This is a genomic window from Pseudodesulfovibrio nedwellii (assembly GCF_027923765.1).
Classification (GTDB): Bacteria; Desulfobacterota; Desulfovibrionia; order Desulfovibrionales; family Desulfovibrionaceae; genus Pseudodesulfovibrio; species Pseudodesulfovibrio nedwellii.
In genome coordinates, this window is the sequence record NZ_AP026709.1 from 2,036,885 (window position 1) to 2,094,555 (window position 57,671).

Below are 57,671 nucleotides of genomic sequence, written 5' to 3' on the forward strand. Positions count from 1 at the left end.
ATCGCCGCAGCCTTTACGGAACACGATCTTGGGCATCATGGCAACACACGCATCACCGTTGCCGAACTGCATGTCGATATCATCCAAAAACGACTTGTTGATAAGCTTCCGTTCCATCAATTCCATCAAGGTGGAAAACATGGCACCGGTCTCAACGGTGTCCAAACCATAATCGTTACACATGGTGTTGAGCTTGAGGACAACCTTATCGTCGGTGATATCACACTTATGACCCAATGCCGTGGTGGTTTCATATTCCGGCCCACCACCGCGTGTGGGATACTTACCGTCCTTGACCGCATAGGCAGCATGACAATGGACGGGGCAGGCAAAACAGGCTTCACGACGGGTGCCGTGATCCTTACTCCACGAACGCACCAGACGATCAAACTTGGGATCAATGCCACACCGCTGCCAGTTGCGGATGGGTACCATACCCGTGGTCCCGATCAAATTGGTAATACCAGGTGTTCCCCACTTGGACATAAGGTCATAACTGGCACTATGGACCTTACCGAATTTCGGGTCCATCAACTCGTCACGGAGCTGCTTGGTGACCTTGTAAAATTCCTTTGGCTTAAACAATTTGACCGGCTTGGAGCCCTTGGCAACCACGGCCTTGAGATTTTTTGATCCAAAAACGGCACCCATGCCACAACGGCCCATGGAGTTTGTAGTCTCGGTACGAACATTGGCATAACGAACCAAATTCTCACCGGCCTGACCGATGCAGAGCAGCTTGGTCGGCTCGCCATACTTCTCAATCAGTTCAGCCTGGGTGTCTATGGTACCCTTGCCCCACACGTCGGCTGCGGATTCAAGACGAACCTCGTCATCTTCGATATACAGACACACAGGCTTCTTGGCCTTGCCGCTAATGACCAACATATCATAACCACACCGTTTGAGAGCCGGTCCAAAATGACCGCCACAGTTGGAATCACCCCAACCGGAATAGTTCATGGGAGAAAGATAGCAAGCGTGAGTACGCCCGGAACTGGGGAAAGTGGTCGCACCCAGTGCGCCGGTACCGATGTAAACTTTATTGGCCGGAGACAATGGATCGGTCTTGGCCACGTCCACTTCATTGAACAACAGATAGTGTGCCAGACAACGACCACCCAGCCACTTTTCATTATACTTGGAGGCATCCTCACGCGTTACCGACCCGGTTGTCAGGTCCACGCGCAGGATTATCCCCATGTTTCCGTAAACTTCTTTTGTCATGTCAGTTTCTCCTGGGGGTCATTAAATCTTGTGGAAAGTGATAGCATGAGTGGGACACCAGGCAACACACTGCGGATCGCCGCCACACAAATCACACTTGACGGCCTTGTCCGTATGAGGATTGACCTTGATCATATTGAACTGACAGGCCTCTTCACAATCGCCACAACCGACACACAGCTCTTCCTTGACCACACGAGCTCCGGTCTTCGGGTCCACATAAATGGCATTCTCGGGGCAAGCATCCATACATTCAGGGGATGCACATTGCTGACACAGTTCATTGTCGGAAAATTCAGCAAAAGTGGCACGGGCCAAATCCTGGGGCCAGCCCGGAGCATTGGCGGACAACGCACTCACACCGATGAAATCAAGCACAGGCTTAAGGGTAAAAGTATTGCGGCTTGCCAAAGGATCAGCGTCACCGGCATGGAACTGGGCGCAGGCGACTTCGCAGTAGGCACAGCCTGCACAAATATTGGGATCAAAGCGCAATTCGTATCGGGCCGGAGGGACATCGCACCCTTCGGGACGGGCGGCAAAGGCCAACGAGCCTGATTCCTTAAGACAAAAAATTCCCGCAGCCAGGCCACCGGCAGCCTTACCCGCAGTCTTCAGAAAGCCGCGACGCGAAAAGCCCTTGCTTTCCCCTATGGCCGTTTCCTTAATTTTACTCATTCGCTCCTCCTTCTGGAGTGTTGTCATACATGGAGTAAATCCTGTGTTTTCAACTCCTATAGGAAGAACTGTGCCAGCAATCCACATCCCTACAAGTGCCTTAAATAAATGCGTAAAATAAAAAGCATACAGGCACAAAAAAACGCCCCGATTATTCCAACTGGAATAATATCGAAACGTTTTTAAACTATTTACTTGAAATTGCAGGATTAAAATAAAATTATAATAAAAATTATTATATTCCTTTAGTTATACCCCACGTGCAAACACGTCATTCTTGTCCAGCAACCATCCGTTTCAACCGCTTGGACAAAGCTGGCTGGGAAATGCCAAGCATTCGAGCCGCAGTCGTTTGTTTGCCGCCAGCCCGCTTCATGGCCTCTGTCACCAACAGATCGGAAACTTGAGCCAAAGTGGGGAGCGGGTCAGGGAAACCCACTGTATGAGGAAATCCCAACTCCACTCGCTGCACTTCATTTTCTACAGCCAACCGTTCCCGGAAAGGAGCCACAGGCAAAACATCTCCAGAACAATTGCTGACCGCGTCGAAAATCATGGATTCCAATTCACGCACGTTACCAGGAAACGCATAGGCCGTCAGTCCGACGATCAATCGTTCCGGTACCTTGGGCACGTCCCGATTCAACAGACCAGCGGCCTTGTGTACAAAATGATCGATCAGCAACGGGATGTCGTCAGGGCGTTCCCGCAAAGACGGAATATGAACATGGTGGATACACAATCGATAATACAAATCCGCACGGAACCGCCCATCATCACGGGTCCCCTCAAGATCACAATGAGTCGCGGCAATAACACGGGCCTCGGCAGATTTGGGCAGGTCTGCTCCAAGCGGAAAATACTCCCGTTCCTGAATGAGTCGCAAAAGTTTGACCTGTGATGCCGCGGAAAGATCACCAATTTCATCCAGAAACAAACAACCGCCGGAGGCCTGTTCCACCAGTCCAGCCCGTGCATTTTGTGCGCCCGTATACGCGCCTTTGAGATGTCCGAACAGCGTATCGCTGAACACGGTGTCATCCACACCAGCCACATTCACCGGCACAAAAGGCTTATCCTTTGCCGTCAAAGTGTGCAGAGCGCGGGCCAATAATTCTTTGCCAGTGCCGGATTCCCCGGTAATCAGTACGGGCTGACCGGAACCGGCCACGGCTTCCACATATTTGAACATCCTAAGCATACGTGCATCACGAGCTATCATGTGAGAAAAGGCCTCAGGGTGATCCAATGCATCGGACAAAAAGCCACTTCGCAAACTGGAATTTTCCCGCTTGAGTCGACGCATCTCCAAGGCTCGGGTCACGGTGGACATAAGCCGTGTTTCGTCCACGGGTTTAACCAGATAGTCGAACGCGCCCAGTCGCATACAATTCACTGCGGAATCAACAGTGTCGATGCCGGTAATAATAACCACCTCGACGTTAGGGTGTGCATCCTTGATCTGTTCAAGCAATTCCTCACCCGTTACATGAGGCATAACCAAATCAAGCAGCATAAGGTCTACAGGATACTCGGCCAAAATATCCAAAACACGACGGCTGTCATCGCAACGCATAATGTTGCCCACGCCTCCGGCCATGAGTATCAACTCAAAACTGTCAATGGATGCGGGTTCATCGTCCACGATAAGTACGTGCGGTGTATACATACGTTGTCCTAACTAGAATGAGGTTCGGCTGGCAGGGTCAAAACAGCCCGTGTGCCCTTACCTGTTCGAGGGAGAAATTCCAAAGTGCCACAGTGCTCGCTCACGATCTTGTGGGAAACGGACAATCCCAGTCCAGTGCCGCCGATGTCCCGTTTGGTCGTGAAAAACGGATCGGTTACATGTGGCAAATCGGTTTTGGAAATACCGGTTCCTTCATCCACAACTTCGACGACCGTGCTACCACTCTCTGCATCCAACCGGGTAACCACGGTGATAGCGCAATTCTTTTCAGGCAGGGCTTCACAAGAATTTTGCACGAGATTGATGATTACCTGTTCAATTTTCTGATAATTACCACGGACCATCGGGCGACCATGAGCATACTGCACCTCGAAATTGTAGGTGGCTTGCTTGATCTGATTCGCCAGCAGATTCAAGGAATGCTTGAGCACGGAATTTATAAAAACGGCCTGATCCATTTCCGTGGAGTCATGCCGGGCATAATCCTTGAGGTCCTTGACAATTCGCTTGATCCGCTCCGAACCTTCCAACACACTATCAAACAGGCGCGGCACCCGGTCACGAGCCTGACTGTATTTAAGGCCGCCAAGGGTGAAGTCACCGTTATCATCATAGTACCGATCCAACGCAGGAATGGCCCCGGCCCACATGCGAGAGAGCAACTGGGAATTGAGCATGATGTAATTATTGGGATTGTTCACCTCATGCGCCACACCCGACACCAAAATGCCGAGGCTGACCATCTTGCCCGCCTGAACCAGTTGTTCCTGCTTGAGATTAGCCTCACGCTCGGCAACCCGTTTCTCCGTAATGTCACGGCAGGTGATGAGCGTGGTACCGTTCTGAATGGAAACCTTCTTGACGTTGACCATCAGTTCATGCTGACGCCCCAACTTATCGCAGACAGACAATTCAATATTGCGGATTTCGCCGAACGCGGCCAACCGGGTGCGATCATAAAAATTCTCACCAAGCAAAGAGGATATCTCGTCGAACCACCGTACCTCATGCTCGGTATAACCGAACACGGTCTTCACACTAGGGCTAATATAAATAAAATGCCCGTTATCATCGGTGATAAACACGGCATCCGAAATACTAGCCAGAGTGATACGATGCAATGCCTCGGAGTGTTGCAACGCTTCAACCCATTGACGATAATCAGTTATATTTCGATAGCTTACCACCATACCGATAGGCACGCCATCTGAATTCTTGAGTTTGGTAGCCGTGAGCGAACAGGGAACAGTTTTGCCTGAAGCATCCCGACAGTCTGTTTCATAGTCGGCCCGATCTCGTCCCATGAGTCGGGTCGAAGCCATGCAGTGAACGCCATCACATCCATGACAGGGAAATACTTCAAAACACTTCTTGCTCTCGATATCGTCATGGCCGTGGCCGGACAGTTCGGAAAAGGCACGGTTGATCTTGAGAATATTCTTCTTGTTATCCGTAACGATCAGTCCATCTACCGAAGTCTCGAAAACTTGACTGAGTTCCATGTCAGCCCGTTCGAGATCATCCTCAACCTGCGTCCGATAGAAACGCTCATCCTTGAGTGCGTCATGCGAAGATTTCAATTCCTCCGTGCGTTTCTCAATGATCCCTTCCATCCGATCATACAGGATGGTGCGTTTACGCTCGCGGCGTAAATCTTCGGTAATATCACGAATGGTCGCGACAACATATTGCTCATTATTGATGGCCACGGCCTTGAGTGACACTTCCGTATCAATGAGCGTGCCGTCCCCTTGTTTGTCCTTCCAAAAAAAACGTTGAGGGGTTCCCTCGGCTGCGGCCCGTATTTTTTCCTGCGCCATGAGGTAAGAATCGCGACCATTGGGCTGTTTTTCCGGGGCGAATTCTGCCGGAGAACGGCCAAGAATCTGTCCCTTGTCTGCCTTCCAAATGCGACACGCACTTTTGTTACAATCAAAAAAAGTATCTTGCAGAATGAGAATGCCATCGGACATGGCATCAAGCACACCCTGATATTTGCCCAGTTCCGACTCTAGCTCTGCGATGCGTGTTTGCTGCGCCTCGATAATCGCCTGCGACTTCGTCGCGTTGGTTGCCGTATCCATGCGCCCCTCCAAAGGTGGGTTCGACTCTTTGTTCCCCACTTAGCCCTGATTCGAAATCGACGCAAGGCAGCGATCGAAATGGCAACACATCGAAATATAAGAAGGAAAACAAACAGGGTCTGTTCACTGTCTCATTGTCTTGCGAGCGGAACTTCTTTCCCTTACAGTGACCTTTCACTCGATAAAAAGGAGACACAAATGCAACTGATCTCATCCCAAATATCCGGCTACATGAAGCGGTCCTCATGGATTCGCAAAATGTTTGAGGAAGGTATTGCCCTGAAAAAGGAATTCGGTGAAGACGCTGTCTGCGACTTCAGCTTAGGAAACCCCGACCTGCCGCCGCCTGCCGCCATCAAAGATGCCTTGGTCGGGCTGGCCGAACAGGCAGACAAGCCTTTCTTCATGGGCTACATGCCTAACTTTGGTTACCCCGACGTTCGTCAACGGCTGGCTGAAGAAGTGAGCAAGGAGCAAGGCGTGGACGTTCCCGCTGACAGCTTGATCATCACCTGTGGCGCAGCCGGTGCGCTCAACTCATTTTTCCGTGCCGTGCTGGAACCGGGCGATGAAGTCATGTCCCCGGCACCATTCTTTGTTGAGTATGGTTTCTATTGTGAAAATTACGGTGCTTCTCTGGTCCCGGTCCCGGCCAAACCCCTGACCTTTGAACTGGACCTTGATGCAATGGACGCCGCCATTACGGACAAAACCCGCGTGGTACTCATCAACTCACCCAACAACCCTACAGGTGCGGTCTACTCCCGCAAAGAGCTCGACGGCCTGGCCGCCATTCTTCACAAGCACAATGAAGGCCGCGACAAACCGATCTTCATCCTGTCTGACGAGCCTTACCGCTTTCTCGCCTTTGACGGCGTGGAAGTCCCGAGCATGTTGGACGTCTATCCGTACTCGGTTGTCTGCTCCTCCTTCTCCAAAAACCTGTCCATGGCTGGTGAACGCATCGGCTATGCACTGGTCAATCCGGCCATGAAGGACAAGGATATGCTCGTCGGCGGCATCGTCCTTGCGAACCGCATCCTCGGTTTCGTCAACGCCCCGGCACTGGCCCAAAAGATTCTCGGCAAAGCGCTGGGAAGCTCCGTGGACACCTCGATCTACGACGACCGCCGCAAGGCCATGGCCTCAGTCCTGGACAACGCGGGATGTGAGTACACCATGCCCAAAGGTGCTTTCTACTTCTTCCCCAAAGCTCCGGGCGGAGATGACATCGAGTTTTGCGCCGCCTTGCAGAAAGAAAAAATCCTAGCTGTTCCCGGCACCGGCTTCGGCTGCCCCGGCTACATCAGACTCGCCTTTTGCGTAGGCGAAGATGTCATCCTGCGAGCCACAGAAGGCTTTGCCCGAACCATGGAAAAATACAAATAGCCTCACATACTCATACACACCCAAAAGGGCTGCTCTCGGGCAGCCCTTTTTTCATTTCAACGAGTTAAAAAATTTTGTCTGCATCGCTGATGTTCTTGAAGAAGTTAAAATTCTTGTACCCGTACGGGACAAAACAACCTTTCAAGGAGACAAAAACACTATGAAGTAACCACCTGTTTTCGTTGGGCTTAAAAAATATATTTACGATGTAAAAAAGTTTGGCACGCCACATGCTATAAAGAAAACATCTTCCTTTTTTGCACTGAGAAAACAACAAGCCTCCGCAAGGAGGCTTTTCTCATTTCTGGAAGGGGATATTCCCCATAGTGAAGAGGCGCTATTCAAACATACGCCAGTATTTATCCACGATGGCATCCAGTTGCCCTTCTGCTCGAATCTCCAAAAAGGCCTTTCGCACACGTTCCACGACTGCATCAGAAGTTTCATTGCCAAACGCCATATAAAAATCCTCGGTAAAAAGCGGCACTCGGGGAACCCAGTAGTCAGAAGGCTGTCCAGACTGCTTAAGCCAATGGGCCAGCGACAGCTTATCTCCGGTTGTCAGGTCTATACGCCCGACGTTCTGGGAAGATTTCAAATTATTCTGTTGCTCACAGTTAACGGGAAAAAGATTGACCCCGTCCTGAAATCCCTGGGAAAGCAAAAAATGATGTGTGGAAGTTTCACGGGTTACACCGACCCGATATTTCTTGGCCTCGTCCAAAGTGGAAATAGCTATATCTCTACGATGCTTCGGACTGAACAAATACATGTCAATAGACAGCCCTTCAACCTTGATCCATTTGAAATGCGGTTCTCTGCTCGGCAGTTTGAAAATAGAATAAATAAGGACATTCTTATGAGTTTGAGCCATGTCATACGCACGAGCCCAAGGGTATATATCAATAGAGTACTCAAATCCGGCTCGGTCCAGCGTGGCCCGGACAACGTCTGTCACCACGCCGCCCACTCCTTCACAGACTTTCTGATTATAGGGCGGCCATTCTTCAGTAACGACTTTTATACTCTCGCTTGAAGCTGTTACCGCTTGCACCAAGACAAGAACAACAGCGAACAAAAAACCACGCACACCCATTTTTTCCCCTTTTCACTCACACGCCGATAAGTCCCGCCAAAACAATTCACTCTTATCATTTCCTACACAGAAACTCTCATAATATGCAACATCTTAGAAAAAGTTGGGAATAAAAAAGCCGGTCGGGATTTCCCCGGCCGGCTATACAGATTTTTCTATTATTGATTATTTTTCGTACACCGCACCACGTGAAGCTGAAGTGACCAATTTTGCATAACGACGCAGAAATGGGGACTTCACTTCCTTGATCACAGGCACATGAATTTTCCGTCGCTCTTCCAGTTCCTCATCGTCCACCAGCAGATGAATTTTCCGTGCCGGAATATCAATCTCAATCTGGTCGCCATTCTGGATCAAACAACATGGGCCGCCAGCTGCTGCTTCGGGCGAAATATGCCCGATAGCTGCGCCGCGTGTGCCACCAGAAAAACGGCCATCGGTCAATAGAGCCACGGACTCGCCCAACCCCATGCCGGAAATAGCCGAGGTGGGGGTGAGCATTTCACGCATACCAGGCCCGCCCTTGGGACCCTCATACAGCACGACCACCACGTCACCGGACACGATTTTGCCACCAAGAATGGCTTCAACCGCATCTTCTTCTGTCGTATATACCTTGGCTACTCCAGTATTCTGCATCATCTCTGGAGCCACGGCAGACTGTTTCACACAGCATCCTTCAGGCGCGATGTTGCCGTACAAGATGGCGATACCGCCCTCTTCCGAATACGGATTATCAATGGGCCGGACGATTTCATTATTCGTAACCCTGGCGTCCAGATCCTTGAGGTTTTCACCCAGCGTTTTACCCGTAACAGTCATAACATCAAGATTAAGCAAATCTCGTTTGACCAGTTCGGACATCACGCCGGGAATACCACCTGACTCGTTCAGATCTTCCATAAAATGAGGGCCAGCAGGGGACAACTTGCACAGGTTCGGTGTCTTTTTGCTGATCTCATTGAACATTTCAAGATTCAAATCAAGACCGGCCTCGGCAAACAGTGCGGGCAGATGTAACGTGGTATTGGTGGAACAGCCCAGAGCCATATCCATTGTCACGGCGTTATGCACGGCTTTCTCGGTGACGATATCACGCGGCTTGATGTCACGTTCCAGCATTTCCATAACTTGCATACCGGCCTGCTTAGCCAGCCGTACACGGGCGGACATGACAGCCGGGATAGTACCGTTGCCGGGCAGGGCCAGCCCGATGGACTCGGACAGACAGTTCATGGAGTTGGCCGTGAACATGCCCGCGCATGAACCGCAGGTCGGGCAGGCGGACTGTTCAAATTCAGTCAGTTCCTCTTCAGTCATGGTGCCAGCCTTGACCTTGCCCACGCCTTCAAAAACATTAATCAGGTCAGCAGTCTTCTTCCGGCCTGCCAGCATGGGGCCACCAGACACGACAACCGCTGGAATATTCAGTCGCAGGATAGCCATGAGCATACCCGGCACGATCTTGTCGCAGTTAGGAATACACACGATCGCGTCAAAGGGATGGGCGGTCGCCATGATCTCCACGGAGTCGGCAATTATTTCGCGGCTCGGCAGGGACATTTTCATGCCCTCATGGTTCATTGCCAGTCCGTCACACACCCCTATAGCCGGGAATTCCATGGGGGTACCGCCTGCCAGCATGATGCCTCTTTTCACGGCTTCGGTAATGGTATCTAGGTGTACATGACCGGGAATAATCTCATTGGCTGCGTTACATACGCCAATCAACGGCCTGTCCATTTCTTCCTTGGACATCCCGGTCGCATACAGCAGCGAGCGGTGCGGGGCCTTTTCCAATCCACCAGTCATTTTTTTACTACGCATTAGATACTCCTCTAAATAAAAATTCGGATGGACAGTTCACACCGGATAGGGGGCCGATGTCAATGGTTTTGCCTTGTGAGGCCTCCGGCAGGCCTACCGGCGGTCGCCTTCAGCGGGACCAGAGAACCTTTTTAAAAAGGTTCTCTGGACTCTCCAAAACTTTCTGTATCGCTTCGCGAGGGGGGGGGATAAACGAAAAAAATTCTCAACCATTCTTAAACATGGAGTGCTTTGGGGTGCGCCAGCACCCCAACAACGCCTTTCCTCCCCCCGACAGTATGAGGCTTGGGAGAGTGGTGCAGATGTGCATTTTCTCGGGCCAAATCGACCGCAGGCGTAGCCCGGCTACGTTGAGGATTGATTTACGCCCGAAAAATGTGCAGATGCGCAGCTCTCCCAAGCCGTGTCACAAGAAAAAGGCCCCGACTAGGAGATAGCGGGGCCTTGGAGGAGCACATATTTTGTTTGTCGGTTATCGTACCTTCAGACGTTAGGCGGCCTCGCTCTTGCGGGCTTTGCGGTATTCCACGATATCGTCCACGGTGCAGACGGGCATATTGTGTTTCTTGCCAAAGTCGATAATTTCCGGGGTTCGGGCCATGGTGCCGTCAGGATTAGTGACTTCACAAAGGACACCGCACGGCTCTAGACCGGCCAGACGTGTCATGTCCACTGTGGCTTCAGTATGACCGCCACGTTCAAGCACTCCGCCGGGACGGGCGCGGAGCGGAAAGACATGGCCGGGACTGGCGATATCCGCAGGCGTAGCGTTTCCGGCAATAGCCGTCTTAACGGTGGTCACACGGTCAACCGCTGATACGCCAGTGGTGACACCTGTGGCCGCCTCAATGGAAATGGTGAACGCGGTCTGATACTGGCTGCTGTTTTCATCAACCATCATGGGCAGTTCAAGGGACCGGATTTTTTCATCGGTCAAGCAAAGACAGACAATACCGCTACATTCGCGAATGAGCATAGCCATCTGATCGTCAGTAAGGGTTTCGGCGGCGAAGATAAGATCGCCTTCGTTTTCACGACCTTCGTTGTCCGTGACAAGAATGCCACGACCTTCACGGAGTGCCGTGAGTGCGTTCTCGACCCGCTGAATAGGATCGCCGAACTGATTAAGTAGAGACTGATTCATCATGAATCTCCTAAAAAGAGTATGAATGAATCAGGGCGCAAAGACAGGCAGTCGAGCACGTTTTCACACGTCACGACCTGACGCCGTGGGGAGCAGGAATGCTCGGCGGCGAATACGGGACTGCCTCATTCTCTTTCATCCGGACTGTTACCGTCGGCCCCGGAATCACACCGGGTCTGCTAGACCCTCCCAACAGAGGGAGGCGCTCGCGGGCTTTCTGGCAAAACCAGATTACCGCCGGTGGGGACTTCCACCCCGCCCTGAGAACAAGTTGGGAAAGAATTAAGGACTTTCAAAGAGATGTCAACACATTCCCCTCAAAAAAATATCTATTTCCCAAACCCTTTGTGTGACAACGAAAAAAGAAACAAACACATATGGAGGAAGCCTTGCCCACACGCTCAAAAAGGGGTACTGCTTTCGTCCATGCATGAAATGTCAATAGTCGAATCCATCCTCGGCATCTTACGAGAAGAAATGGTCAAATATGACGGCCAGCGGCTCAAGAAAGTCACCATCAAAAACGGTCAATTGGCCGGAGCGGTGTCTGAATCCCTGACATTCGCCTGGGACGCACTCATCCCCGGCGGAGAATTTGATGGGGCTGAGCTTGAGATTATCGAGGTACCGGTCAAGGTCGCGTGCGGTGAGTGTGGCGAAGAGTTCAGCCCGGAGCATGCCAGGTGCATGCCCTGTCCGAAATGTGAGGCATTACTCGGCCACCACGTACTGGAAGGTAAAGAGCTACTGATCGATTCCATAGAAGTGGACGACCAGCAAGAAGCATAGCAAGGAGAGATCATGTCCAAGGAAGTCACTATAGTTCGCAATGTGCTTGAGGCCAACGATCGTCTGGCCGACGAGCTGCAAAAGAAATTTCGCGTCAAGAAAATCCTGTGCCTGAACCTCATGAGTTCTCCTGGCGCGGGTAAAACAACCCTTCTGGAACGTACCCTGACCGACCTCAAAGACGAGTTCAAGATGGCCGTTATCGAAGGCGACCTCCAGACCGATAACGATGCACAGCGTGTGGCCGCAACCGGCGCACAGGCCGTACAGATCAATACCGAGGGCGGTTGTCATCTGGATTCCGGTATGGTCTTGGATGCACTCAAGGCCATCGACACCGAAGGTCTGGACATCCTGTTTATCGAAAATGTCGGCAATCTGGTCTGCCCTGCAGAATTCAACGTGGGTGAGGACTTCAAGGTTACCCTGCTGTCCGTTGCCGAAGGTGACGACAAGCCGGAAAAATACCCATTCATGTTCCACATCTCTGCAGTCATGCTGCTCAACAAGGTGGACCTGCTCCCCTACGTTGACTTTGACATGGACAAAGCCAAGAATCACGCCACAGCCCTGAACAAGGAAATCGAGGTTATGCCTATTTCTGCCCGCTCGGGCGAGAATATGGAGCAGTGGTACAAATGGCTTCGCGACAAACGTGCTGAGAAGAAATAATTCTTTTTAAATAAAAAAAAGGCCCCTGCTCGCTTGTACGAACAGGGGCCTTTTTTTTGGATAAAAAGGGGAAGAGAAAAACAAAAGGACCGCCTTGGGCAGTGATATACACTCAACAATGACTCTCGCCGAAGGCGCATCTTTCATTCCTCATCGCTGAAAAACACAGCCACCTCCCTACAAAAGGGATAATTTTTCGCCCAAAACTTCATTTCTTCATTGGCAGAACACCAGTCCAAGAGTACCATCCCCTCATGTCATTTCCAGCCAATCTCCCCCTTGAAGACGTTTTCGCCTCCATTGCAGACGGTCTGTTCACCGTAGATACAGACTGGAACATTACTTATTTTAATGAGGCAGCCCAACGCATCACTGGCATCAATCAGGATGAAGCGGTCGGATGCAAATGCTGGGACGTCTTTCGTTCTTCGCTGTGTGACGGCAATTGTGCCATCGGCCAATGTATGAAAGCCGGTGGTCGCATTGTCAACAAGTCCATTTTCATCGTCCGCAACGACGGCACCACCCTGCCCATATCCATTTCCGCATCCACATTGCGTGACAGCGAAGGCCAAATGATCGGCGGCGTCGAAACCTTCCGCGACCTGACAGAAATCCATGTCAAACGTCAGCAAGCCAAGGATGTTTACCGATATGAAAATATCGTTGGACGCAGTCAGCCCTTGGAAAAGATATTCCGCATCCTGCCCCGCATCAGTGAAAGCGAAGCAACCACGCTGCTTCTCGGCCAATCAGGTACTGGCAAAGAATTGTTTGCTCGAGCCATCCATAATTTAAGCCCACGCAAAGACAACCCATTTGTGCCTGTAAACTGTGGTGCACTGCCGGACACACTGCTTGAATCCGAACTGTTCGGATATAAAAAAGGCGCATTTACGGACGCTCGCACAGACAAGCCTGGACGTTTTGAAATGGCGGACGGTGGCACTGTCTTCCTTGATGAAATCGGCGACATGCCGGGAAAACTCCAGGTCAAACTCCTCCGTTTCCTGCAAGATAAAATGTACGAACCACTCGGAGGCGTCGCACCAATCCATGCCGATGTGCGTGTTATCGCCGCGACGAACAAAGACCTGGAGCAGGCCGTTGCAGACGGCAGTTTCCGGCAAGACTTGTTCTACCGACTCAATGTGGTCACTTTGACCCTGCCGCCACTCAAGGAACGCCACGAAGACCTCCCCCTGCTCATCGACCACTTCCTTGGTGAATTCAATGCGATACAGGGCAAGTCCATTCAGGGCGTCAGCGAAGACACCCTGCACATTCTGCTGCATCACGAATTCCCCGGCAATGTTCGCGAGTTGGAAAACATCCTTGAATACGCATTTATTCTCTGCCGCGAAGGACTCATTCAGGTTGAACATCTGCCGGAATATCTACACCCAGACAACCATGACATCCACGGCCCTGATCCTTTGCGCGGCTCCATGAATGAAATCAAACGTCGAGCGGCAAGACATGCCGTGGAACGCAACAACGGTAAAAAAATGGCCGCCTGCCGTGAACTGGGTATTACCAAAGACACTCTGCGCAAAATGCTCACCGAGCCAGAGGGCTAATAATTATCCCCGTCCGGGGCTATAAAAGGCTATTTTTTCGCCCTTATGATAGCCAACAAAAACTCAAGTAATTGAAATAACAACGTTATAAAGAGTGGCATGCTCTATGCTATATTCATTTTAACCGGCTCAAGCCCGCCGGATTTTTTGGAGTAGTGAGCATGAAAGCAGATTCTGCAAATCTCATCTGCCTGGCGTGCTACCAGGACCGGTTAGCATCTGTGTGTGAAAACGCAGATGGATACAAGCTTTTTGAAATACGTGACACCAAATTTTACCCCGCAGGCCTCCTATCCCTTCCCTCAAAGGACCCTATGGACAGGACATCCGCCATATTGGCCTGCGGGGTAACTGTATTTTTATGCGGTGCCATCTGCAATCAGACACGCGCTAGGCTCGAAGAAGGCGGCGTAACCGTCCTGCCTTGGCTCACGGGCACCCAAAATCAAATTCTCGATGGATTTCTCAACAAAACTCTGGACAATCTGGTCATGCCGGGTACCCGGATTTGACATTTTCACGAGTGTGGTTATCTCTCTGTAACCCGCAGGAATCCGAGATTCCACGGGTGGTAAAAGACATTGCAAAGGCGGCGTCAAACCGCCATTTTTTTTAGGAGTATATCATGAGTGAATGCGAAGGATGCTCTTCTGCCGCACCTGACGGGAGCTGCACGAGCACGACTGGTTGTGACAATCCCGAAGAATTGAAACTGCAACAGACCCTTGGCCGCATCAAGCACAAAATCGTGGTCATGTCCGGCAAGGGCGGCGTGGGCAAATCCACCGTCGCTACCAACATCGCCGTGGCACTGTCGCTTGCTGGAAAAAAAGTCGGCCTGCTTGACGTCGATGTCCACGGTCCGAGCCTGCCTCGCATGCTTTCCTTGAAAGGCCAAAAGCCACACATGGGCGATCGCACCATGGAACCGGTCCCCTGGAGCAAAAACCTCTCGGTCATGTCTCTTGGCTTCCTGCTCGAAGACGACCGTCAGGCCGTTATCTGGCGTGGCCCAGTCAAAATGGGACTGATCAAACAGTTCGTTGAAGATGTCATGTGGGGCGAGCTGGATTATCTGGTCGTTGATTGCCCTCCCGGCACCGGCGACGAACCGCTGTCCACTTTGCAGACCCTCGGACCCACGGCCATGGGTGTCATCGTCACGACCCCGCAGGGCGTGGCTATTGACGATGTCCGCCGCTCCGTCTCCTTTGTAGGTGAAGTGGGCAACCGCGTACTCGGCATCATCGAAAATATGTCCGGTTTCGCCTGCCCCAACTGTGGAACTATCCACGAAATCTTCAAATCAGGTGGAGGCGAAGCACTGGCTAAAGAAGCGGGCGTCCAATTCCTCGGCCGTATTCCTTTGGACCCGGAAGTCGCTAACTCCGGTGACGAAGGCTACCCGTACCTGAAAGTCCACCGCGATACCATCACAGGCAAGGCTTTAGAACAGATCATCCAGCCCATGCTGGAGCTGCCAGACCCGCCCAAGGCATAAACGGCCTTTCGCAGTCCGCAGTCTTTATGCACATAAAATCCCCCCGGCGTTATTACGCAGGGGGGATTTCTCGTTGCAGGACCATTCAAAGAGTTCCGTCAGGCGACCTTGTCACTGGATGAAAGAATATTGACCATACCTCGTACAGCGTCTGCCACTCTCTCAAGCGCATAGACCACACGGGGATCAAATTGTGTTCCCGAACATCTGACAATTTCTTCTTTGGCCGCATCAAAATCCTTGGATACACGATACGGTCGATCCTGCAACATAGCTGACAAGCTGTCCGCAACCGCGATAATTCGCGCACCCAACGGTATTTGAATCCCCTTCAAACCATGAGGATACCCAGTGCCGTCATAGCGTTCATGATGATGCAACACCATATCCACGACACCAAGATTTTTCAGGGAAGACACCGGACGAAGAATGTCAGCTCCAGCTTTTGGATGCCTACGAATAGACTGCCATTCACTGGCATTCAATGATCCTCGTTTTTTCAACACGGAATCTGGTACACCAATCTTACCTATATCATGCAGGTGTCCTGCCACATGAATAATATCCGCCTCACTAGGGGACAACCCCATGGAAAGCGCCAAAGCGTGTGAGACTTCGGCCACTTCCTCGGAATGCATTGAAGTGTACGGATCTTTGGCATCTATAGCGAACCCCAAAGACTCCGCAAACTGGTGCAGGACTGTTGTTACAAAATGAGCGGAATCAGGGCGTACGGGAAGAGCTTTCGCTCCGGCACCTCCTTCCGCAAAATTGTTGCCGGCAAGCATTTACACAGCACCTGCCGGACGGACAGACTCAAGACGTGTCAGATTGCGAACAATGGTTTTATGCAAAGCATTCCCTTCACCAGCGCCTTCAACCGCAAAAAGAGCAGCAAGGCGGAAGCAGGCCAAAGCCTCTTCTTCTTTACCGGAAACCTGATGCACCAAACCTATATTATTGCGGACTTTTGCTTCATGCAAACGTGAATTCATTGACTTTGCCAATCGGTCGGCCTGAATAAGCTGAAACAGCGCATCATCAGTCTTTCCTTCGTTGCAGGCTTTCATTCCTTCACGGTTCAACAATCCAAGTTGACGTAACTGGGTCATAATTAGCTCCTTATTCTTGCGATATTAAAATCTCCGGTTCGCATTCATGCGAACCGGCACATACATCGTCCAAATAAGGAAGCTGACAAAGGGAAGCCAAAAGCTGTGTTCGAAGAAATCGAAAGTGTTTTAATGCGAAACATGAGTTGACTATATTGAGATTGATTTTCAATTTCAAGAACTATTTTTTTTTTTTTTGGCCCAATATAAAAAAGGCCTACTCCGTGCAAAACGGAATAGGCCCTTAATACTCTGCTCGGCTATAAAAGCCGAATATATTGGCGCTTAACGTGCCATCATGGAACGAAGTAACTCGGCACAATTCTCTGTATTATGTCCCATGTTATCCAGGCAGTCCACAAAATGAATCAGCTGATAGATATCTTTAAAATCGATATCCTTATCGTAAATCTTCTTGTGCAGGGCATTCTTCATGTGACGCACGTTGTCACGTTCACGACGCACCTTACGAAAGCACTCTTTGGTCCCTTCGCGGTCCAGAGACTCGCCGTGAATGATGGCAATGGTGGACTTCAAGGCGGGACCAAGCAAAACGGTACAACGAGCAATGCCGTCAAGCAGGAAAATCAGGTCTTTCTGCACATCTTCAGGGATAACGACCTTGCGCATAGCCAACCAGTATAAAGCATCCTGAGCAGCATCAAGGATATTGTCCTGGCTCTTGGTGTAACTGAGGAACAGCGGCTTCTCCACGGCCATGAACAGCCCTTTAGGGAGATGGTTGCGAATGTTGCGTTTGATGGAATCGGCGTGATTCTCGATTTCGTCCACGGAACGAGTCAATTCTTCAAACTCACGACAAACACCGCCAGACACATAGCACTCCAACGAATCGTCGATGGCCGCAACGCACTCTGCTATCTTGTCATAGTGTTCAACAAGGCCGTCCATGGGCGAACGGTTGGCAAGCAAACCGAAAAAAGGAATTTTCAAAGACATATGTATAACCTCTCTTGAAAAGGATCGTCGTTAATTTCGTAACCTAGCTGTAACACAACCATTTCAACAGCACAAAGATAACAATACTGGTCAGCGCCGCAATGGGAACTGTAGCTATCCAATAGGCCACGATTCTAAACAGAACACGGAAATCAACGGCGTGAAAACCGCGAGCCAGACCAACGCCGACAACACCACCCACGGCTGCGTGGGTCGTAGAAACAGGCAACCCGAGATTGGATGCCACCAGCACGGTGGAAGCCGCGCCAACATCGACGGCAAAACCTCGGGTATTGGTCAACGTGGTGATCTTGGTCCCGACAGTTGCCATGACTTTATGGCCGAGTACGGCAATACCTATAGCAATGCCACACCCTCCCAAAACAAGCATGGGCCAGGGAACTTCCGCCTTGGAGAGCAGCACGTGCTCCTTGGCTATCAGGTAAATGGCGGCAACAGGGCCGATGGCATTGGCCACGTCGTTCGCGCCCTGTGACAAGGCTACATAACAGGACGTACCCACCTGCATTTTACGGAAGATCCGCTCTACACCCTCTGCGCCCTCTTCCTCGTTAATGACAATACGACTGACAAGAAGCTTTCCCAAAAACCATGCAAGAAACGACAGACCAACGGCTATGGCCAAGGACTGCGCCCAATGCAAATGCAAGGATTTCCCTGCCGGGGTCTTATACAGAAAGGACAAGGATATCATGGACAGAGTCACAGCGATCCAAATTGGTGCCCAAAATTTTGCTTGCTCGATAAATTTTCGTTTGTACAGAATATACTTCCTGATATGCGAAAAAATAAAATAGGCGATGCCTGCGGCAAGAAACGGTGAAATAATCCAAGACAGGACGATACCACCCATTTTGAGCCAATTGACCACATCAGGACCACCGGCAACAAGACCAAACCCCATGATAGCTCCAACAATGGAGTGGGTTGATGAGACTGGTAGCGATGTTAACGTCGCCACCAAAACCCAAATGCCCGCAGCAAGCAACGCCGCAAACATACCGATCATGATAATCTTCGGATCAGTAATAACTTCTGGATTGATAATCCCTTTACTGATTGTCGCCGTAACGTGTGAACCGAGAAAAACCGCACCGACGAAATTAAGAGTTCCGGCGATGAACACGGCCTGCTTCACGGTGATGGCCCGTGCACCCACAGCCGAAGCCATGGAATTCGCCACATCGTTTGCCCCGAGGTTGAAGGCCATGAGGAAGCCCGCGCCCAGAGACAAGTACAAAAACAGATCGTAAATATCCATTATGATGCCCCTCTTTCGAGGGAATTGGTTAAATGTTCCGCGCGTAACCGACTACGAGGACTTATTCAGACGAAAACAGAAACGCGCTCCGCGAGTCCCTTCACCATATCCGTCGTGCCAGATTTCTCCGCCAAAATTTTTCACTATACGACGGCAGATGGCAAGACCCAATCCCGCGCTGCCGGACCCGTCAATGGTATTCTCATCGACGCGGTAGAACCTTTCAAAGACCTTGGTGGAGTGTTCCCGAGATATACCCGGCCCCTGATCCTCCACAGAAAAAACGATGGACTCGCCGTCATCTTCGGCGCTGACCGTGATCTTCCCTCCATCAGGGCTGTACTTCACGGCATTGTTCAGCAAATTGTGGAACACGTGCAAAAGCCCGTCAACCTCACCCATGACCATCATGCCACCGTCGGGAGTTCTCCGCTCTATGGCGACTGACTGTTCTTCGGCCCAAGGCGAAACGTCATTAATGGCCCGAGTCATAAATTCATGTGCTGAAACCGGCACCAGATCAAGCTTCTTGCCCATCTGCTCAGACTTTGCCAAAGCAAGCATGGAAGAAATGACCTTGTCCATGTGGTCCGCATTTTTGAGGACAGTCTCCAAGAATCCTTGCCCGTCTTCGGGCTTGGCAGGAGGCATATGCAGCAATGTCTCGGTGTAACCCTTGATGGAGGTCAAAGGAGTACGCAACTGATGCGAAGCATTCGCCACGAAATCCTTCAGCCCTTTCTCGCTCTGCTTCATTTCAGTAATATCATAAAACACCAAAATGAGTTTACGCACACCCTTTTGATCCATGAAAGGTTCAGCACTGACTTCCACGGTACGCGAATCCATCAAATCGATCTGAATAGCACGTTCGCCGCTTTCGGATTCGCCCAACATATCATCAACCAAGTCCTGAATCTCGACACGCCGAGAGACTTCGATGGGTGTCCGTCCTACAGAACTTTCAGCCATATTAAACATGTCTTCAAGTGCGGTATTGTATGACTCGATACGCCCGTTGGAATCCAACGTCATCACACCTTCACGCATACCCTGAAACACGGCCTGAAGCTGTCCTTTCTGGTCATGAACAACCTGCATGCTGCGCTCGATGGACTGAGCCATGGCGTTGACCGATTCTGCCAGAGGCTTGAATTCACCCCCCGGAAGAACCCGCAGCCGCTTGGAGTAGTTGCCCTCACCAATAGAGCGGGCCAGTTCGGAAAAGGTTCTGATATCCCGGCTCATGTTATGGGACATAATCAAGCTGATGAGTACGGCACATGCAAGGGTGGCAAGAAAAATCCAAATGAAATTGGTACGTAAAACATTCAGTCGTTCGCTCACCTTGGAAAACGACACCGCGAGGCGCAGCACTCCGGTGGGAACACCTGAGACAACACTCATTTCTGAGGCTACGTACAGCATGTCTTTGCGCAATGTGTCGGAGTGACGGACGTTTGATCCCCACCCGTCTTTGAGGGCGGCAATAATTTCGGGCCGTGTGCTGTGATCATCCAGCGTTGTCAGCTCGGAATAGATCACGTCGGAATCGGCAATGACCCGACCACCTACTATATATGTAATACGCGAGCCGAGTTTAAAACCGAAGGCGTCCACCCATTCGGCAAAATCTTTTTCAGAGGCAAAGGTCTGGTGGTCGCTGATCAGCCACTTGATGGACTCGATTTCGCTGTGGGACCGCATCTCCGTATCCGTGACAAGCTCATCCCCCACAATGGATGTGGAGTAAAAGAATATCACGCCCAGAACCAGGAGCAAAAGAGCCCAGGTCCATAACAGGATACGCATTTGAAAAGAGCCAAGCCTCATTTCCCTTACCTCGTTGAGCGCCGCAGCGGCTGGAGTTGGTCAAAGGGATATGGATATCCCCTTTGCCGAACGCGTGCGCTGTGTAACACAATCGTTCCCGAAATGTAATGTTACGGATTGTTACGGTTGTGTGACAAAATGACCGCAAAGCCACAACCCTGTTAGAATACTCAAGGTTTCAGACACAAAAAAAGAGGTGCCCCAAAGGGAAGGACACCTCATTATTCCGATAAAATCAGTCGGTTAAAAACCGCGCATGCATTCCATGAGATACATGGACACTTCCACGCGACAGACGCCATTGTCTTCGATGACGCGCACGTTGTTTTCCGGGATCAAGGCCATATCTTCGGCCACGTTCAGCCACTTGCCTTCCAGCCACTTGGGCGTCACGCCATTCGCTTCCATTTCTTTAATGGGATAGCTCTCGGCAACAACCCATTCGTCATCTTGCACTGCAGGCATAGTGTTCTCCTTATTAAATATATTCCCGCCGGTTCATTCCCAGCAGACAAAAAACTTCATAGGTAATGGTATTCCACCATCCGGCTAATTCCTCAGGGGTGATAGGGGTATTCCCCGGCCCACCCAAAAGAAAAGCCTCATCCCCTGGGACAACGCCCCTTCCTTCACCCATAAGATCGGTTACGTCAACTGCCGTCATCTGCATACAGATACGCCCACGAATAGGTACCCGCTTGCCATGAATGATCATGTATCCCGTGTTGGACAAAGAGCGACTGTAATTGTCGGCATACCCGACTCCAATAATCGCAACCACCGAATCACGCTCGGCAGTAAACGTCCAGCCATAGCTGATGGATTCACCTTTTTTCAAGGGGTGGACCTGTAAGACCGGGGCAGACACATCCATTGCTGAACGACACCCCTGCCCACGCGATTCCCACTCAGTATCCTGAAAGGGGTTGCCTCCATACAGAGATATCCCCAACCGTAAGGAATCCATACGGCACTGTTCGTGGACCATGCCTCCGGCGGAATTCGCCAGATTGGCTTCCACGTCAAAACCCGCTTTTGCCAAACCGTCCAAAGCGATTTGAAATCTGGCAGCCTGCATGGTGACACGCTCTCCACATTCCGGTTCGTCTGCCGAGGCCAGATGCGAAGTCGCCATAACCGGTGTCACCCGACTTTTCTTGAGGGCTTCGGTCACTTTATCCACTTCTTCGGGCAAGAATCCGAGCCGTCGCATGCCGGTATCAAATTTGAGACAAATATTCAGTGGACCATTCTTTTCCGCGGCGTTGATTACCCGAGTGAGTTGATCAAAATGCGAAATAGCGGTCAGGATGTCATGCTCCCAAAGGGCCTGAATATCATCATCGCCCAATGGTCCAAGCAAGGCAAAAATTCGTTTGGTACACCCGGACTGACGCAATAAAACGGCTTCATTGACGAACCCAACGGCAAAGGTATCCGCGCCTTCACTTTCCAAGGCATGACAAACTTCGGCCAAACCGTGACCATATGCGTCAGATTTGATAACCGGGATAACGTTGTCATGGTTTTTTTTGAAAAGACGGTAGTTCTCACGCAAACGATCAGTGTGGATCGTGACGCGCAGCTTATTGTATTCTATAGCCATTACTTTCTCTTAAATAACTTTTCCAGATCAAATGCAGACCAGTGCAAAACAGTAGGCCGTCCATGAGGGCAGTAGTCTCGCTCCGGGGTTTCCAACCAAACTTCAAGCAAGGCCAAAGCTTCATCAACGGCCAAAGGCTGATTGGCCTTGATAGCGGTCTTGCAGGCCATCATGGTCCAAAGATCGTCCAAACCACGCGCCTTCTCAGCCAACGCATCTGTCAGATACTCCTTGGCCTTACCCGTATCCAAAGTGGGCGGAATACCGCGAACCAGCACCTTGGTAGGGCCGTCCAATTCAAGAACAAAGCCCATAGAACGCAATTCCTTACGCACATCCTGAAAAATTTCGACCTGACTGGAATGCAACGGGATTTCCAAAGGCAGAGCCAGCGGCTGAGAATCACCCTTTGTTCGCTGATCACGCATGGCTGCGAGCAACACCCGTTCATGAGCCGCATGTTGATCCACAAGCACCATGGAATCACCTTGACGCAAAACAAGATAGGTATCCGCAATCTGACCGAGATAGGTAAAACCACTTCCGGCCAACGGCGCTTCCTGAACAGCGTTTGGTCGCCCGGACATTTGTGGCGCAGCAGGTTCCCGAACCATGGAGGCCGATGGCGGCATCGGTAAATCGAGATTTTTTGAATGAACCGTGTCCGACTGAAAATCTCGATATGTAGAAAATTTAGGTCCATTCCCCATGGGCGCGGGCTGATGGTTCCGCTTGGCCGATGTCGATGAAAACATGGAACCAGTGGCAGCCGGAATACCGCTTGAAGGCATAGGCCGAGTAAAAGTCTGTTCGGGAGAGGACATGGTTTCCATACCGGGGCCGGTCAGGGCCTGCATGATGCCGCCTCGAATAGTGGAGAACACCTGACTTTCCTCAACGAACCGAACTTCCAGCTTGGCCGGATGCACATTCACATCCACCTCATCACGAGGCAGCTCAAGGAACAAGACGATCTGCGGATATTCGCGAGACAGAAGCATACCTTTATATGCCTGTCGGACAGCGGAAAGCATGAGCTTGTCCTGCACCTGACGACCATTAACATACAGCAAAATACGGTTGCCTCGCCCTTGCGCGGTGGCCGGAGCACCAGCGACACCGTGAGCACGGTACCCATTTCGCTCAAAATAAAATGGCGTCAACCCTTCACAAATATTCGGCGGCCAAAATGCACTCAGTCGGGTCGTCAGGTCCTGATCCACAGGCAGTCGAAAAGCCTCCCGTCCGCCCATGGTCAAAGAAAATCCAGTGGACAAATGAGCCAGGCTGGTCCGCATAAGCGTATCCTGACAACGACGATTCTCCGTGGCTTCAGTCTTGAGAAATTTAAGCCGCGCCGGAGTGTTGGCAAACAAGTCCCGCACCTCAACACGAGTACCGGAAGCCAGGGCCGCAGGCCCTTCACCAACGACTTCACCAGACCGAACCTCGATAGAGGCAGCTTCATCAGCTCCTTGCGCACAGGAGGTCATCACAAACCGCGACACCGAAGCAATACTGGGCAACGCTTCACCACGAAAGCCAAAAGAACCAATGGCGGACAGATCTCCGAACTCACGAATTTTGCTGGTGGCGTGCCGAGTTACGGCCAAATTAAGTTGATCCCCATTGATGCCCGAACCATTGTCCTGCACAACCATGAGTGCACGTCCGCCATTTTCCAGCGTCACATCCACACGAGTAGCCCCAGCATCAAGGCTATTTTCCACCAATTCCTTGACCACGCTGGCAGGTCGCTCCACCACTTCACCGGCAGCGATCTGATTCTTCAAGCCCGGAGGCAGAATTTTAATTTCAGGTATATGTGTCATGCTAAAAACTCAGGAGGTCAAAACCCAATTTAAACTGATTGTCATTAGGCTTCTGGGTAAAGGCAAAATACAATGAATAGCACTCGGCCGCCCAATCAAGTTGGAGCGTCCGCTCAATATCACGACTCGAAACGAAATCATGACGGTACTTGCCGCTGATCGCAAAATCTTCAGACGCCTGCCACTTAGCTTCAAGCCTCAGGATGGACATTTCATCTGTCCGTTCCCGCAGGTATTCGTCAACTTCGGCCTGAAAATCGTAACCAACAACAATTTCACCCAAGTCATCATCGAGCAACTTGAGCGAAGTTTCGCTCTGGGTCATGTCGCTCATGTATGGAGAGAACCAGTTTCTGGTCAGGATCTCAATGAACGTATCCGGTTTGATCCGCAATTCTGCCATGACGTCAGAGAACGGACGGCGCTCATATTTTGATCTCTGGTCATTGCGACTTCCCTCTTTCAAATCATAGGACTGCTCCACGCGGAAGAGCAGGAAATCCAGATAATCGATGGAAGTTTTTGCCACAGGTTCGCCGTCTTTGCCGGGTGACAACATCACACTGTCACGTCGTCTGTCGAGGGTGTTGGTCAACGAATACGTCACCCTATTTTCCCCGTCGATACGGTCATAGGCATCAAAATACGGCAGCTTGGACTGGCCGGTAACGGTCGGGGTGTACCCGTATTGTACACGAGGCACGATGGAATGTTTAAGGCGAGTCCAGCGGGATGTTCCTGCCAGACTGAGTTCCGGCTTAGCCGCTTCGTTAATAGTAAATGTCTTGGTCATTTCTGAAAACGCAGTGAAACCGGCAGACCACAGGGTACGGCTCTGGAAACCGCCTTTAATTTCGTCGGTGTTGATAACCTGATCTCGACCACCCGGCCCATCAACTGTAAGCTCGCCGGTCTTTTCATGCGAGGTCAGACTGTAGGCAGTGTAATCGGCAGACACCGAAGGAATCAGTGTCAACAAACTGGTCTTGATGGGCATTTTCACTTCAGGGGTTACACGGAATCGGTGACCGGAGTTTCCGTATTCCCTATAAAAATAATTATATTTCGTTCCCATGGAGACTTCAAGCGGCGATCCAAACAACGACTGCTGAAAAGCAAAACCATCGAGTTCTGGCATTTTCTGGACTGTATCGTTCTTGTCAGTGGGATTATTGTCGTTCATAAACCGCAGGTTCTGATCATACTGAACCAATCCGACCACACCGAATCGATCCCAACTCCGACTTATATAGGCGGTACTGAAACGATCCAGGGAATCCTTGTTCTCGATATCACGACCAAAAATATCAACAAAATCTTCACGGGCGGTATCGAACCCGGTTGGACCATCTTGAAAATCGCGCAAATAATTCTGATCAGATACCAAATCAAGATCCAACTTGACCTTCCATTTGGGGCTGCCGAGCCAACCATCATATTTACTGCGGACCCACCAGCGATCCTGATTATTTCGGGTCAGACCGTCTCCCTGATAATCATCCCACTCGTCAGCTTCAGTGGATGCCCTACGGTTATCCCGCATCACATCCACCTGCCACAACCCCTTGGTATCAGCGTCTTCAGCGTGCCTAAATTGAATGCCTTGCATGTAGCCACGCTTGCTCATGTAATTCTGATAAAAAGTGGCATCCATTTCGTCGTTGATAACCCAATAATACGGCAGGTTGACCTGCATACCAAGTTTTTTACTGCTCGAAATAGAAGGGATGAGAAAGCCACTCTGCCGTTTGGTTCTTCCGGGTAAAGCCATATACGGCCAATAAAAAACCGGTACATCCTTGATGCGGAAGGCCGAACGATAGAGATGAACGCGACCGTCCAAAGTGACATCGCCTTCCTCGGAAGTCACAGACCACGCGGGCTTCTCTCCAGAACAAGACGTAACTTTGGCATTTTTGAAAGAATAGCTATCGCCTTTATTCTTGGCGACCCGATCAGCTTCGACATAAATATGCGGCTTGGCCATGAACAACTTGCCCTTCTTGAGCCAGCCAGTCATGTTATTCAGATCAAATTCGCCTTCCTCCGCCTGAAGGAAATCACCACCCCACTGCGCTCGGATATTTCCCTTAAGGAAAACCCAACCCGTGGACTGATAATACCGTGCAAAATCAGCGCGCAACTGATCCTCACCAAGACTCAACGAGCAGTTGCCAAAGGCTTCCATATACTCACTGGTATGATCGCCCACCACCCGATCAGCGGAAAAAGTCCATTCGGCTTGATCAGGTTGTTCGACAGGGGCTTCGGGCACGTATCGACGCACCCGATTCGGCTCGGGAGTCTTGCCGATGAGTGTCCACGGCAGGCACAACGAGAGAACAAGGATCGCTCCTGCGACCAGAGCTATGTGCGTCAACTTTCGTTTCAAGAAAATCTCTTCCTACCTGGATGTCAGGTACGGGTTGTCCTGGTTCAAATAATTTTGCACGTAATCCTTTGCCCCATCTTCGAGACTCGTCATTTTCACGTCGCACCCAACAGCTGAGAGCTTGCCCATGTCTGCCTGGGTAAAATACTGATATTTATCACGAATAGATTCAGGCATGGGAATATATTCAATATTCGGCTCTTTATCCAGCGCAGTAAAAACCGAATTGGCCAAATCATTCCAGGTTCTTGCAGTTCCTGTACCGATATTAAAGATGCCGCCCGTATCCTTATGTTCCAAAAACCAAGCCATAATATCGACGCAGTCCTTAATATATACGAAGTCACGCTTCTGACCGCCGTGGGGATATTCATCACGGTAGGATTTGAACAATTTAAGTTGGCCGGTCTCCAAAATCTGTTTGTGTGCTTTGCAGATGACCGATTTCATATCATCTTTATGGTATTCGTTAGGCCCAAATACATTGAAAAACTTGAGACTGACAATCTGATCGAGAATACCAGAATCCTTGGCCCAGATATCGAACAGCTGCTTGGAATAGCCATACATATTCAACGGCCTGAGTTTATCTATGCCATCATGGTCGTCCTTGAAACCATACTCGCCATTCCCATAGGTCGCTGCGCTGGAAGCGTTAATGAACCGTGCTCCATGGGCAAGGCAAAATCGACATACATACTGTGTATAGCGGTAATTATTTTCCATAAGGAAATCGGCATCCAGTTCCGTGGTGGAAGAACAGGCGCCCATATGGATAACCGCATCAGTTTCAAATTGATCATCGCCTTCAAGAATAAATTTGAGGAACTGATCGCGGTGCAAATAGTCCTGATAGCGCAACCCCACAAGGTTGCTCCATTTCTCACTCGTGGAGAGGTTGTCGACAACCAAAATGTCATCGATACCCATCTGGTTGAGCTTCCAGACCATGGCGCTGCCAATGAACCCTGCGCCACCCGTGACTATATACATAAAATCTCCTCGTTGACGAAAAATGACACACCGTTACGGTGTAAACAACTATACATACTGTGTTAGCGACAGGGACGCAACCCGAAGAATCAGGACTTTCCTGCCGCCTTCATACATTTATTATTGTATTATTTTTTAGCAGCCCCCCCTTGCGCCATGCACAACTCTTGCGTATATTCATAAAACATGTGGCACCAGCTTATTCAAACTCATTGGAAATAATCTCTAAAGGAGTGAAATCATGAATCAATCCAAAAAAATGCTCATGCTGACTCTTGCCGCTGTCATGGTGTTCACCTTCGCCATGGCTGCAACCGCAAGTGCAAAGATGGTCAAACAAGTCGATAATTTTATCCTCTTTGTTGACCAGTCAGGCTCTATGGCCATGACCCATGAAGGTCTCGGTGAGAAAAAGATCGATCTGGCCGTACAGACGATCAAGGCAATGAACAAGGCTATCCCCGAGCTTGACTACAACTCTGCCGTGTTCATGTTTGCCCCGTTCGAAGCCAAATGCCCACCCAAGGCATACGACAAGGCTTCTGTAGACGCTGCAGCGGATCGTATCACGACTGAATATGAAATTTTCAATCGCAGCACTCCTCTGGGCGCAGGCCTGGCAGATGTCGCCCCTGTAGTTGCCAGCATGTCGGGTAAAACCGCTCTGGTTATCTTCACTGATGGAGATTCCAACATCGGCGCCGACCCTGTCGGTGTTGCTCAGGATCTGTACAAGACTTACGGCGACAACCTGTGTGTCCACGTTGTCAGCTTTGCCGACAACGCAGCTGGCGAAGCCACCATCAACGGCATCCGCAAGGCGTTCCCCTGCTCCGTAGCAACCGACGCAGCGACCTTGATGAACACAGCAGCCATGGATCAGTATGCAGAACAGGTTTTCTACGATGTAGTCGCAGATGAACCTACACCTGCTCCTGTAGTAACCCCGATGGCCAAAGAAGTTGTATCTTTCAACCTGAACTTCGGCTTTGACAAGTATGCAATCACCGACGAGATGGTTCCTGTGCTTGAACAGGCTAAGATGATTCTGGAAGAAGACTCTGCAGCAACGTACGAAGTGTCTGGTTACACTGACTCCACCGGTGCAGAAGCATACAATCAGGGTCTGTCCGAACGCCGCGCCAACTCCGTCGTGGAATGGCTGACCGCCAACGGCATTGACGCTTCCCGCCTGGAAGCCAAGGGCTATGGCGAAACCAATCCGAAGTATGACAATACCACCAAGGAAGGCCGCAGGCTGAATCGTAGGGTTGAAATCCAAACCAAGTAGAGCTATACAGAAATGGCTGGGCGACACTGTCGCCCAGCCTATAGCTCTGGTTAGAGGATTCAACACCATGAAGACATTTGTTTTATCAGCCTTTTTGGCCGCATTTCTGACCGGGGCTTTTTTTGTGCCCGCTGCAAATGCTCAAGACACTACCGCCACCACCAAGGTGGCAATAGCTGCTCCAAGCGCAACAACACCAGCCGTATCCAGTAAAAATCTACCGATTTATCTTGATCATGACTTGGCTAAAAAACATGCGGATTTCACCCGTTTTGCCAAAGTCCGGGTCAAAGCCATGGACAGAAACCACCGTCTGGCCAAAAGCCGCATGCAGATCACCAAACTTTCCAACGGCTCCTACAAAGCTCTCTATCACGCCATCGACTATGCAACTGTAGTCTGCAAAGTACGCCGCTCCAGCTCAAAATCCATTCCATATGTTGCGATTCTTAGTTACCGTGAAATGATCATGGAAACGACTGCATTATCCCCTGAAAAATGTCGTACAGGCGAATTCAAACCAGTCTCAATTATCCCCAACCGCCAGATATTCAGCCACAAAAAGGGCCGCTGGCAATAACAAAAAGGTTGACCTTCGCAGGACGAACTCACAGCTCGGTCTTGTCGTGCGTCTCCCCTCCAGCAGGAACAATCATGGACGGACAGAAAAGAAAAGATATCAGCCCCGGTTTGCAAGTAAATATAGTCCTGAAAAAAGACCAACGATCCGGCAGACTGACCCAGGGGGTCGTCGCCAAACTCCTGACAAAATCCCCAACTCATCCCCATGGCATCAAGGTTCGCCTTGAAGACGGTCAGGTCGGACGAGTCAAAGAAATTCTCCCGGAATAAGGTCGTCCCTTCATGACCATGCACATATGGGTCGATGCGGACGCCTGTCCCAATATTATCAAGGACATTCTGTACAAGGTTGTCGCACGGCGTCAGGTCAAACTGACACTGGTGGCCAACATATCTCTTTCCGTACCATCTTCGCCTCTCATCAATTCCATTGTTGTCCCTTCCGGCTTTGACGAAGCCGACAATGAAATTGCCCGTCAGGTCTCACCCGGCGATCTGGTAATCACTGCTGATATCCCTCTGGCAAATGCCATTGTGGATAAAGGTGCTACTGGCCTCAACCCTCGTGGCGAGTTGTACACCGAGGATAATGTCAAAGGCCTGCTACGCATGCGCAACCTTACGGAAGAACTCCGTAGCGGTGGAATGGTAGCGGGTGGCCCGCCACCGATCGGTCCTAAAGACAAACAGGAATTTACCAACCAACTCGACCGATTCCTGACACGAAACATGAAAAAGCCCGTCCTCTAAGAGGACGGGCTTTTTATTTCTATTCTCAAACAACTCACATTGTTCAAATGACGCTACAAAACGTCACAATACTACTATTCAGCAAGCTTTACCTTAATGGCAGCAGCAATAGCCTTACCCTGCTCGTAGCATTTTGCCAAAGCATCGTGATCAGGCACATACTTAACCTTGACCGGGTCCACGACTTCCATATTCATGTCGTTCAGCCACTGGGTCAGGACCTTGACGCACTCACCGGACCAACCAAAGGAACCGATGGCTGAACCAATCTTGTCCTTCGGACGCAATCCCTTCATGTACGTCATCATGTCGGACATAAGCGGCAAAATACCATTATTGTGTGTCGGGGAACCAAGAATCACGGCAGCGGAGTCAAAGACTTCGTGCATAACTTCGGAATGATGGTTGTACTTCATGGACATGAGTCGCACGGAGACACCTTCATCTACCAAGGCGCTTGCCACGGCTGTGGCCATCTTCTCCGTGGAATGCCACATGGAATCATAGACGATGACGGCTTTGTTCTTGGGCTTCTGTTCAGCATACTCAACGTACTTGTCCATGGCCCACTGACAATCTTCACCACGGAACATAAGACCGTGATCAGGGCAGAGCATGTCCAACTCAAGATTCATTTCTTTCAAGAGCTTCATAGTCTTGAGCACGACCGGGGAGTATGGCAGCACGATATTCGCGTAGTAGAAACGCATCAGTTCTTCCAACTTATAGCGATCCACTTCATCGGCGAAACGCTCGGAAGTAGCCCAGTTCTGCCCAAAAGCGTCATTGGTAAAGGCTATTTTGTCTTCCGGGCAGTAGGTCAACATGGAATCAGGCCAGTGCAGCATACGGGTCTCAATAAATGAAAGATGCCGTTTGCCGATACAAATTTCAGTCCCGGTGGGAACCACTTCAACAGGCCAATCCTTGTAATGGAAATGGGCCATCATGGCTTTCTGCCCCATGGGAGAAGTATAAATTTTCTTGGGCTGGTATTTTTCAATGGCCAACGCCAGACAACCGGCGTGATCGGGCTCAAGATGGTTGATAACAAAATAATCGATTTTGCGATCACCCAACACCTGAGCGATATTGCACTGGAGGGTACCCCAGAACTCTTCCGCGACGGTGTCGACCAGGGTAACATTCTCATCCATGATCAAAAAGTTATTGTACGTAGTTCCCATCGGGGAATTGGAATAGCCATGAAAATTCCGGCGATTCCAGTCTACCGAACCAATCCAGAAAATATCATTCTTAATTTCAACTGGTTTCATTTCTCTCTCCACATTGAACAGTCAATCAATCGTTATGGCAAAAAGAGACGCGAGCAACAGCACGCGTCTCAGGCCCGAAGTCTTCAGGCGAAAATTTAATCTTCCGGGACAAAGTTGTCCTTGGGAGCGCCGCAAATGGGGCACAACCAGTCTTCAGGCAGGTCATCAAAACTGGTACCAGCCGGGATGTCGGAATCAGGGTCACCCTGCTCAGGGTCGTACACATAGCCGCAAATTTCACACACATATTTCTGCATGGGTCCATTCTCCTTTTGGTCTGTCATATTCGCAGTCGCCGCCGCCGCTGTCAACTTATCCGGGTTTGTTTCAACCGGCAATTCACAATCAGCTTTGGTTGATCCTGGCCCCATAAGGGGACGAAAGCACTTCTTGGTGCCACCGCAGATAGGGCATCGCCATTCATCCGGGATGTCTTTGAAAAAAGTTCCTTTGGGGATCTTCCCCCTGCGGTCACCCTTATCAGGGTTGTATATATACCCGCAATTCACGGTCTGGCATTGATACATTTCTTCCGGATTTGCCATGGCTGCTCCACAAAAATTTGGGGTAAAAAGGGCGGGCATCAAAGCCCGCCCGTACAGATGTCTTTTTAAACATCAAGAGTGATACGGATGTCCCACTCCTGACGTCAAACTACGCAGCCCAGAGGCCGTGCAGATTGCAATATGCTCTCACTGAGATATCACCGGACAGGCCACAAGCACAGAACTCGGCTTCAGGAGCATCTCCGGGTTTAATCATTTTGACAAAACAGGTGTCACCGACCATGACTTCAATCCACTCAATATAATGTTTTTCTTCCATAGGATGAGCAACCTCACCGACCTTGACGGTAATCTTGTCGCCATCCTTGGTCATGACAGGCACATGCTTTTCGACAGCGGCATCGACGGTATTCTCGGCCATAAGAACCATGTCCTGACCGCAACAAACGAGGTCTCCAGCGCCTTCATGAATAGCCAAGACGATGTTACCACACGCTTCACACTTGTAAATTTCACCCATTTTGATTCCCATGTCTCAATCTCCTTAAATAATGTGGTTTACCAGTTGGTATCTTTCATTTCGAAATGAGCCTGGGGATGATCACAGGCCGGACACTTGGCGGGAGCAGTCGTACCGGTATGGTTATAGCCACAGTTCTGGCATCGCCACACGATTTCAGTATCCTTTTTAAAAACTTTACCGGCCTCGATATTGGCTATCAAAGACTTGTAACGTTCCTCATGATATGCCTCGGCAATGGCGATGTTCTCCATGACACAGGCGATCTCGGTAAAACCTTCGTCCCGTGCGATCTTGGCAAAATCAGGGTACATGCATTCGTGTTCTTCTTTCTCTCCGGCGGCTGCTGCATACAAATTTTCCAGCGTGGTGCCGATCTTTCCAGCAGGGAAAGTCGCTGTAATTTCAGCGTCGCCACCTTCAAGAAATTTGAACAAACGCTTGGCGTGTTCCTTTTCATGATTGGCTGTTTCCGTAAAAATATTGAATATCTGAACGTATCCTTCCTTTTTCGCCACGCTGGCAAAATAGGTGTATTTGTTACGGGCCTGAGACTCGCCGATGAAAGCGGTCAAAAGATTCTTTTCAGTCTGTGTACCTTTGAGCGACATTGAAGCTCCTCCTACCCGACTGAATGCCGGGTTGATGCTGATTAGTGAGTTTTCACCAGTTCATTACACCAAATATTTGGCGTTGTCGTATTATTTTGTCTCATCAAAAACACGATTATGCAGAGGTTGCACGATATGATTTTGACCACGCTCATTAACTAGGAATCATTCCTAATTAATAATTTTAATGCTGTCAAGTTACTTTTCTTAAAAATAAACAGAAAAATCATGTTGATAAACGACACGAGCCAGACAAGGGACTCCCTGTCTGGCTCGTAACTGCTCACAGGAACAGTGTGTCACGAATTCATATTTACTGCTGTTCTTTCTGACACTTTGGGCAAATGCCCACGAATTCGACATTAGTATTCAGAATTTTATAACCCGCAGCATATTCTTCAGGCAATTGCGGAATGACAATATCACATTCCACATCAGCAACTGCGGTACAAATTTCACATCTGATATGAGGATGGGGTTCAGCTGTCCCATCAAATCGTTTCTGTTCACCAGGGCCACCCAGCTTGAGAATTAATCCTTGAGACGAAAGGAATTCAAGATTTCTGTACACCGTACCAAGACTGATACGGGGAATGATCTTGCGAACCATATCATAGACTTCATCTGCAGTGGGGTGACATGTCACCTTCTGCAATTCTTCCAATATCACTTTCCGTTGTTTGGAAAGGCGAAAACCCATTTCATGCGCCATGGAGAATCCTCCGATTTATTTAATAACAATTACTATTAACAAAAACAGCAACTGTCAAGATGTATCATCTGTCGTTTTGTAACAGTTCCCACTAACGTAGAATTTGATTTCGTGCAAATGGCTGAAGCATGCTATTTTGCGGACTTTTCGTTCTAAAAACGAATTCTTACCCTTCATGTTGACGCAAAAAAAAAGACCCGACTATTGTCGGGCCTCTTTTCATTATATTCAGGATGTCTCTAATTACGGAACTTGGCTACGAGTTCCGACAGGTTCTGTGCCATTTCCGAAACCTCCAGAATACCACGATTGGATTCCTGGATGCCGGAAAGGACTTCTTGCGACAGATCATTAATCTGCGTCACCCGAGTATTAATTTCATCGGATGTCGAGGATTGTTGTTCGGCCGCCGCTGCGATCCCGTTGACTCTGTCCGCTATGGAGTTGGAATGCTGCACGATTTCGTCCAGTACACCACCGGCTTTCTGGGCCATGCCAGACGTATTGAGCACACGTTCCTTAGCACTGTCCATTTCCTTGACGACATCTGCCGTGGACTGCTGAATCAAAGAAATGGCACCTTCCACTTCCTTGGTAGCATCCATGGTTTTCTCAGCCAGCTTCCTGACTTCATCAGCAACAACCGCAAAGCCGCGACCGGCTTCACCAGCTCGGGCAGCCTCAATAGCTGCATTCAAAGCCAACAGATTGGTCTGGTCAGCTATATCATTAATAACAGCCATGACCTTGCCGATATTTTCTGCACGACTGGACAAGGAGCCCAAGGCTACTGCCAGATTTTCAGTGATATCAGCCACAGTGTTAATTTCGACCACAGTTTCACCAACCACGGTACCGCCATCAGCGGCAACCTTGTTGGCTCGGTTGGAAGCCTCGGCAGTCTCGGAAGCGTTTCTGGCCACTTCAAGAACAGTGGCATTCATTTCTTCCATGGCCGTTGCGACCTGACTGGTCTGATCTGCCGTAGTATCCACACCACGAGCCAGTTCACGCATATGGTCAGACAAAGCGTCAGAAGCCTCATTAAGCCTGTTGGCAACTTCGGTGACTTCGTTGGCGACCACCAGCAGATTCTGCCGTTGCAAATCAATGTTCTTCTTGTCCTCTTCCTCACGGGTCAGATCAATAAGCACACAGATGACGCCCACAGCCTTGCCTTCTGCATCCTTAAGAGGAGAAGCCTCAAAGAGGAGTGGGAAGTCTACACCGTCATTACGCTGGTAAACGAATCGCCCGGTAACAGGCTCGCCAAGACCAATGACGTCAGCCGCATTACAAGTGGCCTCATTCTCAGAATCACAGACGAAGATATCGGAAACAAACCGTCCCTTGACCTCCTCTTCCGAGAGACCAAGAATTGTCCGCAGAGGCGGATTGATAAACTGAAGACGCAAGTCCTTATCCGACACGAAGAGCGGCACCACAATGCCATCGAGTACGCTCTGATTGTACTGAAGTTGATCCCTGATCTGATCAACCATCTCACCGAGATATCGCGACAGGGAGCCAAGTTCATCGCTGCCTGTCACCGTAAACTTGGCATCAAGATTGCCTTTGCTCACTTCTTCTGTGGTGGCTGCGATGTTTGTAATGCGATTAACAATTGCCCGACGCATGAAAATGATCAGGGCTGTCAGCAATGCAATCACGCCAAAAACAGAGATTGCTGCGGACTTGAATTGGTTGTCCTTAAGGGCATTGAACTGTGGGCTGACATCAATGGCCACGACCATGGAACCAAGAATTTTCCGGCTCCTGCCATGACAATGATAACACTCAGCACTATTCTCAATTGATTTCACCTCGGCAAAATGCAATTTGCCGTCGATATCCATGAGTTCACCCGCAACGATCTTTTCTTTCAAACTCTTCCGAATAAGATCGGGAAGCCCATTTTCATGACGAATCTTGAAAATATTCTTTCTTTCGGCTTCAGGCTCAGTGGCGTAGGTAACCTCACCCTTATAGTCAGTCATATAGACTTTGGTATCCGGGTACCGTGCGGCCATATCCTCGAATTTGATCTCGGTACCTTCGTTATCCCCCACTGCCATGGGATCTTCGATGGCAATATACAGCATATCAGCCACACGTTCAGCGGCTGACTCAACTTCATGCAGGGTATGATCCCTTGTAGAAATAGAATTGTAGATGAACAGTCCTGCGAATGCGACCACCGTCAAGATGGAAGAAAGCAGGATGACTTTGACGCCAAGGGATTTCCTGATAAATTTCATACTGCCCCCTAGTGCGCCCCGCCGTAGAGCAGCGGCTTGAAGTCAAACGCGTCAATCCTTTGGGGATTGTGACAAGAAGTGCAGTCTTCCATACTCAGGCTGCCCTTGATCAAATCGGAGTCCCCTCCCGACTCCACGTGGTCATAGCCAGGTCCATGACAGACCTCGCAACCACAGTCGGCCAATCCCGGCGTCTGCTCAAAGCTGACGAAACCACCCGGTTGACCGTATCCTGTCATATGACAGGAATAACATTCAGCAAGCTCCTCCTGATTCAGGTCAGAAGCCATAATTTTTACGGATTTACCCGAATGGGCTTTTTTCGCAAATTTTATAAAATTTCCATATTCCTCTTCGTGACATTCGCCGCACGATTCAGAGCCAACGTATTGACCGGAATTCGTCCGACCAACGCTCGCCATTGCAACCGTGACAACAAAAGCGGCCACAACGAGAATAAGGCTTCCTTTGTACCAAACCGCTCTCTTCAACATGAACCAACCCCCGTAACGTGTAGAACACTCGGGAGGGCCATCACCCTCCCGATATAATTCCGTATTTCATAGATGGTTTTTCCAAGCAGGTAAAGTACTCGCTGAAATCGATTCGCTACTACCAATCCAATGTTGCTTTAAACGCCCCTGCCAAAGCATCAACCTCTTCCCGCAACACTGTATTATCGGCATATTCAACAATAAGTTGAGGGTCATCAGTTACTTTGCCTATGCAAGCAAAAGTTTGGCCCGCGAACTGTTTTTCAAAAGCATCCTTATTTGCACTATCAACAGACACCACAAATCGGCTAGCAGACTCGGAATAAAGTAGGCTGGTCACATTCATGTCGCCGCAGGTGGGAACCTTGGACAAGTCCACTTCGGCTCCCAGACGGCCACCGATACACATTTCAGCCAGAGCCACGCCCAAACCACCATCAGAGCAGTCGTGACAGGCGGTGATCAAATCATTCTGCGTTGCTGCAAAGACGGCTTCGTACCGAGTTTTTGCGGAGATCAGATCGACCTGAGGTACATCGGGATTGGAAAATCCAAGTTGTTGCACGACTTCACTACCACCCAACTCAGGACGAGTCAGACCGAGCACATACACAAGATCGTCACCCTTCTTAAAATCCGAAGTCAGGCACTTGTTTACGTCCGGGATAACACCGATGACCGAGAACAGCACGGTCGGCGGAATGGAAATCTTCTGGCCGCCGCCCTTGTAATCGTTCTTCATGGAATCCTTGCCGGAGACACATGGAACACCAAAACCGAGGCAGTAATGAGCCAGAGCCTGATTCGCACGCACCAGCTGAGCCAACTTGTAACGACCATCAGGGGTGGATTCGGACTGAACCGGGTCGCACCAGCAGAAGTTGTCACAACCGGCCATATAATTGACGTCACCGCCAACAGCCACGGCGTTACGAATACCTTCATCAATGGCGTTGGCCATCATCCAATAGGTGTCGTAGTCAGAGAATTGCGGACAGATACCGTGGGAGACAACCAGCCCCTTGTCCGTGCCGAATTCAGGACGAATCACACCGGCATCAGACGGACCGTCAGCCTTGACGCCCACCATGGGTTTGATCGCGGATTTGCCCTGAACTTCATGGTCATACTGACGGACCACGTATTCCTTAGAACAAATATTAAGTCTGCCGAGCATGTCCTTAAGCAGACCGCTTTGATCTTCAGGAACCGGAACTTCATCTTTTACAAATTCGGGCCGCTCCCAAATGGCGGTCAGTTCCATCTGCGGCACGCCATTATGCAGAAATTCCATATCCAGACAGGTGACGATCTTGTCACCGTAACGGACCAGATACTTGCCGGAATCGGTATAATGGCCAAGAGCCGTGGACTCAACATCCATCTCCACGGACAGAGCCATGAAGTCGTCGAGTTTCTCAGGCGGGACAGCCATGGTCATGCGTTCCTGCGCTTCGGAAATAAGAATTTCCCAAGGCTTCAATCCGTCATACTTGAGCGGGGCCTTGGCAAGATCCATATCAAACCCACCGGAATCTTCGGCCATCTCACCCACGGAGGAGGACAAGCCGCCCGCACCGTTGTCGGTGATGGCGTTATACAGGCCGCGATCACGGGCACGCATAAGGAAATCATACATCTTGCGCTGAGTAATGGGGTCGCCAATCTGGACGGCTGTGGCCGGACTTCCTTCGTGCAGTTCTTCAGAGGAGAACGTTGCACCATGAATACCGTCCGCACCGATTCGACCACCTGACATGACAATGATGTCGCCAGGCAACGCGCATTTCTCGTGGGAAGGTTTACCTGCCACGGTTACCGGCATGGTGCCGATGGTACCGCAGTAAACCAAAGGCTTACCGAGATAACGCTCATCGAACACAATGGAACCATTCACCGTGGGAATACCGGACTTGTTGCCGCCGTGTTCAACGCCTTCACGAACACCTTCGAACACACGACGGGGATGCAGCAATCTCGGAGGCAATTCGCCTTCATAAAAAGGATCGGCAAAACAGAACACATCGGTGTTGCACAGGAGGTTCGCACCAATACCTGTGCCCATGGGATCACGGTTAACACCCACGATGCCTGTCAATGCTCCGCCGTAAGGGTCAAGGGCGGAGGGAGAGTTATGCGTCTCCATCTTCACACACACATTCATGGTGTCGGAAAAACCAATGACACCGGCATTATCCTTGAAAACCGACAGACAGTAGTCACCGCCTTCCCGGATGGCGGCATTACGCTCGCGAATCTGCTTGGTGGAACCCTGAATGAACGTCTTGTAAAGACTGGAAAGCTCTATGGTCTTGCCAGTTTCAGTGTTCTCATAGCTAATCTTCGCGCTGAAAATCTTATGTTTGCAGTGCTCGGACCATGTCTGGGCCAGCACTTCAATCTCTGCGTCAGTGGGGTCCACAGACATGCCCATGGACTCACGCTCGGTTCGGACTGCAGAATCAGCGTAGTAACTGCGGATGTCATGCATCTCACGCAGAGACAAGGCCAAGGTATTGGCGCGAGAAAAGTCTGTCATTTCCTGATCGGACATGGTGGACAAGGGAATAATGACCACTTCGTCGGAAGCCTGCCCTGTAACACGAGCAGCCTTGGCCTCAAAGCCGGGATCGGACTTCCATGTTCCCGTGGACTTGTACTCATACCGCTGAATCAATTCGTTGGCCAACAGGTCCTTGGACACATGCTGAATATCAGTCTCGTTCATGTCAGCGCATATGAGGTACTGTTTGGAGGTATAAACCTTGACCCCTTCCAAAGCCTCTTTGTCCAACCCGAGAGCCACACCGAGTGTTTCCCGAGCGGTACGACCTTCGTTGTCAGTCACACCAGGACGGAACCCGACCTCGACAATCCAGTCAAAATCACGTGCCAGCGGCTTAAGTGCCACTTCATGCAGAACCGGATCGTGCAGGGCTGCTCGCTCCAGAGCCATATCAACCTGCTCCTGCGACAATCCTTCCAGAGTAAAAACATTGACAATGCGAATGTCTTGAACATCCATACCAAGTTCACTCTTGATCTTGCGGGCGACTCGCTCACCCAGCACGTCACGGACGCCTTGCTTTAGTCCAACGACGATACGACACAACATGATAGATCTCTCCTCACCGGCTGCCGCGCATTGGCATGTCGACAGGCAACCGCACATTTTATTAAAAGCAGAAGGCCGATCCCCTGCCTGGGAACCGGCCTGAAATTACTTGGTTCTGGTCAGCACAAAATCCGCAGCCTGTTTAAGCACGGAGAGTTCTTCCCCAGGCTCGAAACCATCCAAACACGCCTTGGCCTTCTCCACATACGCCGCGGCCTCTTCGCGAGTCTTCTCCGAATATCGGCCTTCCCTCACCTGCGCCAAAAGATCTTGACACTGCTCGTCTGTCAGCGACTTCTCCTTGAGGGCCTCCAGCAGAGTTTCACACCCGGCTTCATCGCCTTCTTCCATGAGCAAAATCAACGGCAATGTGACCTTACCTTCCTTAAGATCGCCGCCTTCAGGCTTGCCGGTCTCGGAAGTGGGAGACGCATAATCCAAAGCATCGTCCACCAATTGGAATGCGATGCCAAGGTTCAGACCGTATTCACCGGCTGCATCCTCCTGTTCTGGAGTCGCCCCGGCCAAAACAGCACCGCATCGACAGGCACACTCAATGAGTCGAGCTGTCTTGCCGATGATGATTTCCATATAGGTCTGACGGTCCAAAGAAGGATCTTTGGAAAAAGCTATTTCCTCGATCTCGCCCACAGCGGTTTCCATGGTGCCTTTGGCCAGCAACCAGGAAAGCTTGGCATTGCCGTAGCGGGCAGCCATCTCATTGGCCAAGGCCAACAGGGCATCGCCTGCCAGAATAGTCTCGGTACGGCCAAAGACCAGATGCGCAGCAGGTCTGCCACGCCGCAACTCGGCATCGTCGAGATAGTCGTCATGCAGCAGTGTGGCCGAATGCAACAGCTCAAGCGAACAGGCAATGGCGTGATGATCATCCTTGTCATACCCGAGCGAACGGGCAAACAACAAGGTGAGTAGGGGCCGGATACGTTTACCGCCAGAGCCGATAATATGCTTGGCAACATCCCGGACCAGCCCATTCAGCTGATCGGCCTCTTTGTCGAGAAAACCGTTGATCTCAGGGAGTTCTCGTTGAAAATATCGTAAAAGTTCTTCCATATCTCAATACTATGTCAGGTTGCGGGTTGAGGGGCAAGCCCCGTTTTACGCGGTAAAAAGCGTTTCGGCAGCCTCGCCGAGCCGCCTGAGCGCTCCTTTCAAATCCCAATCCTCGGCATCACGGGAACCGACCATATTGGAAATGGTCCTCACTTCCAAAAAGGGCATATCCGCCCGTTTGGTGCCATAAGCCATTCCGAAGCCTTCCATATTCTCCACGTTGGCATTGCAGGACACCTTGAGCCAGCCTGCCCGCTCGGGAGTACCAGTTACACTACTGACAGTGACAGAAGAGGCACGCAGCCATTTGTCCCCCAGCGTCAGTTCCATAACTTTGGCATCATTCACCGGATTCAGCTTGACCCGATTCCAGACGATCTGCCCATCAGCTTGACCCTGCGGAAACCCGATCCCCTTGGGATCAACACTCCCCTCTTCATCCAGCAGACCATATTCGGGCCATGTTTCCTGCCAGCAATAGCAGGTGGACAACATGGGGAATTCATCCAAATCATAGGCTCCGGCAATACCCATGTTGACCACACCATCTACATCATCCCGCTCCAGAAGAGCTCCGAGTATCAAGGCCGTATTCACCAGCCCCACACCGGTCACGGCCAGAAGCAGGGTGTGCCCATTGAAGTCATGTTCCACCATTTCCCCCTGTGCCATTCTCGGCGCATCAGGAAAAACAGCTTTCATCTCATTGGGGGTTGCCGTCACTACTACAATCATGTGGAATCCTTACAATCGCCAATATGCGATATCTTCAGCTTCAAGTTCTGCGCGGTCGAAAAAGCCTTTCACATCCACAATCAGTGCGGTGTCGGGATTGGCAAACCACCCTTTCAAATCAGCAACCGGGATAGTCGCGTACTCATCATGAGACACGGCCAGTATCAACGCATCCAAATTTCGCATTTCGTCCAGCTCACACAATTCGATACCCAAAACATCACGGGCTTCTTCATGATCCGCCTCGGCGTCATGCACCAGGATATCCACGCCGTAATCATTCAATTCCTCAAGGATATCGACCACCCGCGTATTGCGCAGATCTGGCACATTTTCCTTGAAAGTCAAACCGAGCACACCAATACGGGCACCCTTGATCTTGCAGTCATTATTGATAAGCCGCTTGATGGTGGATTCGGCAATAAACTTGCCCATATTATCGTTGATCTCACGACCAGCTAGAATAACATGAGGGTGGAATCCCATGGCCTCGGCCTTGAAGGTCAGATAATACGGATCAACACCGATACAGTGTCCGCCCACCAAACCAGGGCGAAAAGGCAGGAAATTCCATTTTGTACCGGAGGCCTCGAGTACATCCAACGTATCGATGCCCATGGTATCAAAAATCAGAGCAAGTTCATTCATAAGCGCAATATTCAGATCGCGCTGAGTGTTCTCGATAACCTTGGCAGCTTCCGCCGTACGAATATCCGGGGCCAGATGTGTTCCAGCCTTGACCACGGTACCGTAAACATCCTGCAACAGCTTGCCGGACTCCTCATTCTGGCCAGCTACAACCTTGACGATGGTCTCCAGCCGGTGAATCTTATCGCCGGGATTAATCCGCTCGGGAGAATAACCCACCCAGAAATCCTCGCCGCACTTGAGACCGGACTCGGCTTCAAGGATCGGGACACAAATTTCTTCAGTCAGGCCGGGATATACCGTGGATTCGTAAACGACCACGGAACCACGTTGTAAATGCTTGCCCACAGACTCACTCGCACCCTTAACCGGACGCAAATCAGGGCTACGAAATTCGTCGATGGGTGTCGGCACAGCCACCAGAATAAGCCGAGCCTTCGCCAAATCAGCCAAATCGGCCGAAAAGGTCAAATCCACATCGTCACCAACCGTGGAAAAGTCCACCTCATTGGTACGGTCGATACGCTGGTTCAATTCTGCCACACGCTTTTCGGAGACATCGACACCAATAACATTGAAATGACGCCCCAGAGCCACGGCCAGTGGCAATCCCACATAACCCAGTCCAACAATAGCGATACTGTCGGCCTTGCTCTTCAATTGATCAAAAGAAATCATGCTCATTATTCTCCATTAACCCGTTCGGGTGGACACCGACACTGTTCTATGGCTATCTATTTGCCATGAACATCGACTGGTCGCTTCTTATCCTTGCGGTGGGGTTAGCCTTTGTTTTCGAAGGCATTCCCTATTTTCTCTTTGCCGAGCGCATGCCGCTCATGCTTATTCGACTGGCTGAGCAACCACCAAAGTTCCTGCGGTTCATCGGTCTAGCCGCAATTATTCTCGGCCTGCTCGTTATTTCGTTTGGACGCTCTTTGCACCCTTAGGTTTTTTCTTGATCGGATTTTTCTTTGCTTTCTCAGCCGCCTTTTTCGGGGCGGCTTTCTTTTTGGGCACAGTCGTCTTCGGTATCAGCGCACCCTCGGGGGCTGAAGCCTTTACCGTTTGGACAGGCTTTTCAGCCACATGCAAATACACAATGCCAGACATCAACGGCACATTATAGACACGCTCGAATCCAGCTGAAAGCAGTTCATTACCGAGCGCTCGCTCATCTGGAAAACTCTTGATGGTCTCTGCGAGATATCTATACGCGAAAGGATCACCGGAAATCCGGTCTCCTATGAAAGGAAGCAATTTGTCGAGATAAAAATTGTACAGCCCTTTCCAGACCCGCTTGGAGCCTGTTCCGAACTCAAGAATACAAAGTCGTGCACCGGGCTTGAGCACCCGATAAAATTCGGCATAGGCATCTTCACGCGGCAAGATGTTACGGATACCAAAGGCGATAGTGGCCGCTGACATGGACTCATCAGGCAAAGGCAGTGCTCGACCATCAGCCTGAACCGGGAAAATACGCGATTCACGGCCTTTCTTGAGTTTTTTTACCTTGCCATTCTCAAGCATGGGCAGCGCGAAATCCAAGGCCGCAACTTTGCATCCCGGATATTGTCTGAGCAGTTCCACGGAAACATCCATGGTCCCGGCAGCAAGATCGAGCACGATACCATCAGGGGCAGGCCGCGCAGCCTTAGCCAAACGATAACGCCAATAAATATCCTGCCCCAACGACAAGGCATGATTCAAGAAATCATACCATCCGGCAATTCGACCAAACATGTCGGCCACTCGTTTGCCATGCTCTGCGTGGGTACTCGCGCCAGTGTGGGATTGGCATTCTGGCTTGGTCATCTATTCGCTCTTTTCCGCCAGTTCAGCCTCGCGAGAGCCATCTCCGACAGTCTGGCCGGTGACAGTACGCATGACGTCCTTGTAGATGACATCAAAATTCTGCCCAAAATTGGAAGGGGAAATACGTCCGACCTCGATAAATTTGATCACCACTTCCTTGGCGACCTGCAAGGCCTGCTTGTCAATCTTATCCATTATAATCTCCCGGGTTTCAATGGAAAAAACCGCCCGGTGGGAAATGGCCTTGACCAACATAGTCAGGGTGCCGGGCGGGAAAAAAGGAAGAAACCGAAAAGCCCCTTTCTTTTTTGGAAATTTAGTAGCATGCCCCACCCCGTTCCGTCGAGGTATTTAGGGGCTCCAAGCCGCACAAACCAAACACGGATTTAAACAATGTTTAATTCTTCCATTGACACAAATATGGAGTCCCTCTATACGGACATTTCAAACACTGTTTAAAATGCTGATTGAATAGAACGTATGGAGAAGTCATGAGCAAAGAAACGACACGGAACAAGATACTTTTTGCAGCAAGCGACGTCTTCTGTGAAAAAGGTTTTGACAAGACAAGAGTCCGCGATATCTGTGCTATCGCCGACGTCAACGTCGCGGCCGTCAACTATCATTTCGGCGACAAGCAGAACCTTTTCTATAGAGTTCTCGCCCTCTGGATGGAGGAGTTTGTCGAAAAAGCCGACCTTCAAAAACGCATGGATACCAAGACAACGCCAGAAGAAAAATTCCGCGAATACATCTACGCCGAACTGGGTTCTTTATGCGTATACAACGACCCCGAGGGGCTCACATTAAACAGAGTCCGGCTCATATTGCAGGAATTGACTGCTGAAGATCACAAACCTGAAGTCTTCGAGTGCCACAAGGAGCTGGAGCAAAAAGTCATATATCCAGTCATCAAAGAACTGATCTCTCCCTGCGAAGATCCCGAAGTCATCCACAATGCCTGCATCGCCGCCACATCCATGACGACCCATTATTTCCTCATGGCCATGGATGATCCAAAGTTCGCCTTGCAAACCATAGAGGACCTCGACTTTTCGACGGACTTCCTGACCACGTTCGCCTTGGGCGGACTTAAAGCCATCAAAGAGAAATGCCATGTATAAAAAATATCTTACTCTCGTATCCCTGTGCGCCATCATGCTTGTCACCACAGGCTGTAACGACACACCCACCGAAGCGAAAATGATCGAATCCAAAGCGGTCAGGGTCGTCACCTCAAAGGTTGAACCGATCACCATGATCGACATGCTCAACCTGCCCGGTGCAACAGAACCAGACGACGATGTCTGCGTGTCCTCGGAAAGCTCCGGTACTGTTATATGGCTCGGCGTCAAGGAAGGAGACCGGGTAAAAAGGAACGCCCTTATCGGCCGACTGGATGTCTCTTCCAGCGGCGCACGGTTCGATCAGGCAAAGGCCACCAAAAAGCTCGTCACCGAACAGCTCCGTCGTCGTCGCGAACTCCTGAAAAAGGGTGTTCTGGCCAAAGAGGAATTTGACCGCATGGAAGCTGAACTGGCCCGTTCCGAAGCCTCCCTGCGCGAAATGCAAGTCAACGTTGAATACGGCGTGGTCCGTGCTCCCATTTCCGGGATCGTCAACCACTTGTATCTGGATCGCGGCGAACGGGTGAAGGCCGGTGACATGTTCGTGGACATTGTTGATCCGTCCGTCATCCGCACGACCATCAACGTGCCTGAAATGGATATCCCTTATATCAAAAAAGGGCTGGAAGTGACTGTCACCGTGGACGCCATCCCCGGCCGCGTCTGGAAAGGCGTTGTGGATTTCATCTCTTTCAAAGCAGACAATGCATCCAAAACCTTTGAAACTCGCGTACTCACCGATAATCCTGACGGAGCAATCCGCGCAGGCATGCTCGCCCGCGTCTCTTTGGAGCGTCGCGTCCTCAAAAACGCAGTTACCACTCCACTTTACGCCATCATCAATCAGGGTGGGGAACGACTGCTCTACGTTGAAGAAGATGGCGTGGCCCGTGCCCGTACCATCGAAATCGGCGTTGTCGAAGGCGACCACGCACAAGTCACCAAAGGCCTCAAGATTGGCGACAAGTTGATCGTATCAGGTCACACACTGGTTGAAGACGGAACCAAGGTGAACGCACAATGATCATCAACAAGGCTGCCCTCAACCGACAGTCCACCGTCATGGTGCTGTTGGTCTTCATCATCATAGCCGGTCTTGCGAGCTACGCATCACTGCCCAGGGAAAGCGACCCGGACATCACCATCCCCTATATCTTCGTACAAACTACCTTTGAAGGCGTAGCCCCAGAAGATATGGAAACATTGGTCACGATGCCCATCGAACGAAAGCTCACCGGATTATCCGGCACCAAGGAAATCTCTTCCATCTCCGACGATGGCGTGTCCATCATCAAGGTCGAGTTCAACCCCGGCGTGGACATCGACGATGCCTTGCAAAAAGTGCGCGATAAGGTGGACCAGGCCAAGCCCGACCTGCCTCAGGATCTCCCTGACGATCCGATGATCAACGAAGTCAATCTTTCGGAGATGCCCATTCTGAACGTGGTGCTGTCCGGTCCGTTCACATTAAAACGACTCAAAGTCTTTGCAGAAGGGCTAGAAGATCTCATTGAAGCAGTTCCGGGTGTACTGGAGGCCAAAATCATCGGTGGTCTTGAGCGCGAAATCCATGTGGAATTCGACATGGACCGCGTAGCCTTCTACAACATCCCACTGTCCAGCCTGCTCAAATCAGTAAGCAACGCCAACGTCAACACCCCCGGTGGTTCTGTGGAGATCGGACAAGCCAAATACCTTGTTCGTGTACCTGCCGACTTCAAAACACCGGATGAAATCGACCGAATCGTGGTCCACTCACAGGATGGTAGACCCGTCTATCTGAGAGATATCGCCACCATTCGCGACCATTACAAAGACCCGACATCCATCAGCCGTTTCAACGGCAAACAATCCGTGACCATCGAAGTCAAGAAACGGGCAGGCGAAAACATCATCGAGATCAACGACGCAGTCAAACGCATCATTGATGAAGAACGGGAAATCCTGCCGCCTACACTGGCCATCGATCTGACCGCCGACAAATCGGATGACATCCGCAATATGGTCGCCGACCTCCAGAACAACATCATCACCGGCCTGCTGTTGGTGCTGATCGTCGTCTTCGCCTTTATCGGAGGACGGTCAGCCTTGTTCGTATCACTGGCGATCCCGTTATCCATGCTCATTACCTTCAGCGTACTGGACATTGTCTCCATCACACTGAACATGGTTGTGCTGTTCTCACTCATCCTCAGCCTCGGCATGCTCGTGGACAACGGCATTGTGGTCGTGGAAAATATCTACCGACACATGCACATGGGGAAAACCCGAATTCAGGCAGCCCATGACGCCACAGACGAAGTGGCCTGGCCGGTTATAGCCTCCACTCTGACCACGGTGGGCGCATTCTTCCCCATGATTTTCTGGCCCGGTATCATGGGCGAATTCATGAGCTATCTGCCCATTACGGTCATCATAGCCCTGTTCGCCTCCCTGTTTGTGGCTCTAGTCATCAATCCCGTCCTGTCTGCCAAGTTTCAAGGCATCCCCAATGTCGATGAGAAAGTGAAACCAAGCGCCATTGACCGCATGATGGAACGATTCAAGGACTTGTACCGGCCTATTTTGGAATGGTCCCTGAACCATAGGCTCACGGTCCTCGGCCTGTCCTTTGCATTCCTTGTGGTGTCCATCGTAGCCTTCGGCGCATTCGGCAAAGGCGTGGAGTTTCTGCCTACGACCGAGCCTAAACGCACGGACGTCAAAATCAAGGCTCCCATCGGCACCAATTTGGACGCATCGGATGCTATCGTGCGCGTGGTCGAGGACATCACCAAAGATTACAAAGATATTGAATACATCATAGCCAACACGGGTGAATCCGGTTCATCCGATGAAATCGGCACACATTACAGTCTGGTCAAACTCGACTTCATGGACATTCAGGATCGCTCACGGCCTTCGTCGGAAATCACAAGTGAGATCCGCGACAAACTTCAAGCCGCCATCCGTGGCGTAGAGATTCAGGCTGAATCCGAAAAAATGGGACCGCCCACCGGCGACCCCGTCAATCTTGAAATATACGGCACAGACCTGCGCAAACTCGGCGCATTGGCCGGAGCCATCAAACGCGCCATCAGGGACGTACCCGGCATGGTTGACCTCAAAGACAACTATGTGGCTGCCAAACCTGAAATCCGCGTGGATGTAGACAAAGAAAAAGCGGCTCTGCTCGGCGTGGATGCCTACACCATCTCACGGGCCGTCAAAACCGCCATCAACGGCCTCAAAGTCGGTGTCTACCGCGAAGGCAAGGATGAATACGATATCGTCGCTCGTCTGCCTAAAAAGGACCGTAATTCGCTTGAGGACATCAAACGGATCACGGTTTCCGGCCCCAATGGCGAGCCTATCCCCATCACCAGCTTATGCACGGTGACCTTGGGTGGAGGACTCGGCGGCATCAACCGTATCGACCAAAAGCGTGTGGTCACATTATCTGCCGATGTATCAGGCAGACTGGCTGAAGATGTTATTACGGATATCAAAACCCGGCTGACCGAATTCGAATTCCCACGTGGCTACAGCTATCAGTTCACCGGCGAGCAGGAAGAGCAACGCAAGGCCTCCTCATTTTTGGAGACCGCGTTCACTGCAGCCCTATTCCTCATCTTCATCGTATTGGTCACCCAATTCAATTCCATCTCCACACCGTTTATCATCCTGACCGCTGTCATCCTGTCACTGGGAGGCGTCATGGTCGGCCTGCTAATTACCGGCACGGCCTTCGGCGTCATCATGACCGGCGTCGGCGTGCTCAGTCTTGCAGGCGTGGTTGTCAATAATGCCATCGTGCTCATTGACTACTATGAACAATTGAAACTGCGAGGCGTAGAAGCGCGTGAAGCCATCATCGAAGCGGGTCTGACCCGATTCCGCCCAGTGCTGCTCACCGCCATCACAACGGTGTTGGGGCTGGTGCCCATGGCAACGGGTGTAAGCTTCGACTTCATCAACTTCCGTTTGGACACTGGCAGCGAAAGCTCTCAGTGGTGGGGCCCCATGGCCGTGGCCGTTATTTTCGGTCTCGGCATCGCCACCATTCTGACTCTAGTAGTCGTACCCTGCCTTTGCTCATTACAAGAATCGTTTAAGATTCGTGCAAAAAAACGAGCCGAAGCCAAAGCATAACCCAAACCATCCATATCAAACATTCTCAAAGGGAGGAGGTCTTGTCCTTCTCCCTTTTTTCCATTCCAGCCCTACTCAAAAAACACGTTCTGCAATGAAACAACGCACTTTGCCTTCACAGCCCGAGCTTCTCTCCTCAACTTGCTTTCCTGACCCGCCCTTGGTAGTCATATCGGAATGAAATCCTACATTTGTCCCTTGAGGAAACGTCACTCGGCTCTCGGCCGTCTTACTCGTATTTTGATGCTTGCCTTTCTGGTGTGCATGGTGGTACCCGCTCCCGTGTCTTCGGAAACCATCGGCACGGTGGATACCGTCTTCCACATGTTCTCCCGCGATGACGACATCGTGGTAGAGGCCTTTGACGACCCGGATATTCCGGGCGTGACCTGCTACTTGAGCCGTGCGCGCAAGGGTGGAGTCAAAGGTATGATAGGCGTAGCCGAAGACCCGTCCGATGCTTCCATTGAGTGCGTTTGTACCGGAGACATCACCGTACCGGAGAAAATCCGAAACGGGAAAAAAGACGGAAAAAAGGTATTCAAGAAAGGCACCTCGCTGGTCTTCAAATCCATGCAGGTCGTTCGGTTCTATGACAAGAAACGGGACGTCATTATCTACATGGTATACAGCGACAGGATGGTGGAAGGATCGCCCCAAAACAGCGTTACCGTTGTCAAAGTGAAATAAATCGTTCGGAGGAAACACGTGAGCGAAGATGAAGTAACACGCCTGGTCAATGACGTCATGTCCAACCCGGCCCTGGTCAATGAAGCAAAAGAAGTCAAGGATCAGGCTGGCATGGCGAAATTCGTCACATCCAAAGGGTACTCCCTGACGGAAGACGAACTAAAACAACTCTGGACCATGGCAGTCAACTATATGGGAGTGCAAGGATAAACATCCTTCTGCAACACGAGAACTCTCAACGGACGGGCATATGCCTGTCCGTTTTTTTTGCCCAATAAAAACTAAAATTTCCAAAGGACCCGAACATACCCGCCAAAAGCATTATCCAACTTGTGTGACGACTGGTATGATCCAGCAGAATTATACAGTCGGTATTCCCGCAAGTAATGATACTCAGGCCCGATGGACATGACAATGTCCTCATTGGGTGCATAATCCAAATACAACCCGGCCTTGGAGTGAACAACACCAAGATACCCGCTTTGATACAAAGAGTTGCCGGAATCCAGTCGATACGTCTTCTCAACCCGGGATACGGCAAAGCTAAAATTAATTGCATCCGAACCGTTCAGCACGTCGTCAGACAGTCCAAGAGACTGCAAAGTCCGACGGAGGGCCTTTTGTGACACTGCAACGGCCAGTCCAATTTCAGCCTCTCCCAAAAGATCCTGATTAAGCGGCGATAGGGCCACGGTTCTGGCGGTCAGTCCGAGCATCCACCCCTGCCAGAAATCATAGGCAATGCCGCCGTCAAAGCCGACACCCACGGCACCGGGAAAAGTTGTTTCAAAAGAGGAGGCCACTTCACCGTTAACCCAGTATCGCCAACGATCACCAACGGTGTCGTTGAGTAAACGGGCCTGCAATGTAAAATCATGCAAGATGTCCCATGGCGTCAGACTACCGCCGACACTGAAGGTCTTGGCAACTCCTTCCGTGTGCGTCCATGCGAAATCCGAAGCCATGTAAGAAAGTTTGAAAATCGAATAGTCGACTGACAGCGAGGTACGGAAGACTTCCACACCGCCAAGCCCATTGCTGAAGTCCGCACCACCCACATAATCAAAGGCCGTCTCCAGACGGAGTTTCTTGCTCACATTGGTCGGTGCAGTCAGCAAAAAATCCGGCTGGGTCGTGCTGAATTCGGTATCGGCCAAGACAACTGGCGAACACGTCAACAAAAAAACAAGGGCTATCAAAAAACGCGACATAACCGACATGGGTACGCGGTTGCCCTGTTTCTGGCAAGACCGGCAGGCCCTCTGTTACAATGTCAACGGCAATTCGATGGATTCCTGCGGACACACACTGACGCAACTGCCGCACTCATCACACCGTGCACCGTTGATGGAATAGGGTTCACCCGGAATAATAGCCTTGAAAGTACAGACTTCAAGACATTCTCCGCAACTCACACAATCATTCGTTATCCAGCAGCCAGCCTCATTGTGAGTCTCACCGCCAAAGGAAAAACGGGAGCGCAACAACTTGTGATCACGGTGTTCCTCTTCAAAATCATAATCAAAGATTTCGCCCTTGCCCTTATAAAGACAAAACAGGCGCATGGCAGGATACCGTTCCTGTTCTTCAAAAACATATTGCATTGTCTCGTCACCGGCCTCGGCCTTGATTATGATACTACCTTGGGTCACTTCACGAACTTCTCCCGTGATACGCAACGTAAAACCCGGAGCAAAATACGGCTGTCCAACCGAATTCTTTTTTTCCTTGCGACCATGAGGATAAATACCACTCACGGAAATCCGGGGATTAGCCTTGAGCTGATGATAAAAGGGCTTGGAATCCATGGTCAGGAAATACACGCCGTCCTCGTCACCACCACATACGCTGATAATGCGACTGTGCATGGCATCGCCGTCCAAAGTCGTCATAGAAAGGCAACCGATTTTGGCAATGGCCTCGTGCACTTCGTTCAATGTCATTGTAAAACCTCCATACATTCAGTTAATGGCTGTATGGTAGGGAAAGCGCACTGGAATCAACAGGAACTATCGTACAAAAGAATGGTACTTTTCTCGCATCTGCTCCCGAAAACCTGAGGGCGTGACTCCAGCCTCCCGTTTGAAGAACCGGCCAAAATAGGAAGGATCGTCAAAGCTGAGTTCAAAACAGATTTCCGACACGTTCATATCGGAGTGAGCGAGCATCCGCTTGGCGGCCATGACCATCTCGGTACGCACTATCTGGCCGGGCGTGGTCCTGGTGGCTTCCTTGACTGCAGAATTCAACCTGGACACGCTCACACCCAAGGCATCGGCGTAGTCCTGCACAGACATCTGCAAAAGGTACTTTTCGGCAACCATTTTCTTAAACAGGCGGACTAAGTCAGGCTCTCGCTCTATGGAATCCACGGTCACACTTTCAGCATACATGCGTTGCAGATTAACCATGAAGATATGGAAAAAAGCCCGCAGAACAGACACAAACCCTTCATTCCGTCCATCAAACTCTTTACGCATCTTCTCCACCAGATCAAGCAGGACCGCCGCCTGATCCGGTGAAGCATGGTACTGAGGCAAATGAGCGGAACTATAAAAAAACTCCAGATCTGCCATGTTGACAACAGGCGATTCCGGCGAGCGCATGAAATCTTCGGTAAAGGCCATGACATAGCCTTTCAAATCCCCCTCGGGCCTCCACAAATGCAGTTGGTGGGGCGACACGAAATACAAAGAATTCGACGTAATGTCATAGGGTTGAAAATCGATAACATGCACCCCCTTGCCTTCAGTCACAAACTGGATGGCAAAGTAATCATGCAAATGCGGCTCAAGAATATCCGAAACAGGACATCCCGAACCTTCTGTGAACGGCCATATTATAAAATTTGCCAAGGGATCAATCATCTCCTCGGCCTTATGAACTGTATGCGTCTCTGTCATTGGACACCTGTACCCTCTGCATCGTTGCAATGGCAAGACTCTCCGCCGTGATTCCCTGCGCTGACATGGCATCGTGACAAACCACCCTCCTTTTCCTCAAGTCGGAATATGTTGGGACCCAACATATCGCACACGCATAAGACCCTAAAGGGACTCATTCCTTCATGGCTGGCACATTTCAGCACAAAAAAAAGCCAGCCCCACAAAAGAACCGGCTTTTCACCAACATATTTCAGGCTACGGATTAGGAACCGCAGCACTTCTTGTATTTCTTACCACTACCGCACGGGCAGGCAGCGTTGCGGGAAACCTTGGGAGCCTTCTTGACCGGCGTGACCTTCTTGTCCTTCTCGGATTCGTGGTCAGTGTACTCCAGTTCCTCGGAACCTTCGTGCTTAAACTCTTCGTCCTTGACTTCGGCCTCGATGCGCAAGTGAGAAAAAGCGCGCATGACATTTTCCTTGATGGTATAAACCAGCTCGGCAAACAATTCGAACCCTTCACGCTTATATTCCTGCTTCGGATCTTTCTGGCCGTATCCACGCAGGCCGATGCCGTCACGCAGATGATCCATATTCAGCAGGTGCTCCTTCCAATTGCGATCCAAAGAATCAAGCATGAAGTAGCGCATGATTTCCTGATAATGATCTCCGGTGGAAGTTCGCAGGTACGCAAAAATATCATCCACCCATTCTGCGGCTTGTTCCCGACTCGGCAGTTCGACGTCCTGCCATGCCTCGAACCGCTCAAAATTGAAAACCTCTTCCAGACGGGCACGCACGGAATCAATGGTCTCCTGATCCGGGTCCTTCATGTCCAATACAGGTTCCAAAATGTCTTCAACGAGATCAGTGGAATATTCCAAAGCCAGTTCTTCGACTTCCTTGGCCTTCATCAGGTCATGACGCAAAGAATAAATGGCTTCACGCTGCTGATTCATGACATCGTCATATTCCAGAAGCTGTTTACGAATTTCGTAATGATGTCCTTCCACGCGTGTCTGAGATTTTTCAATGGCATTTGAGACCATCTTATTCTCAATGGCCATGCCGTCTTCCAGACCGAGCTTCTCCATAATGCCCTGCAAACGATCAGAACCGAACAGTCGCATGAGATCATCGTCCAGTGCCAAATAGAAACGGGAGGAACCCGGATCACCTTGACGACCGGAACGACCTCGCAACTGGTTATCGATACGGCGAGATTCGTGCCGCTCAGTGCCAATAATGTGTAGGCCTCCGAGTTCACACACTCCCTCGCCGAGCTTGATGTCAGTACCACGACCCGCCATATTGGTGGCGATGGTGACTTTTTTCTTGTGTCCGGCCTCAAGCACGATCTCGGCTTCCTTTTCATGCTGCTTTGCGTTGAGCACGCTATGCGGGACCTTGAGTTTCTTAAGCAACCGAGACAGTAATTCAGATTTTTCGATGGACACGGTGCCGACCAACGCGGGCTGACCACGGCGGTAGCAATCCTCGATATCCTCGGCGATAGCCTGATATTTCTGTTCCTGCGTTTTGTAGATGGAATCCGGGTTATCAATACGAACCATCGTCTGATGCGTAGGGATAACGATGACTTCAAGATTATAAATCTGCCCGAATTCAACGGCTTCGGTGTCAGCCGTACCAGTCATGCCGGCCAGCTTGTCATACATGCGGAAATAGTTCTGGAAAGTGATAGACGCGAGGGTCTGGTTCTCAGCCTCGACCTTGACATTTTCCTTGGCTTCAATGGCCTGATGCAGACCATCAGACAAACGACGCCCCGGCATGAGGCGACCCGTAAATTCATCGACCAGCACGACCTGATTGTCCTTGACGATGTACTCGACATCATTCTGGAAACAATGGTGCGCCTTGAGTGCCTGAAGCACATGATGCTGAAGTGCGATGTGCTGCGGATCAAACAGGTTATCCACGTCGAGCAACCCTTCGATTTTCTCCACACCAGCGTCAGTCAGAGTGATGGACTTGGTTTTCTCGTCCAGCACAAAATCACCATCGGGGATAGCGTCTTTGTCTTCAGGGTCAGTGGGCGAAGACTTGATCAAATTGGGAATGATGGTATCGATACGACGGTATAACCCAGAAGATTTCTCGCCGGGACCGGAAATAATAAGCGGAGTTCTCGCTTCATCGATAAGAATGGAATCGACTTCATCCACGATGGCGAAATTGAGCGGCCGCTGAACCAGCTGCTCCTTATAAAATTTCATATTGTCGCGCAGATAATCGAAACCGAACTCATTGTTGGTGCCGTACGTAATGTCTGCGTTGTAGGCTTCCTGACGTTCCTGATCGTTCAGGCCGTGCACAATAACGCCTACGGTCAAACCGAGGAAGTTGTACAATTGGCCCATCCACTCGGCATCACGGGAGGCGAGATAGTCGTTGACCGTGACAACATGCACGCCCTTACCGGACAATGCATTAAGTACAACGGCCAAAGTCGCGACAAGCGTCTTGCCTTCACCGGTCTTCATTTCCGCGATCTTGCCCTGATGGAGGACATATCCACCAATAAGCTGCACGTCATAGTGACGCATAGGCGGATCAAATACCCGCTGACCCGCTTCACGGACCAAAGCAAAGCATTCGGGCATCAGTTCGTCCAGGGTCTTTTCCCCGGCGGCAACCTGCCCTTTCCACATGGCTATCTTGGCCTGAATGTCGGCATCAGACAACGCCTGCATTTCTGGCTCAAAGGCATTCACCTGCTCGACAAGGGGCTTGATCTTCTTCAGATATCGGTCATTTTTGGAACCGAAGAGAAATTTCAGCATATATATGGTCTCCTGGGAGTCTTATGCGATCTTAGCAAGGCACACGGCAAATTCACACCGTGGCACTGTGAAGCATGATATAATCGGAATCCGCTTTGTCAACGCGACAGACGTGTGAAATCGCGGTTTTTCCCGGCGGGAATGCAATAGCACAAAGGAAAGACCAACGAAAGGGAGCAGCCCCCCCGTTAGCCGGTACCTCGCAACCGCTCATACCAAACAGCGGCCACAATGCCGAAAAAGACAGTCATACAGGCCTGAATCGGCATGTGAAGCCGGTTAAAACAAAAATTACTCACCATTTCACTTGATGAGTTCCAACCAATGCCCCACTTTTACGCCGTCAGGGGCTGTTGCTGCCAGTTGGGTCACGCAGGCTGAACAGCCTGTAATGACGACATCCGCTCCTGCAAGCGCATCCCAGCATTGCTGGTTGACCGGGTCGGTGAGACCGGGTGCTGCCAAACGCATGACCCCACCGAAACCGCAGCATTGCTTGGTTGTTGCCCCGACCATTCGGTCTTTGAAAGCATCATTGAGCAACACATGGTCCGAATCATCACCTCGCGTATGGCACGGTTGATGATACGCCAACGTTTCCGGCATGTTGTGCGATAGCACGAAGGGAGTATCGAGTAAAACACTCGATAAAGACAAAAGCATATTTTGCCACATTTCCTGTTCTTTCAAGCTCTCAAAGCACCCTTCATAGGCTTGCAGGCCAGCGTGGCATGAGGCGCAGAACGTCACAATCGGGGGGTGTCCGGCATCACGCCAGACCCGCACATTGTGGGCGGCCATGGAAGATGACTCATCTGCGAACCCGGCAGCTTTCAGACCGGAACCGCAACATTTGAAATCATCGGGCAGAACATCCACACCCAACCCGTCCAACAGTTTGAGTGCAGTCGAAAGCCAACGGGTCTGCACAAAGTTGGCGGTGCAGCCTGCAAACAGGAGCATCTTTCTACCCCGGTAGGTATCGGGGTACTTCGCCACTTCCAGACACGGCTCCAATCCCGGCCCCCCCTTGAGACCAGCCAACATTTTGAGCATAGGGCCGAACTTTTCTGGAACAAGCTGTTCTGGAAAGAGTTTGGCCGCCGCAGAACCTGGTGACCATACATTTTTCGCCTGCATCAACCATGTCTTCCACAGCCACGCCTTGAAATCAGGGTGAGCACCGCGCAATCCTGCCACCAACGCAGGAACGTCCACACCCTGCGAACAGACCTCCCTACATCGTCCACAACCAAGACAGAACCCTACGAGCTTGGCAACATCGGTTTCAGACAACAAATTCGGGTCTTCAGACAAAATACGGCATAAATCAGCCTTGGCACGTGGGCCAAGTTCTTCTCGTCCCGTTGCCCGGAGAAGCGGACAGACTTCAAGACATTTACCGCACAGAATGCACTCACCAGACACGGGTTACAGCCCCTTGCCGGGATTCATGATACCGTTGGGATCAAAAACATGCCTGATATCGGCCATTAATTGCAGTTCATCCACTGATAACTGTTCGCTCACGAAAGACGCCTTGGTCAGGCCTGTGCCATGTTCCCCGGAAATAGTACCGCCCAGCGACAACGCCATACGAAAAACAACGTCCTTGGCAAGATGCGCGCTCTCAACTTCGTTCTGCACCGCCCCATCGTGCATGATGCTGACATGGATGTTGCCGTCGCCAAGGTGTCCAAAACAAAGGACCTGCAAACCGTGCTCTCGTCCAATATCATGAGCTGCAGCAACGGCCTGTCCTACGCTCCCACGCGGCACGGAAATATCTTCGGCCAGCTTGTCTGGTTTGATGCGGAATGAAGACGGAGAAATGGATCGCCGTACATCCCACAGAGCTTCGGCTTCGGCCCCACTGCCGACTTCCATTGAAACAGGATGTACAGACTCCAGAGCCGCGACCATACGCCGGACCTCGGCATCCACGCCTTTCTGAGTT

General features: G+C 50.7%; 52 protein-coding genes, 1 pseudogene and 1 riboswitch (2 of these 54 running past the window's edge). Of the genes and pseudogenes, 16 read left to right on the plus strand and 37 right to left on the minus strand.

The window, feature by feature from the left end; genetic code table 11:
* The 4 genes from SYK_RS09545 to SYK_RS09560 all read right to left on the minus strand — a co-directional run.
* Window positions 1–1,227: the 5' portion of an aldehyde ferredoxin oxidoreductase family protein gene (locus SYK_RS09545; protein ID WP_281760032.1), read on the minus strand. 744 nt of this gene lie to the left of the window's left edge; the window shows 1,227 of its 1,971 coding nt (coding positions 1–1,227); its start codon is at window positions 1,225–1,227; the stop codon falls past the left edge of the window.
* A gap of 21 nt (window positions 1,228–1,248) precedes the next feature.
* Entirely contained in the window at window positions 1,249–1,905 is a 657-nt protein-coding gene (locus SYK_RS09550; protein WP_281760033.1) for a 4Fe-4S dicluster domain-containing protein, read from the minus strand.
* A gap of 271 nt (window positions 1,906–2,176) precedes the next feature.
* Window positions 2,177–3,574: a sigma-54-dependent transcriptional regulator gene (locus SYK_RS09555; RefSeq protein WP_281760034.1), complete on the minus strand. Its 1,398-nt coding sequence runs from the start codon at window positions 3,572–3,574 to the stop codon at window positions 2,177–2,179.
* Between the two features lie 8 nt (window positions 3,575–3,582).
* Complete coding sequence (locus tag SYK_RS09560; RefSeq protein WP_281760035.1) at window positions 3,583–5,679, minus strand: PAS domain-containing sensor histidine kinase; 2,097 nt, start codon at window positions 5,677–5,679, stop codon at window positions 3,583–3,585.
* 198 nt (window positions 5,680–5,877) lie between these two features.
* Here SYK_RS09560 and SYK_RS09565 point away from each other — a divergent pair, with 198 nt between their 5' ends.
* Window positions 5,878–7,068, plus strand: a complete 1,191-nt coding sequence (locus tag SYK_RS09565) for a pyridoxal phosphate-dependent aminotransferase (protein WP_281760036.1) — start codon at window positions 5,878–5,880, stop codon at window positions 7,066–7,068.
* Window positions 7,069–7,405: 337 nt separating this feature from the next.
* On the opposite strand, the gene SYK_RS09570 is transcribed toward SYK_RS09565, so the two are convergent.
* From SYK_RS09570 to ribB, 3 genes are all read right to left on the minus strand, one after another.
* On the minus strand, window positions 7,406–8,164 hold the full coding sequence (locus SYK_RS09570; protein ID WP_281760037.1) for a substrate-binding periplasmic protein: 759 nt from the start codon (window positions 8,162–8,164) through the stop codon (window positions 7,406–7,408).
* Window positions 8,165–8,329: 165 nt separating this feature from the next.
* Window positions 8,330–9,991, minus strand: coding sequence for a dihydroxy-acid dehydratase (gene ilvD, locus SYK_RS09575; protein WP_281760038.1), 1,662 nt, complete (start codon window positions 9,989–9,991; stop codon window positions 8,330–8,332).
* A 490-nt stretch (window positions 9,992–10,481) separates the two neighbouring features.
* Window positions 10,482–11,135, minus strand: coding sequence for a 3,4-dihydroxy-2-butanone-4-phosphate synthase (gene ribB / locus SYK_RS09580; protein ID WP_281763261.1), 654 nt, complete (start codon window positions 11,133–11,135; stop codon window positions 10,482–10,484).
* A gap of 123 nt (window positions 11,136–11,258) precedes the next feature.
* Window positions 11,259–11,407: riboswitch (FMN riboswitch) on the minus strand.
* Between the two features lie 163 nt (window positions 11,408–11,570).
* Here ribB and SYK_RS09585 point away from each other — a divergent pair.
* The 5 genes from SYK_RS09585 (at window position 11,571) to SYK_RS09605 (ending at window position 15,677) form a co-directional block, all read left to right on the plus strand.
* Entirely contained in the window at window positions 11,571–11,924 is a 354-nt protein-coding gene (locus tag SYK_RS09585) for a hydrogenase maturation nickel metallochaperone HypA (protein WP_281760039.1), read from the plus strand.
* Between the two features lie 12 nt (window positions 11,925–11,936).
* A complete protein-coding gene (gene hypB / locus SYK_RS09590; RefSeq protein ID WP_281760040.1) occupies window positions 11,937–12,596 on the plus strand; it encodes a hydrogenase nickel incorporation protein HypB in 660 nt (219 codons plus the stop codon).
* 254 nt (window positions 12,597–12,850) lie between these two features.
* A complete protein-coding gene (locus SYK_RS09595; RefSeq protein WP_281760041.1) occupies window positions 12,851–14,176 on the plus strand; it encodes a sigma-54 interaction domain-containing protein in 1,326 nt (441 codons plus the stop codon).
* Between the two features lie 161 nt (window positions 14,177–14,337).
* Window positions 14,338–14,688: a dinitrogenase iron-molybdenum cofactor biosynthesis protein gene (locus SYK_RS09600; protein WP_281760042.1), complete on the plus strand. Its 351-nt coding sequence runs from the start codon at window positions 14,338–14,340 to the stop codon at window positions 14,686–14,688.
* 113 nt (window positions 14,689–14,801) lie between these two features.
* Window positions 14,802–15,677, plus strand: a complete 876-nt coding sequence (locus tag SYK_RS09605) for an Mrp/NBP35 family ATP-binding protein (RefSeq protein WP_281760043.1) — start codon at window positions 14,802–14,804, stop codon at window positions 15,675–15,677.
* A gap of 98 nt (window positions 15,678–15,775) precedes the next feature.
* On the opposite strand, the gene SYK_RS09610 is transcribed toward SYK_RS09605, so the two are convergent.
* The 10 genes from SYK_RS09610 to rfaD all read right to left on the minus strand — a co-directional run bounded on the left by SYK_RS09610 (window position 15,776) and on the right by rfaD (window position 27,687).
* Window positions 15,776–16,465 carry an HD-GYP domain-containing protein gene (locus tag SYK_RS09610; RefSeq protein ID WP_281760044.1) on the minus strand — a complete coding sequence of 230 codons (690 nt, stop codon included), beginning with the start codon at window positions 16,463–16,465 and terminating at the stop codon, window positions 15,776–15,778.
* A complete protein-coding gene (locus SYK_RS09615) occupies window positions 16,466–16,789 on the minus strand; it encodes a tetratricopeptide repeat protein (RefSeq protein ID WP_281760045.1) in 324 nt (107 codons plus the stop codon). It abuts the gene before it with no gap.
* A 285-nt stretch (window positions 16,790–17,074) separates the two neighbouring features.
* A complete protein-coding gene (locus SYK_RS09620; RefSeq protein WP_281760046.1) occupies window positions 17,075–17,749 on the minus strand; it encodes a DUF47 domain-containing protein in 675 nt (224 codons plus the stop codon).
* Window positions 17,750–17,792: 43 nt separating this feature from the next.
* On the minus strand, window positions 17,793–19,031 hold the full coding sequence (locus SYK_RS09625; RefSeq protein WP_281760047.1) for an inorganic phosphate transporter: 1,239 nt from the start codon (window positions 19,029–19,031) through the stop codon (window positions 17,793–17,795).
* A 51-nt stretch (window positions 19,032–19,082) separates the two neighbouring features.
* Window positions 19,083–20,843, minus strand: coding sequence for a sensor histidine kinase (locus SYK_RS09630; RefSeq protein WP_281760048.1), 1,761 nt, complete (start codon window positions 20,841–20,843; stop codon window positions 19,083–19,085).
* 264 nt (window positions 20,844–21,107) lie between these two features.
* Window positions 21,108–21,329, minus strand: coding sequence for a hypothetical protein (locus SYK_RS09635; RefSeq protein ID WP_281760049.1), 222 nt, complete (start codon window positions 21,327–21,329; stop codon window positions 21,108–21,110).
* Between the two features lie 13 nt (window positions 21,330–21,342).
* On the minus strand, window positions 21,343–22,470 hold the full coding sequence (gene alr, locus SYK_RS09640) for an alanine racemase (RefSeq protein ID WP_281760050.1): 1,128 nt from the start codon (window positions 22,468–22,470) through the stop codon (window positions 21,343–21,345).
* A complete protein-coding gene (gene mutL, locus SYK_RS09645; protein WP_281760051.1) occupies window positions 22,470–24,302 on the minus strand; it encodes a DNA mismatch repair endonuclease MutL in 1,833 nt (610 codons plus the stop codon). Before mutL ends, alr begins: the two co-directional genes overlap by 1 nt.
* A 1-nt stretch (window position 24,303) precedes the next feature.
* Window positions 24,304–26,694, minus strand: coding sequence for an LPS-assembly protein LptD (locus SYK_RS09650; protein WP_281760052.1), 2,391 nt, complete (start codon window positions 26,692–26,694; stop codon window positions 24,304–24,306).
* Window positions 26,695–26,706: 12 nt separating this feature from the next.
* Window positions 26,707–27,687, minus strand: coding sequence for an ADP-glyceromanno-heptose 6-epimerase (rfaD, locus tag SYK_RS09655; RefSeq protein WP_281760053.1), 981 nt, complete (start codon window positions 27,685–27,687; stop codon window positions 26,707–26,709).
* 241 nt (window positions 27,688–27,928) lie between these two features.
* Between rfaD and SYK_RS09660 the strand changes: the two genes are divergently transcribed.
* From SYK_RS09660 to SYK_RS09675, 4 genes are all read left to right on the plus strand, one after another.
* Window positions 27,929–28,978: an OmpA family protein gene (locus SYK_RS09660; RefSeq protein WP_281760054.1), complete on the plus strand. Its 1,050-nt coding sequence runs from the start codon at window positions 27,929–27,931 to the stop codon at window positions 28,976–28,978.
* Between the two features lie 67 nt (window positions 28,979–29,045).
* The gene (locus SYK_RS09665; protein ID WP_281760055.1) at window positions 29,046–29,558 is read left to right on the plus strand and encodes a hypothetical protein; all 513 of its coding nucleotides are present in this window, start codon (window positions 29,046–29,048) and stop codon (window positions 29,556–29,558) included.
* A 74-nt stretch (window positions 29,559–29,632) separates the two neighbouring features.
* A complete protein-coding gene (locus SYK_RS09670; RefSeq protein WP_281760056.1) occupies window positions 29,633–29,830 on the plus strand; it encodes a YwbE family protein in 198 nt (65 codons plus the stop codon).
* Between the two features lie 18 nt (window positions 29,831–29,848).
* Window positions 29,849–30,310, plus strand: a complete 462-nt coding sequence (locus tag SYK_RS09675) for a YaiI/YqxD family protein (RefSeq protein WP_281763262.1) — start codon at window positions 29,849–29,851, stop codon at window positions 30,308–30,310.
* Between the two features lie 74 nt (window positions 30,311–30,384).
* On the opposite strand, the gene SYK_RS09680 is transcribed toward SYK_RS09675, so the two are convergent.
* From SYK_RS09680 to SYK_RS09735, 12 genes and pseudogenes are all read right to left on the minus strand, one after another.
* Window positions 30,385–31,587: an FprA family A-type flavoprotein gene (locus SYK_RS09680; RefSeq protein ID WP_281760057.1), complete on the minus strand. Its 1,203-nt coding sequence runs from the start codon at window positions 31,585–31,587 to the stop codon at window positions 30,385–30,387.
* Window positions 31,588–31,682: 95 nt separating this feature from the next.
* A complete protein-coding gene (rd, locus tag SYK_RS09685; RefSeq protein WP_431194132.1) occupies window positions 31,683–31,871 on the minus strand; it encodes a rubredoxin in 189 nt (62 codons plus the stop codon).
* 48 nt (window positions 31,872–31,919) lie between these two features.
* Window positions 31,920–32,132 (minus strand): annotated as a pseudogene (locus SYK_RS09690) (rubredoxin); the annotation flags it as partial.
* Window positions 32,133–32,241: 109 nt separating this feature from the next.
* Window positions 32,242–32,625, minus strand: a complete 384-nt coding sequence (locus tag SYK_RS09695) for a desulfoferrodoxin (protein WP_281760058.1) — start codon at window positions 32,623–32,625, stop codon at window positions 32,242–32,244.
* Window positions 32,626–32,651: 26 nt separating this feature from the next.
* A complete protein-coding gene (gene rbr, locus SYK_RS09700) occupies window positions 32,652–33,224 on the minus strand; it encodes a rubrerythrin (RefSeq protein WP_281760059.1) in 573 nt (190 codons plus the stop codon).
* Window positions 33,225–33,537: 313 nt separating this feature from the next.
* Window positions 33,538–33,936 (minus strand): Fur family transcriptional regulator, encoded by a 399-nt coding sequence (locus tag SYK_RS09705; RefSeq protein WP_281760060.1) that lies wholly within the window; start codon window positions 33,934–33,936, stop codon window positions 33,538–33,540.
* Between the two features lie 239 nt (window positions 33,937–34,175).
* On the minus strand, window positions 34,176–36,194 hold the full coding sequence (locus tag SYK_RS09710) for a methyl-accepting chemotaxis protein (RefSeq protein ID WP_281760061.1): 2,019 nt from the start codon (window positions 36,192–36,194) through the stop codon (window positions 34,176–34,178).
* An 8-nt stretch (window positions 36,195–36,202) separates the two neighbouring features.
* On the minus strand, window positions 36,203–36,688 hold the full coding sequence (locus tag SYK_RS09715; RefSeq protein WP_281760062.1) for a cytochrome c family protein: 486 nt from the start codon (window positions 36,686–36,688) through the stop codon (window positions 36,203–36,205).
* A 118-nt stretch (window positions 36,689–36,806) separates the two neighbouring features.
* Entirely contained in the window at window positions 36,807–39,803 is a 2,997-nt protein-coding gene (locus SYK_RS09720) for a phosphoribosylformylglycinamidine synthase subunit PurS (RefSeq protein WP_281760063.1), read from the minus strand.
* A 105-nt stretch (window positions 39,804–39,908) separates the two neighbouring features.
* Entirely contained in the window at window positions 39,909–40,877 is a 969-nt protein-coding gene (locus SYK_RS09725; RefSeq protein ID WP_281760064.1) for a polyprenyl synthetase family protein, read from the minus strand.
* A gap of 45 nt (window positions 40,878–40,922) precedes the next feature.
* Complete coding sequence (mqnB, locus tag SYK_RS09730; RefSeq protein WP_281760065.1) at window positions 40,923–41,612, minus strand: futalosine hydrolase; 690 nt, start codon at window positions 41,610–41,612, stop codon at window positions 40,923–40,925.
* A gap of 9 nt (window positions 41,613–41,621) precedes the next feature.
* Window positions 41,622–42,944, minus strand: coding sequence for a nucleotide sugar dehydrogenase (locus SYK_RS09735; protein ID WP_281760066.1), 1,323 nt, complete (start codon window positions 42,942–42,944; stop codon window positions 41,622–41,624).
* Window positions 42,945–43,003: 59 nt separating this feature from the next.
* Here SYK_RS09735 and SYK_RS09740 point away from each other — a divergent pair, with 59 nt between their 5' ends.
* A complete protein-coding gene (locus SYK_RS09740) occupies window positions 43,004–43,210 on the plus strand; it encodes a DUF2065 domain-containing protein (protein ID WP_281760067.1) in 207 nt (68 codons plus the stop codon).
* Here the strand turns inward: SYK_RS09740 and SYK_RS09745 are convergent.
* Both SYK_RS09745 and SYK_RS09750 read right to left on the minus strand, forming a co-directional pair.
* The gene (locus SYK_RS09745) at window positions 43,179–44,075 is read right to left on the minus strand and encodes a ubiquinone/menaquinone biosynthesis methyltransferase (RefSeq protein ID WP_281760068.1); all 897 of its coding nucleotides are present in this window, start codon (window positions 44,073–44,075) and stop codon (window positions 43,179–43,181) included. The two genes, SYK_RS09740 and SYK_RS09745, sit on opposite strands and share 32 nt — an antisense overlap.
* A complete protein-coding gene (locus SYK_RS09750; protein ID WP_281760069.1) occupies window positions 44,076–44,270 on the minus strand; it encodes a hypothetical protein in 195 nt (64 codons plus the stop codon). It lies immediately after the preceding gene.
* Between the two features lie 296 nt (window positions 44,271–44,566).
* Between SYK_RS09750 and SYK_RS09755 the strand changes: the two genes are divergently transcribed.
* The 5 genes from SYK_RS09755 (at window position 44,567) to SYK_RS09775 (ending at window position 50,233) form a co-directional block, all read left to right on the plus strand.
* Window positions 44,567–45,199, plus strand: coding sequence for a TetR/AcrR family transcriptional regulator (locus tag SYK_RS09755; RefSeq protein WP_281760070.1), 633 nt, complete (start codon window positions 44,567–44,569; stop codon window positions 45,197–45,199).
* The gene (locus SYK_RS09760; RefSeq protein WP_281760071.1) at window positions 45,192–46,226 is read left to right on the plus strand and encodes an efflux RND transporter periplasmic adaptor subunit; all 1,035 of its coding nucleotides are present in this window, start codon (window positions 45,192–45,194) and stop codon (window positions 46,224–46,226) included. Before SYK_RS09755 ends, SYK_RS09760 begins: the two co-directional genes overlap by 8 nt.
* Entirely contained in the window at window positions 46,223–49,333 is a 3,111-nt protein-coding gene (locus SYK_RS09765; RefSeq protein WP_281760072.1) for an efflux RND transporter permease subunit, read from the plus strand. The genes SYK_RS09760 and SYK_RS09765 overlap by 4 nt, the downstream gene beginning before the upstream one ends.
* A gap of 177 nt (window positions 49,334–49,510) precedes the next feature.
* Window positions 49,511–50,023: a CreA family protein gene (locus tag SYK_RS09770; protein ID WP_281760073.1), complete on the plus strand. Its 513-nt coding sequence runs from the start codon at window positions 49,511–49,513 to the stop codon at window positions 50,021–50,023.
* 18 nt (window positions 50,024–50,041) lie between these two features.
* The gene (locus SYK_RS09775) at window positions 50,042–50,233 is read left to right on the plus strand and encodes a Nif11-like leader peptide family natural product precursor (RefSeq protein ID WP_281760074.1); all 192 of its coding nucleotides are present in this window, start codon (window positions 50,042–50,044) and stop codon (window positions 50,231–50,233) included.
* Between the two features lie 71 nt (window positions 50,234–50,304).
* Here the strand turns inward: SYK_RS09775 and SYK_RS09780 are convergent, their stop codons facing one another.
* The 6 genes from SYK_RS09780 to SYK_RS09805 form a co-directional block, all read right to left on the minus strand.
* Complete coding sequence (locus SYK_RS09780) at window positions 50,305–51,234, minus strand: hypothetical protein (protein WP_281760075.1); 930 nt, start codon at window positions 51,232–51,234, stop codon at window positions 50,305–50,307.
* A gap of 54 nt (window positions 51,235–51,288) precedes the next feature.
* A complete protein-coding gene (locus SYK_RS09785; RefSeq protein ID WP_281760076.1) occupies window positions 51,289–51,966 on the minus strand; it encodes a 4Fe-4S binding protein in 678 nt (225 codons plus the stop codon).
* Window positions 51,967–52,032: 66 nt separating this feature from the next.
* On the minus strand, window positions 52,033–52,926 hold the full coding sequence (locus SYK_RS09790; RefSeq protein WP_281760077.1) for a helix-turn-helix domain-containing protein: 894 nt from the start codon (window positions 52,924–52,926) through the stop codon (window positions 52,033–52,035).
* A gap of 244 nt (window positions 52,927–53,170) precedes the next feature.
* Window positions 53,171–55,714, minus strand: coding sequence for a preprotein translocase subunit SecA (secA, locus tag SYK_RS09795; RefSeq protein ID WP_281760078.1), 2,544 nt, complete (start codon window positions 55,712–55,714; stop codon window positions 53,171–53,173).
* A gap of 303 nt (window positions 55,715–56,017) precedes the next feature.
* On the minus strand, window positions 56,018–57,142 hold the full coding sequence (locus SYK_RS09800; RefSeq protein WP_281760079.1) for a (Fe-S)-binding protein: 1,125 nt from the start codon (window positions 57,140–57,142) through the stop codon (window positions 56,018–56,020).
* A gap of 3 nt (window positions 57,143–57,145) precedes the next feature.
* Window positions 57,146–57,671 carry the 3' end of an FAD-binding oxidoreductase gene (locus SYK_RS09805; RefSeq protein ID WP_281760080.1) on the minus strand. The gene runs 863 nt beyond the window's last position, so the window shows 526 of its 1,389 coding nt (coding positions 864–1,389); its start codon lies off the right edge, out of view; its stop codon occupies window positions 57,146–57,148.

Coding starts and splice junctions, on each gene's coding strand:
- SYK_RS09550 (WP_281760033.1), bottom strand. CDS start 1,905: ATGAGTAAAATTAAGGAAACGGCCATAGGGGAAAGCAAGGGCTTTTCG.
- SYK_RS09555 (WP_281760034.1), bottom strand. CDS start 3,574: ATGTATACACCGCACGTACTTATCGTGGACGATGAACCCGCATCCATT.
- SYK_RS09560 (WP_281760035.1), bottom strand. CDS start 5,679: ATGGATACGGCAACCAACGCGACGAAGTCGCAGGCGATTATCGAGGCG.
- SYK_RS09565 (WP_281760036.1), top strand. CDS start 5,878: ATGCAACTGATCTCATCCCAAATATCCGGCTACATGAAGCGGTCCTCA.
- SYK_RS09570 (WP_281760037.1), bottom strand. CDS start 8,164: ATGGGTGTGCGTGGTTTTTTGTTCGCTGTTGTTCTTGTCTTGGTGCAA.
- ilvD (WP_281760038.1), bottom strand. CDS start 9,991: ATGCGTAGTAAAAAAATGACTGGTGGATTGGAAAAGGCCCCGCACCGC.
- ribB (WP_281763261.1), bottom strand. CDS start 11,135: ATGAATCAGTCTCTACTTAATCAGTTCGGCGATCCTATTCAGCGGGTC.
- SYK_RS09585 (WP_281760039.1), top strand. CDS start 11,571: ATGTCAATAGTCGAATCCATCCTCGGCATCTTACGAGAAGAAATGGTC.
- hypB (WP_281760040.1), top strand. CDS start 11,937: ATGTCCAAGGAAGTCACTATAGTTCGCAATGTGCTTGAGGCCAACGAT.
- SYK_RS09595 (WP_281760041.1), top strand. CDS start 12,851: ATGTCATTTCCAGCCAATCTCCCCCTTGAAGACGTTTTCGCCTCCATT.
- SYK_RS09600 (WP_281760042.1), top strand. CDS start 14,338: ATGAAAGCAGATTCTGCAAATCTCATCTGCCTGGCGTGCTACCAGGAC.
- SYK_RS09605 (WP_281760043.1), top strand. CDS start 14,802: ATGAGTGAATGCGAAGGATGCTCTTCTGCCGCACCTGACGGGAGCTGC.
- SYK_RS09610 (WP_281760044.1), bottom strand. CDS start 16,465: ATGCTTGCCGGCAACAATTTTGCGGAAGGAGGTGCCGGAGCGAAAGCT.
- SYK_RS09615 (WP_281760045.1), bottom strand. CDS start 16,789: ATGACCCAGTTACGTCAACTTGGATTGTTGAACCGTGAAGGAATGAAA.
- SYK_RS09620 (WP_281760046.1), bottom strand. CDS start 17,749: ATGTCTTTGAAAATTCCTTTTTTCGGTTTGCTTGCCAACCGTTCGCCC.
- SYK_RS09625 (WP_281760047.1), bottom strand. CDS start 19,031: ATGGATATTTACGATCTGTTTTTGTACTTGTCTCTGGGCGCGGGCTTC.
- SYK_RS09630 (WP_281760048.1), bottom strand. CDS start 20,843: ATGCGTATCCTGTTATGGACCTGGGCTCTTTTGCTCCTGGTTCTGGGC.
- SYK_RS09635 (WP_281760049.1), bottom strand. CDS start 21,329: ATGCCTGCAGTGCAAGATGACGAATGGGTTGTTGCCGAGAGCTATCCC.
- alr (WP_281760050.1), bottom strand. CDS start 22,470: ATGGCTATAGAATACAATAAGCTGCGCGTCACGATCCACACTGATCGT.
- mutL (WP_281760051.1), bottom strand. CDS start 24,302: ATGACACATATACCTGAAATTAAAATTCTGCCTCCGGGCTTGAAGAAT.
- rfaD (WP_281760053.1), bottom strand. CDS start 27,687: ATGTATATAGTCACGGGTGGCGCAGGGTTCATTGGCAGCGCCATGGTC.
- SYK_RS09660 (WP_281760054.1), top strand. CDS start 27,929: ATGAATCAATCCAAAAAAATGCTCATGCTGACTCTTGCCGCTGTCATG.
- SYK_RS09665 (WP_281760055.1), top strand. CDS start 29,046: ATGAAGACATTTGTTTTATCAGCCTTTTTGGCCGCATTTCTGACCGGG.
- SYK_RS09670 (WP_281760056.1), top strand. CDS start 29,633: ATGGACGGACAGAAAAGAAAAGATATCAGCCCCGGTTTGCAAGTAAAT.
- SYK_RS09675 (WP_281763262.1), top strand. CDS start 29,849: ATGCACATATGGGTCGATGCGGACGCCTGTCCCAATATTATCAAGGAC.
- SYK_RS09680 (WP_281760057.1), bottom strand. CDS start 31,587: ATGAAACCAGTTGAAATTAAGAATGATATTTTCTGGATTGGTTCGGTA.
- rd (WP_431194132.1), bottom strand. CDS start 31,871: ATGACAGACCAAAAGGAGAATGGACCCATGCAGAAATATGTGTGTGAA.
- SYK_RS09695 (WP_281760058.1), bottom strand. CDS start 32,625: ATGGGAATCAAAATGGGTGAAATTTACAAGTGTGAAGCGTGTGGTAAC.
- rbr (WP_281760059.1), bottom strand. CDS start 33,224: ATGTCGCTCAAAGGTACACAGACTGAAAAGAATCTTTTGACCGCTTTC.
- SYK_RS09705 (WP_281760060.1), bottom strand. CDS start 33,936: ATGGCGCATGAAATGGGTTTTCGCCTTTCCAAACAACGGAAAGTGATA.
- SYK_RS09710 (WP_281760061.1), bottom strand. CDS start 36,194: ATGAAATTTATCAGGAAATCCCTTGGCGTCAAAGTCATCCTGCTTTCT.
- SYK_RS09715 (WP_281760062.1), bottom strand. CDS start 36,688: ATGTTGAAGAGAGCGGTTTGGTACAAAGGAAGCCTTATTCTCGTTGTG.
- SYK_RS09720 (WP_281760063.1), bottom strand. CDS start 39,803: ATGTTGTGTCGTATCGTCGTTGGACTAAAGCAAGGCGTCCGTGACGTG.
- SYK_RS09725 (WP_281760064.1), bottom strand. CDS start 40,877: ATGGAAGAACTTTTACGATATTTTCAACGAGAACTCCCTGAGATCAAC.
- mqnB (WP_281760065.1), bottom strand. CDS start 41,612: ATGATTGTAGTAGTGACGGCAACCCCCAATGAGATGAAAGCTGTTTTT.
- SYK_RS09735 (WP_281760066.1), bottom strand. CDS start 42,944: ATGAGCATGATTTCTTTTGATCAATTGAAGAGCAAGGCCGACAGTATC.
- SYK_RS09740 (WP_281760067.1), top strand. CDS start 43,004: ATGAACATCGACTGGTCGCTTCTTATCCTTGCGGTGGGGTTAGCCTTT.
- SYK_RS09745 (WP_281760068.1), bottom strand. CDS start 44,075: ATGACCAAGCCAGAATGCCAATCCCACACTGGCGCGAGTACCCACGCA.
- SYK_RS09750 (WP_281760069.1), bottom strand. CDS start 44,270: ATGGATAAGATTGACAAGCAGGCCTTGCAGGTCGCCAAGGAAGTGGTG.
- SYK_RS09755 (WP_281760070.1), top strand. CDS start 44,567: ATGAGCAAAGAAACGACACGGAACAAGATACTTTTTGCAGCAAGCGAC.
- SYK_RS09760 (WP_281760071.1), top strand. CDS start 45,192: ATGTATAAAAAATATCTTACTCTCGTATCCCTGTGCGCCATCATGCTT.
- SYK_RS09765 (WP_281760072.1), top strand. CDS start 46,223: ATGATCATCAACAAGGCTGCCCTCAACCGACAGTCCACCGTCATGGTG.
- SYK_RS09770 (WP_281760073.1), top strand. CDS start 49,511: ATGAAATCCTACATTTGTCCCTTGAGGAAACGTCACTCGGCTCTCGGC.
- SYK_RS09780 (WP_281760075.1), bottom strand. CDS start 51,234: ATGTCGCGTTTTTTGATAGCCCTTGTTTTTTTGTTGACGTGTTCGCCA.
- SYK_RS09785 (WP_281760076.1), bottom strand. CDS start 51,966: ATGACATTGAACGAAGTGCACGAGGCCATTGCCAAAATCGGTTGCCTT.
- SYK_RS09790 (WP_281760077.1), bottom strand. CDS start 52,926: ATGACAGAGACGCATACAGTTCATAAGGCCGAGGAGATGATTGATCCC.
- secA (WP_281760078.1), bottom strand. CDS start 55,714: ATGCTGAAATTTCTCTTCGGTTCCAAAAATGACCGATATCTGAAGAAG.